Annotated in this window: 55 protein-coding genes, 1 tRNA gene and 1 pseudogene (1 of these 57 cut by a window edge); 26 read left to right on the top strand and 31 right to left on the bottom strand. The window is 70.7% G+C overall.

Translation table 11 applies throughout. The features are described 5' to 3' along the window. The 3 genes in view from ACTWPW_RS36525 to ACTWPW_RS36515 are tightly spaced (each overlapping or abutting the next) and all read left to right on the top strand, a layout consistent with a single transcriptional unit that may run on beyond the window. Positions 1-322, top strand: partial view of an MFS transporter gene (locus ACTWPW_RS36525; protein ID WP_375113339.1) — the 3' end only. 953 nt of this gene lie to the left of the window's left edge; only the last 322 of its 1,275 coding nucleotides appear in the window; its start codon lies off the left edge, out of view; it ends in the stop codon at positions 320-322. Beyond that, positions 319-1,317 (top strand): alpha/beta fold hydrolase, encoded by a 999-nt coding sequence (locus ACTWPW_RS36520; RefSeq protein ID WP_443171325.1) that lies wholly within the window; start codon positions 319-321, stop codon positions 1,315-1,317. The genes ACTWPW_RS36525 and ACTWPW_RS36520 overlap by 4 nt, the downstream gene beginning before the upstream one ends. After that, positions 1,318-2,463: an alpha/beta hydrolase family protein gene (locus ACTWPW_RS36515; RefSeq protein WP_375113337.1), complete on the top strand. Its 1,146-nt coding sequence runs from the start codon at positions 1,318-1,320 to the stop codon at positions 2,461-2,463. Here the strand turns inward: ACTWPW_RS36515 and ACTWPW_RS36510 are convergent. Then, positions 2,453-4,450 carry a glycosyltransferase family 2 protein gene (locus ACTWPW_RS36510; RefSeq protein WP_443171324.1) on the bottom strand — a complete coding sequence of 666 codons (1,998 nt, stop codon included), beginning with the start codon at positions 4,448-4,450 and terminating at the stop codon, positions 2,453-2,455. The genes ACTWPW_RS36515 and ACTWPW_RS36510 overlap by 11 nt on opposite strands. Before the next feature lie 70 nt (positions 4,451-4,520). After that, on the bottom strand, positions 4,521-5,180 hold the full coding sequence (locus tag ACTWPW_RS36505) for a lytic transglycosylase domain-containing protein (RefSeq protein ID WP_375113335.1): 660 nt from the start codon (positions 5,178-5,180) through the stop codon (positions 4,521-4,523). Between the two features lie 320 nt (positions 5,181-5,500). Between ACTWPW_RS36505 and ACTWPW_RS36500 the strand changes: the two genes are divergently transcribed. From ACTWPW_RS36500 to ACTWPW_RS36490, 3 genes are read left to right on the top strand one after another with little or no spacing between them, the layout of a single operon-like run. Further along, on the top strand, positions 5,501-6,175 hold the full coding sequence (locus ACTWPW_RS36500) for a response regulator transcription factor (RefSeq protein WP_364118986.1): 675 nt from the start codon (positions 5,501-5,503) through the stop codon (positions 6,173-6,175). After that, positions 6,172-7,584 (top strand): ATP-binding protein, encoded by a 1,413-nt coding sequence (locus ACTWPW_RS36495; RefSeq protein WP_375113334.1) that lies wholly within the window; start codon positions 6,172-6,174, stop codon positions 7,582-7,584. Before ACTWPW_RS36500 ends, ACTWPW_RS36495 begins: the two co-directional genes overlap by 4 nt. After that, positions 7,581-8,087, top strand: a complete 507-nt coding sequence (locus ACTWPW_RS36490) for a hypothetical protein (RefSeq protein ID WP_443171323.1) — start codon at positions 7,581-7,583, stop codon at positions 8,085-8,087. Before ACTWPW_RS36495 ends, ACTWPW_RS36490 begins: the two co-directional genes overlap by 4 nt. On the opposite strand, the gene ACTWPW_RS36485 is transcribed toward ACTWPW_RS36490, so the two are convergent. The 13 genes from ACTWPW_RS36485 to ACTWPW_RS36425 all read right to left on the bottom strand — a co-directional run bounded on the left by ACTWPW_RS36485 (position 8,088) and on the right by ACTWPW_RS36425 (position 20,200). Continuing rightward, complete coding sequence (locus tag ACTWPW_RS36485) at positions 8,088-9,356, bottom strand: PhoH family protein (RefSeq protein ID WP_364119084.1); 1,269 nt, start codon at positions 9,354-9,356, stop codon at positions 8,088-8,090. A gap of 260 nt (positions 9,357-9,616) precedes the next feature. Beyond that, positions 9,617-10,378: an isoprenyl transferase gene (locus ACTWPW_RS36480; protein ID WP_364118995.1), complete on the bottom strand. Its 762-nt coding sequence runs from the start codon at positions 10,376-10,378 to the stop codon at positions 9,617-9,619. Between the two features lie 55 nt (positions 10,379-10,433). Further along, positions 10,434-10,934: a hypothetical protein gene (locus ACTWPW_RS36475; RefSeq protein WP_375113332.1), complete on the bottom strand. Its 501-nt coding sequence runs from the start codon at positions 10,932-10,934 to the stop codon at positions 10,434-10,436. Positions 10,935-11,020: 86 nt separating this feature from the next. Then, entirely contained in the window at positions 11,021-11,902 is an 882-nt protein-coding gene (locus ACTWPW_RS36470; protein WP_443171322.1) for a DUF7064 domain-containing protein, read from the bottom strand. Between the two features lie 25 nt (positions 11,903-11,927). Further along, a complete protein-coding gene (locus tag ACTWPW_RS36465; protein WP_443171321.1) occupies positions 11,928-12,350 on the bottom strand; it encodes a hypothetical protein in 423 nt (140 codons plus the stop codon). Beyond that, complete coding sequence (locus ACTWPW_RS36460; protein WP_443171320.1) at positions 12,347-13,162, bottom strand: DUF692 domain-containing protein; 816 nt, start codon at positions 13,160-13,162, stop codon at positions 12,347-12,349. The genes ACTWPW_RS36465 and ACTWPW_RS36460 overlap by 4 nt, the downstream gene beginning before the upstream one ends. A 1-nt stretch (position 13,163) precedes the next feature. Further along, positions 13,164-14,063: a TIGR04222 domain-containing membrane protein gene (locus ACTWPW_RS36455; RefSeq protein ID WP_443171319.1), complete on the bottom strand. Its 900-nt coding sequence runs from the start codon at positions 14,061-14,063 to the stop codon at positions 13,164-13,166. 113 nt (positions 14,064-14,176) lie between these two features. After that, a complete protein-coding gene (locus tag ACTWPW_RS36450) occupies positions 14,177-15,178 on the bottom strand; it encodes a TIGR04222 domain-containing membrane protein (protein ID WP_443171318.1) in 1,002 nt (333 codons plus the stop codon). Between the two features lie 74 nt (positions 15,179-15,252). Continuing rightward, positions 15,253-17,046: a phosphoenolpyruvate carboxykinase (GTP) gene (locus ACTWPW_RS36445; protein WP_443171317.1), complete on the bottom strand. Its 1,794-nt coding sequence runs from the start codon at positions 17,044-17,046 to the stop codon at positions 15,253-15,255. A 249-nt stretch (positions 17,047-17,295) separates the two neighbouring features. Then, positions 17,296-17,817, bottom strand: coding sequence for a hypothetical protein (locus ACTWPW_RS36440; RefSeq protein WP_375113325.1), 522 nt, complete (start codon positions 17,815-17,817; stop codon positions 17,296-17,298). Positions 17,818-17,888: 71 nt separating this feature from the next. Continuing rightward, positions 17,889-19,049, bottom strand: a complete 1,161-nt coding sequence (locus ACTWPW_RS36435) for a C40 family peptidase (RefSeq protein WP_443171316.1) — start codon at positions 19,047-19,049, stop codon at positions 17,889-17,891. 122 nt (positions 19,050-19,171) lie between these two features. Next, the gene (greA, locus tag ACTWPW_RS36430) at positions 19,172-19,672 is read right to left on the bottom strand and encodes a transcription elongation factor GreA (protein WP_364119022.1); all 501 of its coding nucleotides are present in this window, start codon (positions 19,670-19,672) and stop codon (positions 19,172-19,174) included. 108 nt (positions 19,673-19,780) lie between these two features. Then, on the bottom strand, positions 19,781-20,200 hold the full coding sequence (locus ACTWPW_RS36425) for a DUF4307 domain-containing protein (protein ID WP_375113323.1): 420 nt from the start codon (positions 20,198-20,200) through the stop codon (positions 19,781-19,783). 133 nt (positions 20,201-20,333) lie between these two features. Here ACTWPW_RS36425 and mca point away from each other — a divergent pair, with 133 nt between their 5' ends. The 3 genes from mca to ACTWPW_RS36410 all read left to right on the top strand — a co-directional run bounded on the left by mca (position 20,334) and on the right by ACTWPW_RS36410 (position 21,774). Beyond that, positions 20,334-21,218 carry a mycothiol conjugate amidase Mca gene (gene mca, locus ACTWPW_RS36420; protein WP_364119027.1) on the top strand — a complete coding sequence of 295 codons (885 nt, stop codon included), beginning with the start codon at positions 20,334-20,336 and terminating at the stop codon, positions 21,216-21,218. A gap of 70 nt (positions 21,219-21,288) precedes the next feature. Then, on the top strand, positions 21,289-21,489 hold the full coding sequence (locus tag ACTWPW_RS36415; protein ID WP_443171315.1) for a hypothetical protein: 201 nt from the start codon (positions 21,289-21,291) through the stop codon (positions 21,487-21,489). Beyond that, the gene (locus ACTWPW_RS36410) at positions 21,490-21,774 is read left to right on the top strand and encodes a GNAT family N-acetyltransferase (RefSeq protein WP_364119033.1); all 285 of its coding nucleotides are present in this window, start codon (positions 21,490-21,492) and stop codon (positions 21,772-21,774) included. A gap of 12 nt (positions 21,775-21,786) precedes the next feature. Here the strand turns inward: ACTWPW_RS36410 and ACTWPW_RS36405 are convergent, their stop codons facing one another. Next, complete coding sequence (locus tag ACTWPW_RS36405) at positions 21,787-22,932, bottom strand: hypothetical protein (protein WP_443171330.1); 1,146 nt, start codon at positions 22,930-22,932, stop codon at positions 21,787-21,789. A 107-nt stretch (positions 22,933-23,039) separates the two neighbouring features. Between ACTWPW_RS36405 and ACTWPW_RS36400 the strand changes: the two genes are divergently transcribed. Beyond that, positions 23,040-25,034 carry a thioredoxin domain-containing protein gene (locus ACTWPW_RS36400; RefSeq protein WP_443171314.1) on the top strand — a complete coding sequence of 665 codons (1,995 nt, stop codon included), beginning with the start codon at positions 23,040-23,042 and terminating at the stop codon, positions 25,032-25,034. Between the two features lie 82 nt (positions 25,035-25,116). Here the strand turns inward: ACTWPW_RS36400 and ACTWPW_RS36395 are convergent, their stop codons facing one another. Next, positions 25,117-27,147, bottom strand: coding sequence for a transglycosylase domain-containing protein (locus ACTWPW_RS36395; protein WP_443171313.1), 2,031 nt, complete (start codon positions 27,145-27,147; stop codon positions 25,117-25,119). A gap of 215 nt (positions 27,148-27,362) precedes the next feature. Beyond that, entirely contained in the window at positions 27,363-27,842 is a 480-nt protein-coding gene (locus ACTWPW_RS36390) for an Lrp/AsnC family transcriptional regulator (protein WP_443171312.1), read from the bottom strand. Between the two features lie 103 nt (positions 27,843-27,945). Here ACTWPW_RS36390 and hppD point away from each other — a divergent pair, with 103 nt between their 5' ends. The 5 genes from hppD (at position 27,946) to ACTWPW_RS36365 (ending at position 32,277) form a co-directional block, all read left to right on the top strand. Next, the gene (hppD, locus tag ACTWPW_RS36385) at positions 27,946-29,055 is read left to right on the top strand and encodes a 4-hydroxyphenylpyruvate dioxygenase (RefSeq protein WP_443171311.1); all 1,110 of its coding nucleotides are present in this window, start codon (positions 27,946-27,948) and stop codon (positions 29,053-29,055) included. Positions 29,056-29,089: 34 nt separating this feature from the next. Beyond that, positions 29,090-29,533 carry an RDD family protein gene (locus tag ACTWPW_RS36380; protein WP_375113318.1) on the top strand — a complete coding sequence of 148 codons (444 nt, stop codon included), beginning with the start codon at positions 29,090-29,092 and terminating at the stop codon, positions 29,531-29,533. Positions 29,534-29,579: 46 nt separating this feature from the next. Beyond that, positions 29,580-30,989: a M1 family metallopeptidase gene (locus tag ACTWPW_RS36375; protein ID WP_443171310.1), complete on the top strand. Its 1,410-nt coding sequence runs from the start codon at positions 29,580-29,582 to the stop codon at positions 30,987-30,989. A 74-nt stretch (positions 30,990-31,063) separates the two neighbouring features. Continuing rightward, a complete protein-coding gene (locus tag ACTWPW_RS36370; RefSeq protein ID WP_364119047.1) occupies positions 31,064-31,609 on the top strand; it encodes an RNA polymerase sigma factor in 546 nt (181 codons plus the stop codon). 68 nt (positions 31,610-31,677) lie between these two features. After that, positions 31,678-32,277 carry a hypothetical protein gene (locus tag ACTWPW_RS36365; protein ID WP_375113316.1) on the top strand — a complete coding sequence of 200 codons (600 nt, stop codon included), beginning with the start codon at positions 31,678-31,680 and terminating at the stop codon, positions 32,275-32,277. A 91-nt stretch (positions 32,278-32,368) separates the two neighbouring features. Here ACTWPW_RS36365 and ACTWPW_RS36360 read toward each other — a convergent pair whose 3' ends face one another. Both ACTWPW_RS36360 and ACTWPW_RS36355 read right to left on the bottom strand, forming a co-directional pair. Continuing rightward, on the bottom strand, positions 32,369-33,478 hold the full coding sequence (locus ACTWPW_RS36360; RefSeq protein ID WP_443171309.1) for an ROK family protein: 1,110 nt from the start codon (positions 33,476-33,478) through the stop codon (positions 32,369-32,371). A 25-nt stretch (positions 33,479-33,503) separates the two neighbouring features. After that, positions 33,504-34,679 (bottom strand): FIST signal transduction protein, encoded by a 1,176-nt coding sequence (locus tag ACTWPW_RS36355; protein ID WP_375113506.1) that lies wholly within the window; start codon positions 34,677-34,679, stop codon positions 33,504-33,506. Between the two features lie 171 nt (positions 34,680-34,850). Here ACTWPW_RS36355 and ACTWPW_RS36350 point away from each other — a divergent pair, with 171 nt between their 5' ends. From ACTWPW_RS36350 to ACTWPW_RS36335, 4 genes are all read left to right on the top strand, one after another. Then, positions 34,851-36,242, top strand: a complete 1,392-nt coding sequence (locus ACTWPW_RS36350) for a sigma 54-interacting transcriptional regulator (protein ID WP_375113314.1) — start codon at positions 34,851-34,853, stop codon at positions 36,240-36,242. A gap of 62 nt (positions 36,243-36,304) precedes the next feature. Further along, positions 36,305-37,045, top strand: a complete 741-nt coding sequence (locus ACTWPW_RS36345) for a hypothetical protein (protein ID WP_443171308.1) — start codon at positions 36,305-36,307, stop codon at positions 37,043-37,045. A gap of 50 nt (positions 37,046-37,095) precedes the next feature. Then, positions 37,096-39,054 (top strand): vWA domain-containing protein, encoded by a 1,959-nt coding sequence (locus ACTWPW_RS36340; protein ID WP_375113505.1) that lies wholly within the window; start codon positions 37,096-37,098, stop codon positions 39,052-39,054. 75 nt (positions 39,055-39,129) lie between these two features. Further along, complete coding sequence (locus ACTWPW_RS36335; RefSeq protein WP_375113312.1) at positions 39,130-39,582, top strand: GNAT family N-acetyltransferase; 453 nt, start codon at positions 39,130-39,132, stop codon at positions 39,580-39,582. Between the two features lie 252 nt (positions 39,583-39,834). Here ACTWPW_RS36335 and ACTWPW_RS36330 read toward each other — a convergent pair whose 3' ends face one another. Continuing rightward, positions 39,835-40,257, bottom strand: a complete 423-nt coding sequence (locus ACTWPW_RS36330) for a DUF6292 family protein (protein ID WP_364119062.1) — start codon at positions 40,255-40,257, stop codon at positions 39,835-39,837. A gap of 139 nt (positions 40,258-40,396) precedes the next feature. Here ACTWPW_RS36330 and ACTWPW_RS36325 point away from each other — a divergent pair, with 139 nt between their 5' ends. After that, complete coding sequence (locus tag ACTWPW_RS36325) at positions 40,397-40,522, top strand: hypothetical protein (RefSeq protein WP_375113311.1); 126 nt, start codon at positions 40,397-40,399, stop codon at positions 40,520-40,522. 10 nt (positions 40,523-40,532) lie between these two features. Continuing rightward, entirely contained in the window at positions 40,533-40,964 is a 432-nt protein-coding gene (locus ACTWPW_RS36320; RefSeq protein WP_364119064.1) for a hypothetical protein, read from the top strand. A gap of 63 nt (positions 40,965-41,027) precedes the next feature. Here ACTWPW_RS36320 and ACTWPW_RS36315 read toward each other — a convergent pair whose 3' ends face one another. Beyond that, positions 41,028-42,167, bottom strand: a complete 1,140-nt coding sequence (locus ACTWPW_RS36315) for a cystathionine gamma-synthase (RefSeq protein WP_375113309.1) — start codon at positions 42,165-42,167, stop codon at positions 41,028-41,030. 138 nt (positions 42,168-42,305) lie between these two features. After that, on the bottom strand, positions 42,306-42,500 hold the full coding sequence (locus ACTWPW_RS36310) for a hypothetical protein (protein ID WP_364138104.1): 195 nt from the start codon (positions 42,498-42,500) through the stop codon (positions 42,306-42,308). Between the two features lie 212 nt (positions 42,501-42,712). Here ACTWPW_RS36310 and ACTWPW_RS36305 point away from each other — a divergent pair. After that, a pseudogene (locus tag ACTWPW_RS36305) lies at positions 42,713-43,714 on the top strand (sensor histidine kinase); the annotation flags it as partial. On the opposite strand, the gene ACTWPW_RS36300 reads toward ACTWPW_RS36305, so the two are convergent. Beyond that, positions 43,637-46,828: a BTAD domain-containing putative transcriptional regulator gene (locus tag ACTWPW_RS36300; RefSeq protein ID WP_443171307.1), complete on the bottom strand. Its 3,192-nt coding sequence runs from the start codon at positions 46,826-46,828 to the stop codon at positions 43,637-43,639. The pseudogene ACTWPW_RS36305 and the gene ACTWPW_RS36300 sit on opposite strands and share 78 nt — an antisense overlap. Positions 46,829-46,890: 62 nt before the next feature. On the opposite strand from ACTWPW_RS36300, the gene ACTWPW_RS36295 reads away from it, so the two are divergent. Continuing rightward, positions 46,891-47,748: an NAD(P)-dependent oxidoreductase gene (locus tag ACTWPW_RS36295; RefSeq protein ID WP_375113307.1), complete on the top strand. Its 858-nt coding sequence runs from the start codon at positions 46,891-46,893 to the stop codon at positions 47,746-47,748. On the opposite strand, the gene ACTWPW_RS36290 is transcribed toward ACTWPW_RS36295, so the two are convergent. Beyond that, positions 47,745-49,115, bottom strand: coding sequence for a cystathionine beta-synthase (locus ACTWPW_RS36290; protein WP_443171306.1), 1,371 nt, complete (start codon positions 49,113-49,115; stop codon positions 47,745-47,747). The genes ACTWPW_RS36295 and ACTWPW_RS36290 overlap by 4 nt on opposite strands. A gap of 127 nt (positions 49,116-49,242) precedes the next feature. Between ACTWPW_RS36290 and ACTWPW_RS36285 the strand changes: the two genes are divergently transcribed. The 3 genes from ACTWPW_RS36285 to ACTWPW_RS36275 all read left to right on the top strand — a co-directional run bounded on the left by ACTWPW_RS36285 (position 49,243) and on the right by ACTWPW_RS36275 (position 52,964). Further along, positions 49,243-50,226, top strand: a complete 984-nt coding sequence (locus ACTWPW_RS36285) for an SGNH/GDSL hydrolase family protein (RefSeq protein ID WP_443171305.1) — start codon at positions 49,243-49,245, stop codon at positions 50,224-50,226. A gap of 104 nt (positions 50,227-50,330) precedes the next feature. Further along, positions 50,331-51,674: a hypothetical protein gene (locus ACTWPW_RS36280; protein WP_375113305.1), complete on the top strand. Its 1,344-nt coding sequence runs from the start codon at positions 50,331-50,333 to the stop codon at positions 51,672-51,674. A 72-nt stretch (positions 51,675-51,746) separates the two neighbouring features. Further along, positions 51,747-52,964 (top strand): acetyl-CoA C-acetyltransferase, encoded by a 1,218-nt coding sequence (locus ACTWPW_RS36275; protein WP_375113304.1) that lies wholly within the window; start codon positions 51,747-51,749, stop codon positions 52,962-52,964. Between the two features lie 63 nt (positions 52,965-53,027). On the opposite strand, the gene ACTWPW_RS36270 is transcribed toward ACTWPW_RS36275, so the two are convergent. The 6 genes from ACTWPW_RS36270 to ACTWPW_RS36245 form a co-directional block, all read right to left on the bottom strand. Then, positions 53,028-53,435, bottom strand: a complete 408-nt coding sequence (locus ACTWPW_RS36270) for a PPOX class F420-dependent oxidoreductase (protein WP_375113303.1) — start codon at positions 53,433-53,435, stop codon at positions 53,028-53,030. Positions 53,436-53,490: 55 nt separating this feature from the next. After that, positions 53,491-53,724 (bottom strand): DUF4287 domain-containing protein, encoded by a 234-nt coding sequence (locus ACTWPW_RS36265; RefSeq protein ID WP_043628756.1) that lies wholly within the window; start codon positions 53,722-53,724, stop codon positions 53,491-53,493. Between the two features lie 168 nt (positions 53,725-53,892). Beyond that, positions 53,893-54,687 carry a Bax inhibitor-1/YccA family protein gene (locus ACTWPW_RS36260; protein WP_375113302.1) on the bottom strand — a complete coding sequence of 265 codons (795 nt, stop codon included), beginning with the start codon at positions 54,685-54,687 and terminating at the stop codon, positions 53,893-53,895. Between the two features lie 564 nt (positions 54,688-55,251). Then, positions 55,252-55,324 (bottom strand) — tRNA-Leu (locus ACTWPW_RS36255). Between the two features lie 49 nt (positions 55,325-55,373). Next, the gene (locus ACTWPW_RS36250) at positions 55,374-55,910 is read right to left on the bottom strand and encodes a peptide deformylase (protein WP_375113301.1); all 537 of its coding nucleotides are present in this window, start codon (positions 55,908-55,910) and stop codon (positions 55,374-55,376) included. Next, positions 55,907-56,404: glycine cleavage system protein R (locus ACTWPW_RS36245; protein WP_443171304.1), on the bottom strand; the 498-nt coding region annotated here is incomplete at its 5' end. The genes ACTWPW_RS36250 and ACTWPW_RS36245, both read right to left, overlap by 4 nt.

The raw sequence follows: 56,404 nt of genomic DNA, 5'->3' as shown, positions 1-56,404 counted from the left end.
GGGCAACTTCCTGGCGATCACCCTGGCGGTCACCGTCGGCCTGCTCTTCCACGGCATGATGTACGGCCCGCAGGCGGCCTTCTTCTCCGAGCTGTTCGGCACCAGGACGCGCTACACCGGCGTCTCCATCGGCGCGCAGCTCTCGGCGATCGTGGCCGGCGCGCTGGCCCCGATCATCGCGGTCGCCCTGCTGCAGGCCTACTCGAGCAGCGTGCCCATCTCCATCTACCTTGGCCTGGCGGCGGTGCTCACCCTGATCGCGGTCTACACCGCACGCGAGACCCAGGGCCGCGACCTGGCCGAAAGGATCCACGCGCGATGAAGGTCACCACACCCAGGCTCACCCAGCACGTCCTGACCGTCGAGGGCAGGACCACCGGCGAGCCCGTGCTGTTCGTGCACGGGAACGTCTCCTCCGGCGCCTTCTGGCGCGACAGCCTGGCGGCGCTGCCCGAGGAGTACCGCCCGCTCGCGGCGGACCTGCGCGGGTTCGGCGGGACCGACCCGGCGCCCGTGGACGCCACGAGGGGGCTGCGGGACTACTCCGACGACCTGATCGAGCTGATCGGCGAGCTGGGCCTGGACGGGGTCCACCTGGTCGGCTGGAGCATGGGCGGGGGCGTCGTCCTGCAGATCCTGCGCGACCGCCCCGCGGCCGTCAGGAGCGTCACCCTGGTCAACCCGGTCTCCCCGTACGGCTACGGGGGCACCGAGGGCGCGGACGGCCGGCTCACGCACCCGGACGGCACGGGCGCGGGAGCCGGGGCGGCCAATCCGGACTTCCTGGCCCGGCTGCAGGCGGGCGACATGTCGGATGAGTCGCCGACGTCGCCCCGCAACGTCTTCCGCTCCTCCTACGTCAAGCACCCCGTCCCCGACGAGGACTTCTACGTCGCCGCGATGCTGACCACCCGGGTCGGCGAGGCGCACTACCCCGGCGACGCCGCCTCCTCCGACGCGTGGCCGGGCGTGGCGCCGGGGAAGACCGGCGTGCTCAACGCCCTGGCGCCCACCCACTTCCGCCTGGACGACCTCCACGAGATCGACCCCAAGCCGCCGATCCTGTGGATCAGGGGCGCCGACGACGTGATCGTCTCCGACGCGTCGCTGTTCGACCTGGCCCACCTGGGCGCGCTCGGCGTCGTGCCCGGCTCCCCCGGCACCCCGGCCCAGCCCATGGTGGCGCAGACCAGGGCGGTGCTGGAGCGCTACGGCCGCTTCCAGGAGGCCGTGCTGGACGACTGCGGCCACAGCCCGCACCTGGAGCACCCCGCCGAGTTCCAGCGCCTGCTGGCCGAGCACCTGAGGAAGGCGTAGATGCTGGTCGCACTCACCCTCGTGGCGAGCTTACTGACGCCCGCCCAGCAGCTCACCGTGCCGGGCGCCGAGCGCGCCGAGATCGCCGCGCTCGACGACCTGACCACGGCGGGCACGGCGCTCACCGGGCACACCGACCCGGCCGACTGGGCCGGGCTGCACTCGGCCGCCACGGTCAACCCGACCGGCGTGCCCGGCATCCAGATCGACGGCTACTTCCCCGACACCTCCACCGGCAACGCCACGCGCGGCTGGAACCATGACTCCCAGTTCGTGATCAGGCTGCCGGAGAACTGGAACGGCGGCCTGGTCGTCAGCGGCACCCCGGGCAACAGGGAGCAGTACGCCAACGACTACACGATCTCCGACTGGGTCCTGTCCAAGGGGTACGCGTTCGCCGCCACCGACAAGGGCAACGTCGGCGTGAACTTCCACGAGGACGGCCGCTCCCCCGGCGACGCCATCGCCGAGTGGAACCACCGCGTCACCCAGCTCACCGTGGCCGCCAAGGCCGTGGTCAGGCAGCGGTACGGCCGCAAGCCCGACCGTACGTTCGCCGCCGGCATCTCCAACGGCGGCTACCTGGTCAGGTGGCAGTTGGAGAACCGGGGCTGGCTCTACGACGGCGGCGTGGACTGGGAGGGCACGCTCTGGCGGGTCAAGGGCGACAACCTGCTGAACTTCCTGCCCCCGGCCCTGAAGGCGTACCCGGACGAGGCCGGGGTGCGGGCCGCCGGGTTCGCGGCGGGCTCGGAGTTCCTGTGGCCGTTCCACCGGCAGTACTACTGGGAGCTCACCCAGCAGCTCTACCAGAAGGAGCTGGACCCGTCCTACCAGGGCGCGCCCGCCGACTACGACTACGACGAGCGCCGCCCGTACGCGGCCGTGGCCAAGATCGCGCTGACCGGGCGGATCACCAAGCCGCTGATCACCCTGCACGGCACGCTGGACACGCTGCTGCCCATCTCGCGCGACTCCGACGTCTACGCGAAGATGGTCGGCCCGCACCGGCCGTTCCGCTATCACCGCGTCGAGGGCGGCAACCACCTGGACAGCCTGGTGGACGTCCACCCCGACCGGCTCAAGCCGATGCTCCCGGCCTTCAGGAGCGCCTTCCAGGAGCTGGAGGGCTGGGTCAGTCCCTGAGGTAGCGATGCCTGCCCGCGCGCGCCCAGCGCACCATGTGCCGCGCGCCGGGCAGCCGCCTGCCGAGGCGGTACAGCACGGTCTCCCGGCCCATGGGCGAGCGGCGCTCGGGACCGACGGCGGTGGCCGGGCGCACCTCGACCCGGCCCCTGCGCATCTCCAGCGCGAACCGCAGCCCGATCTCCTCCTCCGAGGAGCGCAGCGAGGTGATCCAGTCGCCGGGGCCCAGGTGCTCGACGCCCGGCATCAGCCGCTTGACCGGCACCTTGGCCACCAGCTGGCCCGCGATCCGCCCCGGCACCCCCGCCTCGACCAGCGCGGGCGCGCACACCTCGCGGCCCCGCCGGCCGGTGCTGCGCAGCACCAGCTCCAGCGCCGGCCCGCCGCTCGGCGGCACGTACGGCACCGGCAGCACGACGTAAAGGTGCTTGTCGAGCTGCTTGACCATCACGCCCGGCGACACCAGCGCGATCGACTCGGAGAACGAGCGCGGCTCGATGGCCAGGCCCAGCTCCCCCTGATCGCTCCAGCACGGCACCACCAGCCGCATCCTGGGCCGCTGGGCCAGCACGCCCAGGCAGTTGAGCGGGCCCTCGGGGCGGCTGACCCGGCTCCTGGCCTGGTTGGCGCCGCTGTACATGCGGACGTGCACCTCCCACTGGCCCGGCCTGAGCGGCTCGCCGAGAGCGGCGCTGGTGATGTCCAGCCTGGTCTCGCCCTTGATCCGGATGCGGACGCGGCGGCGGCCGTCCTGGATGCGCTCGACGTGCTGGGTCAGCGGCAGGAAGTGGACGACGCCCGTCTCGGTGTGCCGCACGTAGAGCTCGATGCGGGCCCGCTCGACGGCGTCGGTGATGTCGGTGACGTCCGGCGACAGCTTCTTGGTGTCCAACGAGCGCGGCGGGATCCAGTGCAGGCGGTCGCCGTCCACGCGGTACCTGTCCGGTGAGCCGTCGCCGGCCCGGATCTCCGCGGTCAGCCCGAGCACCAGGACGTGGGCGTCCCAGCGCACCTCGGTGAGGTCGGCGCGCAGGCCCGCGCGCCTGACGGAGTTCGCCAGCAGCACGATCTGGTCCAGGCGGCCCATCCGTACGTACCCGGCCACCACGCGGAGCTGGACCGGCAGGTGGCGGTCGAGCCGCTCGGGGAAGCGCCGGGCCATCAGCTCCTGGACGACGCGGAAGTGCATCCCCCGGTCGACGGAGGAGTCGGCGAACTTGGCGGTCACCAGCGGGCGCAGGACGGCGTAGCGGAGCCAGTAGGCGTACATGCGGTCGCGCTGGCGGCCCTCGCCCACGTACGTGTCGATGTCGTCGAGCAGCGCGTGCAGCTCCTTGACGATCGCCCGCGGCTCCTCCTCGGCAGGCGGGCGCTCCCCGAGGTGGCAGCAGACGTGCTCGGCCAGCACCGCGACGACCTTGGCCTGCAGGTAGGCCCGCAGCACGAACGCCTGCTCGCCCATCCGGCCGCCGGGCACCGAGAAGCCCAGCTCGTGCTCCTCCAGGAAGGCCCGGCGGTAGAGCTGCTGCGGGACCAGCAGAGTGAGCAGCCGGTCGCGCAGGATGTCGGCGCGGGCCGAGCTGCGCTCGAACGCCATCATCGGCGGGCCGTAGTCGCGGATCAGCCGGCCGACCAGCACGTCCGCGTCGGTCTCCACGGCGCGCTCATGCATGTGCACGAGCGCGTCCCGCTCCAGGAGGTCGCCCGGGTCGAGGAAGTAGACGTAGTCGCCGGCGGCCGCCGCGAGCCCCACGTTGCGGCCGCGGCTCGGTGAGCCCGTGTACGGCAGGTGCAGCGCACGGACGTTCGTCCGGACCGTGGCGATGGTGTCCAGGCGCTCGGCGATCCCGTCCGTGGACCCGTCGTCCACGAAGATCACTTCGTATTCGTCCGCGGGCATCGTCTGCTCCAGCGCGGAGCGGATGCACGCGTCGGCGGTGTCACCCGGATTGTGGACATTGATGATCACACTGACCTTCACACCCATGCGGCCAGCGTGCGCCCGTATACAGGATCGGGCGTGACGGCTTGCCGATTAGAGGCGGAAAGTTGACCCGTTAATACCAACCCACGGACTGTGAGTGGCCCCAGGCACCGCAGGGGCTGCCGTAGCGGCCCTTGATGTAACCCAGCCCCCACTTGATCTGGGTGGCGGCGTTGGTCTGCCAGTCGGCGCCCGCGCTGGCCATCTTGCTGCCGGGCAGGGACTGCGGGATGCCGTACGCGCCGGAGTAGCGGTTCATGGCCCGCTCGTTCCAGCCGCTCTCCTTGTGCCAGAGCCGCTCCAGGCAGCCCCACTGGTCCGCGCCGAACCCGAACGAGGCCATCATGGCCTTGGCCGTGGCCTTGTTGCTGCCCGGCGAGGGGTCGCTGCCCGGCGGGAAGTTCTGGGCGGGGAAGCCGTCGCCGGCGGGGGCCTGCTTGGGCACGACCCAGTCGAGGCCCTTGCCCGCCGCGCCGGAGCGGCCCTTCTTGAGCTGGTCGGCCCGGTACGCCTGCTCGGCCTCGGCCTTGAGCAGGTCGTTCTCGGGATCGGGCGCGTAGAGGTCGCCGCTGGCGAGCTTGCCCAGGTCCTCCAGGGAAAAGGCGTCCTTGGGCGGCTCGTTCGCGTTCTCGACGGCTCTGTAGGCGACGAAACCGCCGCCGCCGAAGACGATCACCAGGGAGAGCACGGTGATGATGACGCGCTTGGGAGTGAAGCGCGCAGGCCGGCGCACCGAGGGGAGATCTTCCTTCGGGGGGCGCTCACTCAACTGCGGACCGGGGCTCACGATGCATGAGCTTGCCCTGTCATAGGGGGTGGTCCGCAACCGAAACGCGGGAATCCCTTGGCGTAAATTTCACCAACCACCAGGTTAGGTGGGAGTTTCCGAAATATTGTGACTTTAGTCACACCAGCAACGGCTCCCCTTCGGGCGCCCGTAACCGAAGGGAAGCCGCTTTCAGGGTTGCGTGCCTTCTTCGGGATCGGATCCGCGCCATGTCACAGTTCGGTGACACAACCCGGATATTCGGGACATGGAATAATAATGTGCGCGTGGCTGGCATCCTCCTTGTTGAAGACGACCCCTCGGTCCGTACGGCTCTCGAGCTGGCGCTGACCCGACAGGGGCATTCCGTCACGTCGTACGCGACGGGTGAGGAGGCTCTCGACCACATCAGAGCCCGCCGCCCGGAGATCGCGATCCTCGACGTCATGCTCCCGGGAATCGACGGGGTCGAGGTGTGCCGTCGCGTACGCAAGCTCGACCAGCTCCCGGTCATCCTGCTCACCGCCAGAGGCGACGACCTGGACGTCGTGGTGGGGCTGGAGGCAGGCGCCGACGACTACGTGGTCAAGCCGGTCGAGCCCCGGGTCCTGGACGCCCGCATTCGCGCCGTGCTGCGCCGGGCCGAGTCCGCCGCCTCCGACCGCATCACCTTCGGCGACCTCGTGATCGACCGGGGCGCGCTCAAGGTCACGCTGTCGGGCAAGGAGATCCACCTGACCCCGACCGAGCTGCGGCTGCTGCTGGAGCTCGTACGGCACCCCGGCCAGGTGCTCAACCGCCGCTACCTGCTGCGCGTGGTCTGGGACCACACGCACATCGCCGACTCCCGCCTGGTGGACGCCTGCGTGCAGCGCATCCGGGCCAAGATCGAGCCCAAGCCCGCCGAGCCCGTCTTCATCCACACCGTGCGCGGCTTCGGCTACCGGTTCAGCCCTCCGTGATCCCGCTTCCCACAGGGCTGCGCGCCCGCCTGGTCATCACGTTCACCCTCGTCGCCGTCGCCGCCGCGCTGGTGGTCGCCACGATCGGCTTCGAGCTGGCCAAGACCGCGCTCGTCACCAGGGCCGAGACCACCTCGCTCGACCTGGTGACCAGGGAGCTCGGCAGCGTCACGTTCCCGGTCGGCAAGCTCAGGCCCGGTGAGGCCGCGCCGACGTCGAAGGAGCTCGACCGCCTGGCCCACGCGCTCAGCGGCCCCGGCCGCAGCGTGCTGGTCGAGTACCACGGCCTGATCGCGGCTGAGGGCCCCCTGTCGATGAGCGACGTGCCCAACGAGCTGTACGGCCGGGCCAAGCAGAGCGTCGTCACCCAGCGCAAGATCATCCGCAACGAGCTGTTCCTCATCGTCGGCGCCGAGGTGTACCGCGCCAACTCGGGCGGGGCGGAGGCCACCGGGCTGCGGGCGTTCGTCTTCTTCCCCATGCAGGACGACGAGCGCCAGCTCGCCACGCTCAGGACCACGCTCACCCAGGCCGGCGTGGGCATCGTGCTGATCGCCCTGGTCGTGGCGCTGCTGTCGGCCAGGCAGGTGCTCCTGCCGGTACGCCGGCTGAGCGCCGCCGCCCAGGCGCTCGGCCAGGGCCGGCTGGACACCCGCCTGCCCGTGCACGGCCAGGACGAGCTGGCCGGGCTCACCGCCAGGTTCAACGACGCGGCCGCGGCGCTGGAGCTGAGCGTGGCCGAGCTGCGCTCGCTGGAGGCCATGTCGCGCAGGTTCGTGGCCGACGTCTCGCACGAGCTGCGCACGCCGCTGACCGCGATGACGGCCGTGGCCGACATGCTCTCCGACGAGGCCGACCACCTGCCGGACGCGCCCGCGCAGGCCGTGCGGCTGGTGCTCAGGGAGATCGACCGCCTGCGCGAGCTGGTCGAGCACCTCATCGAGATCAGCCGCTTCGACGCGGGCACCGCCACGCTCAACCTCGAACCGGTGAACGTGGCCGACGCCATCCAGGACTGCCTGGAGGTGCGCGGCTGGAGCGACGAGGTGACGGTGAAGGCGTCCCAGGGCCTGACCGCCACCCTCGACGCCAGCAGGTTCGACGTCATCGTGGCCAACCTCGTCGGCAACGCGCTCAAGCACGGCCTGCCTCCGGTGGTGGTCAGCGCCAGGGCCACCGAGAACGGCCTGGAGGTGAAGGTGCGCGACCACGGCAAAGGGATCCCGCACGAGGCGCTGGCGCACGTCTTCGACCGCTTCTTCAAGGCGGGCGCCGGCCGGGAGCGCAGCCAGGGCAGCGGCCTGGGCCTGGCCATCGCCCGCGCGAACGTCCTCCTCCACGGCGGCACGATCTCCGTACGCCCCCAGAATCCCGGAACCCTCTTCACGGTCTGGCTCCCGCACGCATGAAGACGCCCCTAAGCGCCCTCGCCATCGCCGCCCTGCTGACCCTCACGGCCTGCGGCATCTCGCCCACGGACGTGCAGGACCGGGGCAACGCGCCCACCATCAGGATCCCGCCGCCGTCCAAGACGATCTTCCTGATCAGGAACGGCGAGCTCGCCCTGGAACCGGCCGACGTCGACACCGACACCGTGGCCAGCCTGCTCGGGGCGCTCTTCGAGGCCTCCACGCAACCGCTCGGGGACCGGGACACGGCGCTGCGCGGGTTCACGTACCTGAGGATCAAGAACTCGATCAACCCGCCGCAGCGCGACGAGATCCAGCTCCCGCGCACCTCGACGCTGACCGTCTACATCAGCGGCGAGGGCACGCTGACCAAGCTCGGCAAGGCGCAGATCGTCTGCACCGCCCAGCAGGACGCGGCGTTCGAGCTGGTCAAGATCGTCCGGGAGAACGAGAACTCCCCCTCCAGGACGGAGGGGGAGTTCACCTGCGGCGAGCTGAAATGATCACATGGTGATGTCCTCGAGCATCTCCGTCACCAGTGCGGCGATCGGCGAGCGCTCCGACCTGGTCAGCGTGACGTGGGCGAACAGCGGGTGGCCCTTCAGCTTCTCCACCACCGCCACCACGCCGTCATGCCGGCCGACCCGCAGGTTGTCGCGCTGGGCCACGTCGTGGGTGAGCACCACCCGCGAGTTGGCGCCGATCCGGCTCAGCACCGTCAGCAGCACCCCGCGCTCCAGCGACTGGGCCTCGTCCACGATCACGAACGCGTCGTGGAGCGAGCGGCCCCGGATGTGCGTCAGCGGGAGCACCTCCAGCATGCCCCGGTCGAGCACCTCCTCGATCACCTCGGGAGAGGTGATCGCGCCGAGCGTGTCGTAGACCGCCTGCGCCCAGGGGCCCATCTTCTCGCCCTCGCTGCCGGGCAGGTAGCCGAGCTCCTGGCCGCCGACGGCGTAGATGGGGCGGAAGACGATCACCTTGCGGTGCTGGCGGCGCTCCAGGACCGCCTCCAGACCCGCGCAGAGCGCCAGCGCCGACTTGCCCGTGCCGGCCCGGCCACCGAGCGAGACGATGCCGACCTCCGGGTCCATCAGCAGGTCGAGCGCGATCCGCTGCTCGGCCGAGCGGCCGTGCAGGCCGAAGACCTCCCGGTCGCCGCGGACCAGGCGGACCGACTTGTCGGGCTGCACCCGGCCCAGCGCCGAGCCCTTGGCCGACAGCAGCCGGAGGCCGGTGTGCGTGGGGAGCTCTCTGGCCTCCTCCAGGTCGGCGGTGCCCTTGTCGAAGAGCGTCTCGACGTCTTCGGTGGTCACCTGGACCTCGGCCATCCCCGTCCAGCCGGACTCGTGGACCAGCTCGGCGCGGTATTCCTCGGCGGACAGCCCGATGGAGGCCGCCTTGACCCGCAGCGGCAGGTCTTTGGACACCAGCACGACGTCGCAGCCCTCGGCGGCCAGCGAGCGGGCCACGGTCAGGATGCGCGTGTCGTTGTCACCGAGGCGGAAGCCCACGGGCAGAATGGACGGATCGCTGTGGTTGAGCTCGACCCTGATCGTGCCGTCCCCGGTCGGCATCGGCTCGTCCAGTCTGCCGTACTGGACCCTTAGCTCGTCGAGGTAGCGCAGAGCCTTCCTCGCGAAGTAGCCGAGCTCCGGATGGTGCCGCTTGCCTTCCAGCTCCGTGATGACCACGATCGGAAGGACCACGTCGTGCTCGGCGAACCGGGTCATCGCGGCCGGGTCGGCCAGCAGAACCGAGGTGTCCAGCACGTACGTGCGCTTGGCCGACTGGTGAGTAGGGTTGCTCGAGGACACTGCCACACGTTCTCCCCCGGGCGCCCCTTGGTGCGGGCGCCCTGCAGACGAGGTGGGAATCGGACCGGACCCGCGTCCCCGACCGCGAGCTGCCGTCGGTGTGCCGGAATCCGGCCCCCCTCGGCAGATGTTGGTGCAAAGGCGGGACCTCTCCGAAATGTCCGACCTGTGACCGGACACTTCCAACGTTACGTCCTGGATACCCGAATGTCGGGTCAGGAACCGTAACGTCGGTTTCTCGCAGCGTAATCACGCAGCGCCCGCAGGAAGTCGACCCTGCGGAAGTCAGGCCAGTAGGCCTCGTGGAAGTAGAACTCCGAATGAGCGCTCTGCCAGAGCATGAAGCCCGACAGACGCTGCTCGCCCGAGGTCCGGATGAGGAGGTCCGGATCGGGCTGGCCGCGAGTGTAAAGATGCTCCGCGATGTGCTCCACATCGAGCACCTCGACCAGGTCCTCGATGCTCGCTCCCCTGCTCGCTTGCTCCTGGAGCAGTGAGCGCACCGCATCGGCAATCTCACGTCTTCCTCCATACCCAACTGCAACGTTCACAATCAGGCCTGGACGGTGTGATGAAGCTTCTTTTGCATTTTTTAGGACATTGGCCGTGCGATCCGGCAGCAGGTCGAGCGCGCCGACCGGGCTGATCCGCCAGCCCTCGTCCACCAGCTCCTGCGTCACGTCCTCGATGATGCGCAGCAGCGGCTCCAGCTCTTCCCTCGGCCGGTTGAGGTTGTCATTGGACAGCATCCACACCGTGACGACCTCGACGCCCGTCTCACGGCACCAGCCGAGCAGCTCGGAGATCTTGTCCGCGCCCTTGCGGTGGCCCGACGCCACGTCGCGCATGCCCATGGCGCGCGCCCAGCGGCGGTTGCCGTCGATGATGACCCCGACGTGCCGGGGAACGCTGTCCTTCGACAGCTTGGTCTCCAGCCGGTGTTCATACAGCCGGTAGACCAGATCGCGCAGGCCCACGGAGTGCCTCCCCAGCGGTGCTGTGCCTTTGGTCGGTTGACCCAACAGGCAATTATCACCGCGAATCGCCCGTGCCTGCCCCCTCCACCGGATTCCTCGCCAGATCTCTACCTTCTAGACACACTTCCGCCTCATCCACGAGCTCGCGCACGAACACCGCCAACTCCGAGGACTTCAGCACCGCCCGCATGCCCACGCCCGTGGCGCCCCACGCCTCCACGTAGGCCCGCCTGGTGAGCCGCCACTCACCCGGCCCCGGCTGCCACACGGGGATGGTCCTGAGCTGGCAGCGCAGCTCCCCGCCGCCCACCAGGCCGGCCCTCGTGCGGTAGCGGAAGGAGAACAGCTCGCTCTCCGGCTCCTCGTCGGGGAAGCGGTCGTCGGGGTCGGTCCAGTGCCTGGCCGCTCCCCCGCCCTGGCGGGCCTCGTCGACGCCGCGCGCCAGGCGGGCCAGCAGCCAGCCGCAGCGCTCCCCCACGCTGCCGTACGGCGTGCCGTCGCGATGCAGCTCAAGGGTGATCTCGTACGGCGTGCCGAGGCTGTCCGTGCACGCCACCGGCGTGACGGTCAGATATGACCCGTCAACGCAGCGCAGTCCCCCCATCCCCTCACAGTTTCCGGCCGAATGTCCCCTAAACCCGGTTATGCAGGTGACTGCCAGGCATGTTCCCGCCAGCCCGGCGGCTGGTGCCACTCCGTCCAGCCGTGGCCCCTGCGCCCGTCCTCGGTCTCGAACGCGCACATCGCCCTGGGGAACTCGGCGACCGCGCCCTCGGGAGAGGTCAGCGTCACGGGGGCGAAGGCGATCGGGCGCACCGTGGTGGTCATTCCGGGGAAGCGCAGCACGGTCGCCCTCGGCCGGTCCCCGTCGAACGAGGTGGCCGCCGAGAAGCCCGCCACGTGCTCGACCTCGCCGCCCGGGGGCGCCTGGAACGCCGGCCAGGGCAGCTCCAGGCCGAGGTTGGCCCGCATGCCGTGCAGGTAGGTGCCGTCCTCCAGGTGGGCGCTGCTCCACAACCAGGAGATGGACCACCAGTCGCGCACGCCCCAGCTGTGGTCGCGCTCGCCGTGGCCGCGGAAGGGGGTGCCGCCGATCGTGCCGGTGACCTCGCAGGGGATCTCGTAGCGGGGGGTGATCGCGTAGCCGTAGACGCCTCCCGCCGTCCGCCATTCGAGGTCGAGGGCCAGGTCCGCGGAGTCCAGGCGGACGCGTACGGTCCGGAGCGGGTTGGTCGTGCGGTGGGAGGCCGTGTAACCGGCGCCCGCCACCGTCAGGTCCGCGTCCGGCAGCGGCGCGTCGTGATCGAGGTGCGTGACGATCCCGTCCTTCGTCACGACGCAGGCCCAGTACCAGGCCCGCTTCCAGTTGGGGTAGAGGCCGAGGCGGACGTAGCCGCCCACCTCGCCGTCCTCGGAGACGAAGTCGTAGTACCAGGACTCGTTCCACAGCGGCTCGCCGCCGGGCTCGTGGTGCCGCTCGTCCTCCTGGCCCAGGGGCCACTCGCCCATGTTGACGATCCGCATGCCGCCTCCCAAGCGCTTGCTGCGATCAGCTTAAGCCAGGGAGGCGGGACCACCAGCGGCGCTTCGGGGGCGGTTCGTCGGGCATCCGGCCGCGCTCGCGCAACCAGGCGGCGAAGTCGCCGGCGTCGGTGCGGTAGTCGGGCGGCGGGGTGGCGCGGGCACGCGCGTACGCGGCGAACTCGGCCGCCAGATCGGAGCCCGCGGCGGCGGCCGCGTCCGGCCGGATCCTGGCCACGATGCCGCGGCGCTTGGCGACCAGGCCGGCCGCCTGCGCCCGCATCCGCTCCGGGTCGAACCCCTCGGGCAGCTCCGCCCCCGCGACCAGCGCCGCCACGACCCGGCCCTGCGCCTCGGCGAGCGCGGCCCGCCCCACGTCGTCCGTCGTCGGCCGAGCCTCGGGGACGCCGTCGTCCGTCGCCGGGACGGCCGCCGGGGGCTCGGGCGTCATCGCACGTCCCCGGCCAGGGCCATCGCGGCCCTGATCCTGGACAGCTCGCTCGCCAGCACGTCGTCGCTCGGATAGTCGTCGTCCCACTCCAGCAGCACGCCCGGCGGCGTGGTGCGGGCGCACAGCTCGGTGAGCAGGTCGAGGACGGCCTGCGGCGCGGATGTGGTGTGCGTGTCGTGCCAGATGCCGTGGTGCTCGTACCCGCCGGCGACGTGGACGTACGCCAGCCGCTCCAGGGGCAGCGCGTCGAGCGCGGCCACGGCCGGCAGGCCCAGGTTGACCTGGTTGGTGTAGAGGTTGGCCACGTCGATCAGCAGCCCCACGCCCGTGCGCTCCACCAGCTCGGCGAGGAACTCGGCCTCGGTCAGCTCGTCGTCCGGCCAGCCGAAGATGGCGGCGACGTTCTCCAGGGCCAGGGGGACGGGCAGCGCGTCCTGGGCGCGGCGTACGTTCTCGGTGACGACCCGCAGGGACTCGCGCGTGCGCGGCACCGGCAGCAGGTGCCCGGCCTCCAGGCCGCCGCCGCGGACGAACGCCAGGTGCTCGCTGACCAGCGGCGCGTCCAGGGCCTTGGCGCAGGCGGCCAGATGGGCGAGCCGGGCCGGGGAGGGCTGCTCGGCGCCGCCGATGCCCAGCGACACCCCGTGCGGGATCACCGGCAGGCCCCGGGCCCGCAGCACGCGTAACGACTCGGGCAGGTGAGCGGGCTTGATGTTCTCGGCGACCACTTCGAGGAAGTCGACGCCGGCCATCCGCTCGATGGTCAGGTCCAGCTCCGACCGCCAGCCGATGCCCACTCCCAGCCCGCCCATCTCAGCCTCCTCCGCCACAACCACCGCCGCCGCAACCGCTGCTGCCGCCGCAACCGGACGACCCGCTCCCGCAACCCGATGGGCCGGAGACCCCGCCGCCGCAACTGGTCGAGCCACCCGCAGCGTACGAGGCCCCGCTCCGGCGACCGCGCCGGACCTCCCGCCTGCTCAGCTCCAGCCGCAGGCCGGGGTCGCGCAACTCGCCGAGACCGTAGAGCGCGAGCGGGACGGGCCCCTCGGCGACGCCCCGGGCGTTGGCCTGCCTGGCCGCGTCGAGGGCCGCCAGGCCGGAGGCGGTCAGCGTGGCCCTCATGGAGCGCCGGTGGTGGCCGAGCACGATCTCGGCGGCCACCCCCGTGCCCGCGAAGACGAGCAGGGCGACGCCCCCGTGGAAGCCCGCGTCCAGGAGGACCCGCAGCACCTCCACCGCCGCGCCGGCGAACGCCAGCACCGACAGCGCCCACAGCCGCCGGCTCAGCCTCCTGACCTGGGCGAAGGCGCCGTCCTCCATGAGCAGCCCCTGCGCCGTGAGGTGCTGCTTGATCGCCTCCATCGCCAGGCTCCTGACGACCTCGATCCGGAGCGACATCACGGGCAGGCCCGAGCGGTCGGCCACCACGCCCAGCACGGCCTCCTCGACGGGCTCCCGCGTGACGACGCCCGTGGTGACCTGGTGCACCCGGCCGCCGCGCGACACGCGGATCGCGCCCGAGTCCGCGAGCAGCGCGATGGCGGTGTCCGCCACCCGCTGCGGGCCGCCCACCAGGTACGCCAGGTCGTAGTGGCCGAGGTCGCGAAGGCGAGTTCCCGCCGCGTCGGACCGGATGACGGCGTGCCCACGCTGGATGGCGGAGATGGTGACGGCGGCGTACGCCCCAAGGGCCACCGAAACGATGAGCATGAACAGGTCCATGTGAGGCCCCCGCTCGTCCGGCCGGGTCCACCCGGCCTGTCGGAAAGACACCTTGAGGCCAGCGTAAAGTTTCCGTCGCGCGGAGCCGAGGTTTTGCGCCTTTAGCTGCTGCTGGATCCGCAGCTCGACCCGCCGCCACAGCTGGATCCGCCCCCGGCGCTCGACCCGCCGCCACAGCTCGACGAGCCGCCGCCGAAGTCGAGGCCGCCGTAGGAGCCGGTGCCGTAGGAGTCGGTGCCGTAGGAGTCGGTGCCGTACGTGGCGCCGTCGCCGCCGCCGTGGCTGCCGCAGGAGCCCGCGCAGTCGGCCGCCGGGTCACCGACCGACAGCTCGTCGCAGAGGGCCTGGTCGCCGGCGTCCTGCAGGCCGTAGAGCGCCACGGGGATCCCGACCGCGAAGGCGAGCGAGCTCGGGTCGCGTACGCCCCTGGGATGGAACTCGCGGGCCGACGTCAGCACGGCGCGCCCCTCCCGGGTGACGACGCCGCGCAGCCGCCGCCGGTGCCTGTACAGCGCCATGAAGCCGCCGACCACGGCGGTCCCGGAGATGAGCAGGGCACCGATGAACACCGGCTCCCTCCCGGCCACCCCGAGCCCCGACAGCACGAACAGCAGCACGAGGAAGCCCACGGCCACGCCCAGCGCGATCTTGACCTGGTCCCTGCGCCGCCACGCCGTGCCGTACGCGCCCTCCGGCACGATCAGCCCCCGCCGTTCGAGCCCGGCGGCCAGCCCGGTGACCGCTGGATGCCTCTCCAGCGCCCGCCGCAGCTCGCTCGCCCGGTAGCCGCCCTGCCGGGCCGCCAGCGCGTCGAGCACGGCCTGCTCGAGCGGCTCCGGCGAGGGCCGCGCCCCGTGGACCGGGGTGACCTGCGAGCCCCGCGACACGCGAACGGCACCGGCCGTCGCGAGGACGGCCAGCGCCGTGTTGACGGCCCGCCGGGGCCCGCCGGACAGGTAGGCCAGCTCGTAGTGGGTCAACTGATGCGAGGCGCCGCTCGGCTCGGTCTCGCCGACGCGGCGGCGCTCCCGCTCGACCCGCTGCTCCGCCGAGCTGACCAGGAAGAACACGCCGATGGCGGCAAGGAGCAGGATGACGTCCACGTGCGGCCCTCCTTGGCGGTACGGCAGGCCGTCAAGTTAGACGGCTCCGGCCGTACCGCACAAGGGAGTTCCGCTCAGCCGAGCCGGTCGAGCAGGGCGTTGTACTCGTCCCACAGCTCCTTCGGCAGATGGCTGCCGAACTTGTCGAAGTGGTCGGGGATCAGCGCCGCCTCCTCGCGCCACACGTCCCGGTCGACGGTGAGCAGCGTGCGCAGGTCCTCCTCCGACAGGTCCAGGCCCTCGGTGTCGAGGTCGGCCGGCAGCAGGCCGATCGGCGTGGGCACGGCCTTGGCCTCGCCGTTGAGCCGCTCCACGATCCACTTGAGCACGCGGCTGTTCTCGCCGAAGCCCGGCCAGACGAACTTGCCGTCGGCGTTCTTGCGGAACCAGTTGACGTAGTAGATCCGGGGCAGCTCGGCACCCTCGCGGCGGCCGATCTTCAGCCAGTGGCCGAAGTAGTCGCCCATGTTGTAGCCGCAGAACGGCAGCATGGCGAAGGGGTCGTGGCGCAGCTCGCCGACCTTGCCCTCGGCGGCGGCGGTCTTCTCGGAGGCGACGTTGGCTCCGAGGAAGACGCCGTGCTCCCAGCTCAGCGACTCCGTCACCAGAGGTACGGCGGTGGCGCGGCGACCGCCGAACAAGATCGCTGAGATGGGCACGCCCTTGGGGTCCTGCCATTCGGGTGCGATGGTCGGGCACTGCTCGGCCGGGGTGGTGAAGCGGGCGTTCGGGTGGGCGGCGGGCTCGTCGCTGTCGGGCGTCCAGGAGCGGCCCTTCCAGTCGGTCAGGTGCGCCGGGGGCTTCTCCGTGAGGCCCTCCCACCACACGTCGCCGTCGTCGGTGAGCGCGACGTTGGTGAAGATGCTGTTGCCCCAGAGCGTCCTGATCGCGTTGGCGTTGGTCACCTGGCCGGTGCCGGGGGCGACGCCGAAGAAGCCGGCCTCCGGGTTGATCGCGTAGAGGCGGCCGTCCTTGCCGAAGCGCATCCAGGCGATGTCGTCGCCGATCGTCTCCACCTTCCAGCCCGGGATCGTGGGCTGGAGCATGGCGAGGTTGGTCTTGCCGCAGGCGCTCGGGAACGCGGCGGCGATGTAGCGGGTCTCCCCCGTGGGCGGCGTGAGCTTGAGGATGAGCATGTGCTCGGCCAGCCAGCCCTCGTCGCGGGCCATGACGCTGGCGATGCGCAGGGCGTAGCACTTCTTGCCGAGCAGGGCGTTGCCGCCGTAGCCGGAGCCGTAGGACCAGATCTCGCGGGTCTCGGGGAAGTGGCTGATGTACTTGGTCGAGCTGCACGGCCAGGGCATGTCCACCTGGCCCGGCTCGAGCGGCGCCCCGACGGAGTGGACGGCCCTGACGAAGTCGCCTCTCTCCTCGATCAGGCGCAGCGCCCTGTCGCCCATCCGGGTCATGACGCGCATGGAGACGGCCACGTACGCGGAGTCGGTGATCTCGACGCCCAGCTGCGAGATCTCGCCGCCCAGCGGGCCCATGCAGAACGGCACGACGTACATGGTCCGGCCGCGCATGCAGCCCTTGAACAGCCGCCCGAAGGTGCGGCGCATCTCGTCCGGGGCGATCCAGTTGTTGGTCGGCCCCGCGTCCTCCGCGCGCTCGGAGCAGATGAAGGTACGGTCCTCGACCCGCGCCACGTCGGTGGGGTCGGACTTGGCGTAGAAGCTGTTGGGCCTGGCGGCCAGGCGCGTGAGCGTGCCCTGCTCGACGAGGAGGTTGGTCAGGCGTGTCCACTCCTCCTCCGACCCGTCGCACCACTCGATGCGATCCGGCTGGGTCAGGGCTGCGATCTCGTTCACCCACGCGGCCAATTCACTATTGCTGGTGGGTGCGGTTACTTCCACGGAAACGGACACGACGGTGACTCCTCCACTCTCTCAGGGCCCAGTCATCATTAACGACGAAGCGGCCGGAAAGCCAATTGGCATAGACCTGTCGGCCAGGCCGTCGCCGCAGGCAGCGGCCCTGACGATTGGGGGAGCCTACCCATGCGGAGCGGATTTAAAAGAGGTAATTCCGAGCAGTGGTCCAGTCCAATTGCGCTGGTCTAAACCAATTTCCCGATTGGTTTAGTCCATTCGCCGGGCCGTTTCCGCTGGGAGATCTCAGGAATTGACGTCGGGCCCGGCGGAGCGAACTCGGTCGACATGCTGGAGCGCGTCGCGCAGCTCGGCGAGCCAGGTGTCGGTGTTCTTGCCGACCAGGCGCACGCACCAGGCCAGCGCGTCGCTGCGGCTCCTGGCCACGCCGGCGGCCACGAGGGTGTCGAGGACCTGGCGTTCCGCCTGGCGCAACCGGGTCATCACCGGCACGGACAGTGTGGTGAACATCACAGTCTCGCCGCCGCAGACCACGCCCCAGGACACCTTCTGCCGGAACTTGCGCTCGGCCTCCCGGGCGATCTCGATCCGCCGCTCGCGCGTCTCTTCCCTGAACCTGCGCGCCAGCCCCTCGATCAGGGCCGCCCGCTCGGCCTCGGGCGTGTCCTCGGGAGGGTCGGGCAGGGTGCCGAGCACCGCGATCTCCTCGCGGTCCCTGACGATCTCGGGCGCGCCGGTGAACCACCCCTCGGGCATCCGGCCCGTGAACCAGCCACGTACCTGTGCCGAAGCGTCATCTGTTGTCATGTAATCAAGATTACATACTTGCAGGCCATTTGCACGCGAGGGAACACGGAACTGTGCGTTAGGGAAAGGGCTCAGCGCACCTTGGCCGCGGCGATGGGGCTGACCCTGACGACTCCGGCCAGGTTACGGGTGCTGACGGGGGCGATCTTCACCACGTCGCCGGTGCGCGGGGCGTGCAACATCTTCCCGTCGCCCCAATAAATCGCCACATGCGAGATGTAATCCGGATTTGTCGGGTCGTTGCGCCAGAAGAGCAGGTCACCGGGCTGCACCTGCGCGTACGGCACCTGCGGCCCCGTCACCCACTGCTGGTGCGTCACCCGGGGCATCCGCACCCCCGCCTGCCCGTAGGCCCACTGGACCAGGCCGGAGCAATCGAACGTCTCGGGCCCCTCGGCGCCCCACACGTACGGCCGGCCGAGCTTGGAGACCGCCGCCTTCAGCGCCGCCGTGAGCTGCTCCCCCGTCATGAACGAGCCCGCCGGCCAGTTCTGCTGCGGCACGTTCTGCTGCGTCTGGGGCAGCACCGGGTTCACCAGGGCCACCTGCGTGCCCTTGGGCAGCGCGCGCAGGATGCGCTTGCGCAGTTCGTCGGAGTTGGTCTTGGGGGCGCTGACGATGAGCGCGTTGTCGTGGGGCAGGCCGAGCGTGCGGCCCACCTCTCTCGACACGACCGCGTCCACGGCGCCGAAACCGGTGGTGGCGTACGCGCCGACCCGCAGCTGCCCCGCCGGGCCCGCCGCCACCCGGCTGTGCAGCGCGAGCCCGCCGTCGTTGCCCAGCACGAACGAGACGGCCACGTCACCGGCCGCGATGTTCTGCCACAGCGCGTCCGACGAGGCGGTCACCTTGGGCGTGTAGGCGCGGAAGGTGGACGGGTTGACGGCCAGCGTCTGCACCCGCTTGCCGTCGAGCGTGATGGAGGCCGCGTCGGCGAGCTCCATCGCCCGAACCCCCCGCAGCTTGGCGACCTTCTGCAGCAGCTCGTTGGTGAAGGGCTTGCGGGTCAGCACGAACAGGTTGGGCTTGTGCAGCTTGCTCAGCGGCGCCACCGGCTGGAGCGTCCTGGCCGGCTCCTGCGGCGGCAACTGCTGCTGGGGCCGCTGATCGGCCAGGAGCGTGGGCTTCGGCGTGGCGCGCACGGCCGCGGGCTTGACGGATGTGCCCGGCTGCGTCAGCAGCAGCACGTCGGCGGTCAGCACCGCGACGAGCGCCACCACGATGAACGGCACCAGCTTGTACGTATTGCGCCGCTTACGAGTTTTAACTAAGAAACGCAGGTCTTGCCGAATTCCCGATCCATGCGAAAACGCCGCCGGGCCAACGTGGGCCCGGCGGTCATCGTCCAGGGGGGTCAGTTGCCGATGTACGGCACAGCCTCGAGGATCTCGACGGTGTTCTGCCGTCCGTTGGGCAGGGAATAGGTCGCCTTCTCCCCGATCTTCTTGCCGTTGATCGCCGACCCGAGCGGGGACCTCGGCGAGTAGACGTCGATCGGTGCTCCGCTCTCCTCACGGGAGGCGAGCAGGAAGGTGACCTCGTCGTCGTCGCCGACGAACCTGATGGTCACGGTCATGCCGGGGCCCACCACGCCCTCGGCCTTGGGGGCCTCTCCCACCTGGGCGTTGTCGAGGATCTGCCGGAGGTGGAAGATCCGGGCCTCCATCTTGCCCTGTTCGTCCTTGGCCGCGTGGTAGCCGCCGTTCTCCTTGAGGTCACCCTCTTCACGGGCGGCCTCGATCTTCTTGGCGATGTCGACGCGCCCGGGGCCAGAGAGATACTCGTACTCCGCCTTCAGGCGGTCGTACGCCTCCTGCGTCAGCCAGGTGACGTTCTCATCGCGAGAGTCGGCCACGGGTTCTCCTTGCTTGCCTAGGGGGCCCTGAGATCACTTGAGGTTGCGTACGGTTGAATTGCGAAAGGCTAACAAGTTAACCGCTCGAACGCTTCCCCAAATGTCTCACTATACGAGATTGCAGTACTGGATGTGGACGGAAGTCGCCCGACCGCTCGTGTCGAGGCTTTCCTTGAGCTGCTTACTACCCTCACCAGCCGGGATTCTTACTTCCTTGCTGCCCACTTCCGCGTGATCGACGTCCAGTGCCCTGATGCGGCAGACGGCCACCCTATCGTCCGGCTTGTACACCTCAAAGGTGATCTCCGCCTGGCTCGGGCCGTTCACCTTGAACGTCACCACCTGCGACGGCGCCTCCGAGCCGCCCGCCGTCATCGACCACATCACGTAGCCCCAGCCACCGGCGATGATGGCCACCAACACGCCGATCACCACGTGGACGACAAGCCTGCCACCTCGCTTGGGCCGGTCGGGGAAGTCGTCGGGTGTGCCGAGAACGGGTCCGTTCTCGACATCTTTGGTGACCATGGCGGAATCTCCCTGCACTCCCTCAGCGTTATCCGAGACAATTGTCGCCCGCGGGGGGTGTGCCCTCGCGACCGCCCAGCAGAAACTAACCTCTCTGGGCGACTGACCGGTCCTACTGAGGAGCATCGAGCCCGTGAGTGCACCGCTGAGGCTGATGGCCGTCCACGCCCACCCCGACGACGAGTCGAGCAAGGGCGCCGCCACGATGGCGCGTTACGTGCGAGAAGGCGTGGAAGTGCTGGTCTGTACCCTCACGGGCGGTGAGCGCGGATCTGTGCTCAACCCCAAGATGGACCGGCCCGAGATCGTGGCCAACATCGCCGAGGTGCGCCGGGCCGAGATGGCCCGGGCGCGCGAGATCCTCGGCGTAGAGCAGCGTTTCATGGGCTTCGTTGACTCCGGGCTGCCCGAGAACGAGGACGAGAAGCTGCCCGACGGCTGCTTCGCCGTGCAGACGCTGGAGGACGCCTCGGCGCCGCTGGTGGCCGCTGTACGCGAGTTCAGGCCACACGTGATCATCACCTACGACGACGACGGCGGCTACCCGCACCCCGACCACATCATGACCAACAAGGTCTCCGTCGAGGCCTTCGAGGCGGCCGGCGACCCCGACCGCTACCCCGGCACCGGCGACCCCTGGCAGCCGCTGAAGCTCTACTACCAGATGGGCTTCACCAAGGAGCGGTTCGAGGCGCTGCACGAGGCGATGACCGAGCGCGGCCTGGGCTCCCCCTACGCCGACTGGATCTCCCGCTGGGAAGACCGCCCCGCCAAGTGGCCGGTGACCACGCGGGTGCCGTGCGGCGACTACTTCCAGCTCCGCGACGACGCCCTGCTGGCGCACGCCACCCAGGTCGACCCCGACGGCTTCTGGTTCGTCTGCCCGCGCGAGCTGCAGCAGGAGATCTGGCCGACCGAGGATTACCACCTGGCCCGCTCGCTCGTGGACACCGAGCTGCCGGAGGACGACCTGTTCGCCGGCATCCACGCCGACGAGGTGGAGCCCGCCTGCCACTGACCGGGCCGCAGGTCGAAACAGGGGCCGGACCCCTGGCCGGACCATGCCCCCCTGGTGGCAGACTGGAAGCGTGACCGTTCTAGCAGCTGGTGATGTGAGCCCGGGCCTGCTCGGCTTCGTCGTCGTGGCCCTCATGGGTTTCGCCCTGTATATCCTGATCAAGTCGATGAACAAGCAGATGTCGAAGATCCAGGTGCCACACGAGAGCGAAGCCGAGGACACGGCCGGCAAGGCCGATGACAAGGCCCTCGCTGACAAGAAAGCCGATTAGATGCCGATAGAAGTGGTCGACAACTCGACGGAGAGCCGGTTCGAGATCCTCGTGGACGGCAAGGTCGCCGGGTTCGCCGACTATTTGCTGCTACCCACCAAGATCGTGTTCACGCACACCGAGGTCCTGCCGGCCTACGAGGGGCAGGGGCTGGCGGGCAAGCTGGTCGGCCACGCCCTCCAGGCGAGCGCCGACACCGGCCTGCGCGTCGTGCCGCGCTGCCCCTACGTGGCGAAATACATCGAGCGTCACCCCGAGTTCAAGGACCTGGTCGACGCCTCCTGACGGGCGGGCCGGTCATTCGGCGGCCGACCAGGCACGTTCGAGCGCCTTCGGCAGCCCCCACCAGCCCAGCGGGGTGAGCACCTCGTCACTGTCGACGATGCCGAGATGCGCCCAGAGGGTCACCACCGACGCGAAGAGTCCCTCCGTCGCGTCCAGGTCGTCGACGTCCTGGTCGTCGACGTCGATGTCCTCCGACTCGGCGATCAGCCGCGCCATCCGCTCGGGCGAGGCCAGCACCCCAGGCCCCATCCTGACCAGCGCCGCCACCCCGGCCAGCCAGTCCGCGTGCTGGATCGCGCAGAGGTTGGCCAGCGCCGTGTCCTCCTCGCTGAGCTCCCCGTCGAGGTCGGCGAACTCCTCCAGCACGTCCGCGCCCTCAGACAGGTCCGAGACGGGCCCCGCGACGCCCGCCGCCACCGTCAGCCACAGCTCCAGGTCGTCGTCGGGCAGCGGCCGGTCCTCGAACCCCGCGCAGGCCCGCAGCACGTTGGCGGGGTAGCCGGGCAGGGCCAGCAGCGCGCGCAGGCGTACCGCGGCCGCCTCCAGCTCCTCCCCGGGCAGCTCGGGCTGCTTGGGCAGGTCCGCGAGGATGCGCCGCAGCTCCGACAGCGCGAACGCCTCCTCCTCGTCCCAGGCCGCGAACAGCTCCTCGTCCTGCTCGTCGCTGACCGCGAACCCCGGCACCCGGCCGTCGGGCAGCGGCGTGCTCAGCCAGCGCTCCTGAAGCTCCTCGTACGCCCCGCGGGCCTCCTGCTCGCCCGCCGCCAGCGCGTCGGGGTCGATCTCTCCCGACTCGACCCGCTCCTCCAGGTACGCGACCAGCCGCGCGAACATCTCGGCCGCCACGGGCCCGCGCTCGTCCTCCTCCGGCCAGACGAAGTAGCTGGGCGTCATGAGGATCGGCTCGGTGCCGGTGGACTCGACCCACCGCTGCACGTCACCGACCGTGGCCACCCCCGCCTCGATCGAGCTGAGGGTCGCCTTGGCGGATTCCCAGAACGCGACGGAGAGCGGGTTGCCCGCCGCCATCATGGCCCGCCGCAGGTCGGGCAGCGCCACGAGGGCCACTCCCGACGGTACGGCGAGCAGCGCGCGGGCCACGTCCCGGCGCGTGACGGCGGTCGCCGGACGGCCGGCATGGGCGCAGACGAAGTCCATATCCACGCCCCGTAACCTACGCCGTACCGGCCGCCGGAGTCAGCCTGTGCCGACCTGCTCCCGGAACGGGAGTGCGGCGCCCTCTAGGCTGGTTGGGGGAGGTCCTGATGAACCGCTTGAAAGACGCGACAAGCCCCTACCTGCTCCAGCACGCGGACAACCCCGTGGACTGGCATCCGTGGGGTGAGGAGGCGTTCGCGGAGGCCCGCAGCCGGGACGTGCCGCTGCTCATCAGCGTGGGCTATTCGGCGTGCCACTGGTGTCACGTCATGGCGCACGAGAGCTTCGAGGACCCCGGCACCGCGCGGCTGATGAACGAGCACTTCGTCAACATCAAGGTCGACCGCGAGGAGCGGCCTGACGTGGACGCCGTCTACATGGGCGCCACGCAGGCCATGACCCGTCAGGGCGGCTGGCCGATGACCGTTTTCGCGACGCCCGACGGGCATCCCTTCTACTGCGGCACCTACTTCCCGCGCCCGCACTTCCAGCGCCTGCTCACCGAGGTGCACAACGTGTGGACGGGTGACCGGGAGTCCGTGCTGCAGCAGGGGTCGAAGGTGGTGCAGGCGCTCAACGAGAACACCACGCTGCCCAGCGGGCCGCTGCCGGGCGAGGAGACGCTGCGGCAGGCGGTGCGCAACCTGCGGGAGTCGTTCGACGCCGCCGACGGCGGGTTCGGCGGGGCGCCCAAGTTCCCGCCGTCGATGGTGCTGGAGTTCCTGCTGCGCTCCGGCGAGCGCGAGATGAGCGGCAGGACGCTGGAGGCGATGGCCCGCGGCGGGATGTACGACCAGCTCGGCGGCGGGTTCGCCCGCTACAGCGTGGACTCGGGGTGGGTCGTCCCGCACTTCGAGAAGATGCTCTACGACAACGCCCTGCTGCTGCGCGTCTACACGCACTGGTGGAAGGCGGGCGGGGGCGACCTGGCGCGGCGGGTGGCGCTGGAGACGGCGGACTGGCTGCTGCGCGAGCTGCGTACGCCCGAGGGCGGCTTCGCCTCCGCGCTCGACGCCGACAGCGAGGGCGTGGAGGGCAAGTTCTACGTCTGGACGCCCGAGGAGCTGTCCGAGGTCCTCGGCGAGGATGACGGCCGGTGGGCGGCGGAGCTGTTCGAGGTGACGGGCACCTTCGAGCACGGAACGTCCGTGCTGCAGCTCCTGCGCGACCCCGAGGACCCGGCGCGCCACGCGGACGTGCGGGCCCGGCTGCTGGCCGCCAGGGAGCGCCGGGTGCGGCCGGGGCGCGACGACAAGGTCGTGGCCTCCTGGAACGGTCTGGCTATCGCGGCCCTGGCGGAGACCGGGGTCGTCTTCGAGCGGCCCGACCTGGTGGCGGCGGCCACGGCGGCGGCGGAGCTGCTCGCCGGCACGCACATGGCGGACGGCAGGCTGCTGCGCACCTCCAGGGACGGCCGGGCGGGCACCAACGCCGGGGTGCTGGAGGACTACGCCAACCTGGCCGAGGGCCTGATCTCCCTGTACGGCGTGACCGGCGAGGCCAGGTGGCTACGGCTGGCGGGGTCGCTGCTGGACACCGTGCTCGACCGGTTCGCCGACGGGACGGGCGGCTTCTACGACACCGCCGACGACGCCGAGCGGCTCTTCCAGCGCCCGCAGGACCCCACGGACAACGCCACCCCCTCCGGCCAGTACGCGGCCGCCGGCGCGCTGCTCTCCTACGGCGCCCTGACCGGCTCCACGCGCCACCGGGAGGCCGCTCACGCCGCCCTGGGCACCGTGTCGGTGCTGGCCACCGGGCATGCCAGGTTCGCGGGGTGGGGGCTGGCCGTGGCGCGGGCGGCGCTGTCGGGGCCCGTGGAGGTGGCCGTCGTGGGCCCGGCCGACGATCCGCGCACGGCCGCGCTGCACCGGGAGGCGCTGCTCGCGGACGCGCCCGGGCTGGTCGTGGCGCTCGGCCGGGACGACGGCGGCGACCGGGGCACCGGCGATCCGCTCGTCCCGCGGGAGGCGGCCTTCCCGGCGCTGCTGGAGGGCCGCGGGCTGGTCGGCGACGCACCGGCCGCCTACGTGTGCCGGGGCTTCACCTGCCGCATGCCCGTGACGACGGTCGAGGCGCTGCGGGCCGAGCTGGCCGGCTGACCGCCCGAGGCGTCGCGGGCGAGCCGTCCGGCCGACGACCCGCGTCATTGCGGGCCGAGCCGGCCGACCGCTCGAGGAGCCGTCATCCCGTGGGCTGGCGGCTCCTGCCGCCGCCCGGGTCGCCGTCCTGCTGGACCGTCGGCTGGTCGGGCACCTGCGTGGGCGGCGGGGCGGTCTCCTCCGGCTGCTCGTCCGGTCGCTCGTTGTCGTCGGGGCCCTCCGTGACGGGCGGGTCCGTGAACGGCGGCTCGCTGAAGTCGGGCTCCGGCTGGTCCCAGTCGTCCGGGCTCTCCGGCCGCGTGTACTCGTAACCGGGCACGTCCCTGTCCTGGCCGGACTCGGAGTAGTCGGAGGACCAGCCGTACTCCGACGGCTCCGGGAACTCCTCGACCGGCTTGCCCGCCATCGCCTCGGTCATGAACGCCCGCCAGATCTGCGCGGGCAGCTGGCCGCCGAACTGCGTCCCGTAGCCGGGGATGGTGACCGTGGCGTTGTCGTCGCGGAACATGTCCACCGCCACCGCGAGCTGCGGCGTGAAGCCGTTGAACCAGACCGACTTGGAGTCGTCGGTGGTGCCCGTCTTCCCCGCCACCGGGCGGTCGTAGAGCCGGGCGGCGGTGCCGGTGCCGTATTTGACGACCTGCTGCATCGCGTACGCGGTGTCCGCGGCGGCCTGCTCGCTGACCACCTTGGTCGCGACCGGCTTGACGACCTCCTTGCGGCCCTTCGCGTCGGTCACCGACTTGACCACGTGGGCCTCCACGTGCACGCCCTTGTTGGCGAAGGTGGAGAAGCCGGAGGCGTTCTGGACGGCGCTGACCGAGGCCACGCCGAGCGGGAAGGCGGCGGCGCTCTTGTGCTGGTCGAGCTGGGCGGCCGGGATCCCGGCCGCCTCGGCGGTCTCGGCGACCTTGTCCAGGCCCACCTTCTGGCCGAGGTCCACGAAGGCGGTGTTGACGGAGTTCTGGGTGGCGCTGATCAGGTTGATCTGCCCGTACGAGCGGTCGCCGTCGTTGGGGATCGCCTGGGACGCGGAGGCCACGCGCAGCGGCGAGTTGCCGTCGACCCTGGTGGACAGCTCGAAGCCGTTGTTGAGGGCGGCGGCCAGCGTGTACGGCTTGAACGTGGACCCGGCCATCACCTTGGCCGAGAACGCGCTGTCGTAGTACTTCGACTGGGACGGCCGCCCGCCGTAGAAGGCCACGACCTCGCCCGTGGCGGGATCGACGGCCGCCAGCCCCGTGCGTACCTTCTTGGGCGTGTCGTCCGGCAGGACGTCCGCGACCGCCCGCTCGGCCGCCTGCATGAGCTTCTTGTCGAACGTCGTGACGATCTTGAGCCCGCCGCCGTTGATGTCCTCGTCGGTGTAGCCGCGCCGGTTGAGCTCGGCGGTGACCTGCTCCAGCATGTACTGGGCCTGGCCCTTGAGCTCGAACGGCTTCTTCGGCGCCTTCAGCGTGGGGAACTTCTCGGCGGCCGCCCGCTCGGCCGGCAGCGCGCCCGTCTGGCCCATGGCGTTGATCACCGACTGCCAGCGCTCCTGGGCCGCCACCAGGTCGGAGCCCTTGGGGTCGGCGAAGCGGCTCGGCTGCTGGATCACCGCCGCCAGGTAGGCCCCCTCGGCCACGGTCAGCTTCTCGACGTCCTTGCCGAAGTAGGCGCGGGCGGCCGACTGGACGCCGTTGGCGCCCCGGCCGAAGTAGATCGTGTTGAGGTACTGCTCCAGCACCCAGTCCTTCGACTTGGACTGGTCGACCTTCATCGCGATGAGGATCTCTTTGAACTTGCGGGTGACGGAACGTTCCTGGCTCAGCCCGCTGTAGTAGTTGCGGACGAGCTGCTGGGTGATCGTGGAGCCGCCCTGGAGCTGCTGCCCGGTGAGGGTGGACCACACGGCCCGCCCGGTGCCCTTGATCGAGACGCCGGCGTCCTCGTAGAACGAGCGGTTCTCGGCCGCGATGACCGCGTCGCGCACGTGCTTGGGCACCTTGGCGAGCTCGATGTTCCTGCGGTCGATCCCCTGCCGGGCGAGCACGGTCTTGCCGTCGCGGTAATAGATCACCGAGCCCTGCGCGGTGGCCTGCTTCTGGGTCGTGTCGGGAATAGGAGTCAACGCCCAAGCAATCGCGAAAAGCCCGGCTAGTACGAGGATTCCCGTGCCAATAGAAATCAGTAGAACTCGGAGAATCCGCCGCTTTCGCATCCCGTTACCACCACCACTCCGCACCCCTCGACCCCCTCGTCAAGCGTCGCCCAACCCCCGCAAGCTGGGCGGATGCCAAGGGTAAACGATCGACAATGGTGCCTCGTCCCTTAGCGATAGTACGACTAGCGCCCGCCTCGACGCGGAACATCGGCGACCAAAGGCAGCACTCGGTAGGGAACCGGGGTGTCGAGGGCGATGATCGAATTAGTCCTGAGTACGCCCTGAACATCAACGATCAAGTCGATAACCCGCTGCAAATCAGCGTTGGTCCGGGCAACCACGCGGCACAGGAGATCGCTGTCCCCGGTGATCGTGTGCACCTCCAGCACCTCGGGGATGCGGGCCAGCCGGTCGGCCACCGGGTCGTGCCCGGCCACCTGCCTGATCTCCATGCTCACGAACGCGGTGACGTCGTAGCCGAGCGCCTCCGGCGACACGTCGGGGCCGAAGCCGGTGATCACTCCCCTGTCGATGAGCCGGTCGAGCCTGGCCTGGACCGTGCCACGGGCCACGCCGAGCCGCCGCGAGCACTCCAGCACGCCCAGGCGGTGCTCGGCGGTCAGGAGGGCGATCAGCCGGGCGTCGAGATCGTCGATCGTCATGGTGTACAGATCTACCGGACGATTCGCCGGGAGACTAGGCAGATTGTGCACTCATTGAGGTAACTCTTGCGCAACTCGTCCAGATAAATCGAGAGTTGGCGGTATGAGTGATGTCTTTCCGGTCAATGGCATGCACGCCGTGGTGTTCGCCGTGGGCAACGCCAAGCAGGCTGCTCACTACTACTCGACCGCCTTCGGGATGCGGCTGGTCGCCTACCGGGGCCCGGAGAACGGCAGCCCGGACGTGGCCGCGTACGTGCTGACCTCGGGCAGCGCCACGTTCGAGTTCCGGGCCTCGATCCGCCCGGGCACGGACCTGGCGCGGCACGTGGCCGAGCACGGTGACGGGGTCGTGGACCTGGCCATCGAGGTGCCCGACGTGGAGGGGGGCTACGCCTACGCGGTCGCCCACGGGGCGAAGGGGCTGGTGGAGCCGTACACGGTGGAGGACGAGCACGGCAAGGTGGTGCTCGCGGCCATCGCCACGTACGGCGAGACCCGGCACACGCTGGTCGACAGGTCCAACTACGGCGGGCCCTACCTGCCGGGCTACGCCCCCGCCGAGCCGCTGGTGGCGCCGCCCGCGACCAAGCACGGGCGGCTGTTCCAGGCCGTCGACCACTGCGTCGGCAACGTCGAGCTCGGCAAGATGGACGAGTGGGTGGACTTCTACCGCAACGTCATGGGCTTCACGAACATGGCGGAGTTCGTCGGCGACGACATCGCCACCGAGTACTCGGCGCTGATGTCCAAGGTCGTGGCCGACGGCACGCGCAAGGTCAAGTTCCCGCTCAACGAGCCGGCCGTCAGCCGCAAGAAGTCGCAGATCGACGAGTACCTCGAGTTCTACGGCGGCCCGGGCGTGCAGCACATCGCGCTGGCCACCAACGACATCCTGACCACGGTGGACCACATGCGGGCGGCCGGGGTCCAGTTCCTGGACACGCCGGACTCGTACTATGACGACCCCGAGCTGCGCGAGCGCATCGGGCAGGTGCGCGCGCCGATCGAGGAGCTGAAGAAGCGCAAGATCCTCGTGGACCGCGACGAGGACGGCTACCTGCTGCAGATCTTCACCCAGCCGGTGCAGGACAGGCCCACGGTCTTCTTCGAGCTCATCGAGCGGCACGGCTCGCTCGGATTCGGCAAGGGCAACTTCAAGGCGCTGTTCGAGGCCATCGAGCGCGAGCAGGAACGCAGGGGCAACCTTTAGTTTGTCCCGACTTTGTGGCGGTCATCCAGAAATCATGGGATTGTCGCCGCCGGGGCTGGCGGGACGCTGGCGGCGACTGTTCGCCGGCGTCCTCGACTGGCTCATCATCAACATCGCCTCCGCCCCGTTCACCTGGACGAGCTGGGACTACGTCTGGGACGAGAGCAGGGGTGCCTGGGACCGCTATCCGGTGGAGCACACCTTCGTGGCCAGCCTCGTGGCCTTCCTGTACTTCTGGCTCCTGCACGCCTTCTGGAATGGTCAGACGCTGGGCAAGAAGTTGTTCGGCATGCGTGTCGTGCAGGAGCACGGCGGGAGGATAGGCGTGGGGCAGGCGGCGGTCCGGCAGGCCGTGGCGACCTTGCTCGAATGGCTCTGCTGCGTCGGACCCCTGCTGGATCTCGGCTGGATCCTCTTCGACCCCCGTAAACAGGCCCTGCACGACAAGGCCGCACGGACGGTCGTCGTGAACGCCTGACCCAGCGTAATATTCTGGTCACGATCTGAAGGGGGCTCGTTCGCCGATGCGTTTCGACAGACGCGGGGTGGCCATGCTCGCGACGCTCATCAGCGTGCTCGCCTGCTCTCCCGCCGACGAGCCACCGCCCACCGGGCACCACCTGCCCGCCGACCACCGCGCGGGCGCGCCCGGCATCGGCGACCCCGACTTCCCGACCGACGGCAACGGCGGCTACGACGTCTCCCACTACGACCTGGCCATCGACTACACCCCCACCACCAAGCGCCTGGAGGGCGTGACCACCATCCACGCCGGCGCCACCCAGGAGCTGACCAGCTTCAACCTCGACCTCGCCGGGCTCACCGTGCGCGAGGTCTCCGTCGACGGCTCCCCCGCCACGTTCACCCGGCAGGGCGACGAGCTGACCGTGCGGCCGCCACAGGCGATCGACGGCAACACCCCCTTCACCGTCAAGGTCACCTACTCCGGCCTGCCCAAGCCGGCCACGAACAACGCCAACCTGGGCACCTACGGCTTCATCCCGACCTCCGACGGCGCCTTCGTGGCCTCCGAGCCCAACGGCTCCAAGACCTGGTTCCCCAACAACGACCACCCCTCCGACAAGGCCACGTTCGACTTCACGATCACCGTGCCCGCCGGCGTGACCGCCCTGGCCAACGGCGAGCCGGCCGGGCAGCCCACCACCTCCGGCGGCAAGACCACCTACCGGTGGCGCGAGCGCCACCCGATGGCGACCTACCTCGCCACGGCCACGCTGGGCAAGTTCGAGCTGCGCCAGGGCAACACGGCGGCCGGCATCGCCAACCTGGCCGCCGCCGACCCCAAGTTCAAGGCCTCGCTCAACGACCTCTACACCGCCTCGGCCGAGATCACCGACTACTGGTCCACGGTCTTCGGCCCCTACCCGTTCTCCTCGACGGGCGGCGTGGTGGACGACTATTCCGCCGGCTACGCGCTGGAAAACCAGACCAAGCCCCTTTACGGCGGCTTCGACCCCGGTGAGACGATCATCGCGCACGAGCTGGCGCACCAGTGGTTCGGCAACAGCCTGACCATCCGGCGGTGGAAGGACCTCTGGCTCAACGAGGGCTTCGCCACCTACGCCGAGTGGCTGTGGTCCGAGCACAAGGGCAAGAAGACCGCGGAGTCGTTCTTCAGGGACTTCCACCAGCGCCCCGCCGACGACCCGATGTGGAAATATCCCCCGGGGCGCGCGAAGCCCGACGACCTGTTCAACCAGTCGGTCTACACGCGCGGCGGCATGACCCTGCACGCCCTGCGCAAGGCCATCGGCGACGCCACGTTCTTCACCCTGCTCAAGACGTGGGCCGCCGAGCACCGCTACGGTCACGTCACGACGGAGCAGTTCGTCGACCTCGCCGAGCGGTTGTCCGGCAAGGACCTCAACGGGCTCTTCGACGCCTGGCTCTTCCAGCCCAGACGCCCCGCCTGACCCCGCTCGGAAACGCTTTTCGTCGCTCGGTCCAAGAACAGGTGTAAGGGCGAACGACGAAGGGAGCGAGGCCAGTGCGCCTCCATGAGGACCCCGCGGCCTTTGAGGCCTTCTATCGCCGCCACGTCGATGCCGTCATGAGGTTCGTGGTGCGCCGGGTGAGCGATCCTCACCTGGCAGCGGACCTGACGGCGGACATCTTTCTGGCGGTGCTCGACTCCGCGGACACGTACGTGCCCGGACGGGGCAGCGAGATCGCGTGGCTGTACGGCGTCGCGCGCAACGTCGTGTCGGCCCAGTATCGCAAGGCGGCACGGGAGGCGCGGGCGGCCGGCCGCGTCGCCGGCCGCCGGCTGATGGACGACGACGATCTCGCCCGGATGGAGGAGCGGATCGACGCCGAGCGCCGGATGCGCAGCGCTCTGGAGGCCATGGAGGGCCTGCCGGAGGGCGAGCGCGCGGTTCTGGAACTCGTCGCGATCGACCAGCTCACCGTCACGGAGGCCGCCGCGGCCCTGGGCATCAGGCAGGTGACCGCACGGGTCAGATTGCACCGGGCCAGACGTGCCCTTGAGAGCGTCGCTTCGCCATCGGCCGTGTACCTGGAAGGACAGACATGAGCAACTTCGAAGATCGCCTTCTCAGTGCACTCAAGGATGAGATCACGACGAGGACGGCGGAGGACAGGATGACCACTGTGACACCGGTTCGGCGCTCCCGGCGGCGCCTCGTGGGGTTGTCCGCCGCGGTGGCGGGGGTCGCGGCGGCCGCCACGGCGGTGGCGGTGCTGACCGGGCTCACCGGCAGCCCGGCGTACGCGGTGACCACGGGCTCCGACGGCGGGGTCAGCGTGCGGATCCACTCGTTCAGCGACCCCGACGGGCTGGAGGCCGAGCTGGCCGACGCCGGGGTGCGGGCGGTGGTGGACTACCTGCCTGAGGGGCAGACCTGCAAGCAGCCGCGCGGGGAGCGTGGGGGCGGTCAGGGGCAGTTCGCGACGAGCATCGGCAGGGACGGCGACGGGATCGCCTTCAAGATCGAGAAGGGGCAGGTGCCGGCCGGCTCGACGCTGGTCCTGGCCGTCTCAAAGAGCAAGGAAGGAGACGACCAGCCGCCGTTCGCGACGGCGCTGGAGGTCGTCAAGGGTGCGGTCGCGCCGTGCGAGACCACCACGCTGCCGGCGCCTCCTCCCGGGTCCGGTGGCACCAACGAGCGGAAGGACGACGGGCCCGGCCTCGACTCCGGTACGGAGGAGCAGGGGCCGAGCCTGAACACACAGAACGGCTGACGCGCCGTTCCCGGGCCCGGCGGTCCCTCCCGAGCAGCGGGGGCCGCCGGGCCTGTCATATGCCCCGTCATGTGCCCCGTCATGCACCGCGTCATGTACGCGGTGCGTCGTCCCGGCAGTCGTCCCAGTAGCGGTCCCCGGCCAGGAGCAGGGCGGCGGCGCCGACCAGGCCCGCCTCCTGGCCGAGGGCGGCGGGCATGACCTTGACGCGGCGGGCGAACCCCATCCGGGCGTGCTCCCGCAGCGCCTCCTCCAGCGGGCCGAAGAGCGGCTCCCCGGCCTGGGAGAGCCCGCCGCCGACGGTGACCAGGTCCAGGTCGCACAGGTGGGTGGCGGAGGCGATCGCGACGCCCAGGGCCCGCCCGGCCCGGCGCATCGCCCGCACCGCGACCGGGTCCCCGGCCAGCGCGTCCGCCGCCAGCCCCCGCGCCGTCACCCCGCGGTCCTCCCGGTACGTCGCGTCACCCGTCACGGCACCCGTCACGGCACCCACGGCCTCATCGGCTCTCGTGGGCCCGCTCACGGTCCCAGGGCGGTGGACCGTCTCGCCGCCGCCGGGAGCATGGGGCGCGGCGGTGACTCCGCCGGGAGCATGGGTCGGGGCGGTGCCGCCGCCGGGCACCCAGCCCTGGTCAAGGGCCCAGGCGGCCAGGGCCGGGCCTCTGGCGACGGCCTCCAGGCAGCCGTGGCCGCCGCAGCCGCAGCGGGGGCCGCCCTCCGGCTCGACCACCACGTGCCCGATGTGCCCGGCGTTGCCCGTCCTGCCGTTGACCAGCCGCCCGTTCAGGATCAGCCCGCCGCCCACGCCCGTGGACACCACCATGCCGAGCATGTCGTCGCTGCCCTGCCCGGCGCCCTTCCAGTGCTCGGCCACGGCCAGGCAGATCGCGTCGTTGTGGAGGCGTACCGGTAAACCGGGGAACAGCGCCGCCAGCCGGGCGCGCAGCGGGAAGTCGCGCCAGCCCGGGATGTTCAGCGGCGAGACCTCCCCTTCCGGCCAGGTCATGGGTCCGCCGCAGCCCACCCCCACCCCCTCGGCGCCCTGCGCCAGGGGCTCGACGAGGTCGGTGAGGGTCCGCCAGAGAGTCTCGGCGTCCGCGCCCTGCGGGGTCGCGACCCGCCTGGACCGGGCCACCGTGCCGTCGCGGCCGACCAGGCCGGCGGCCATCTTGGTGCCGCCGACGTCGATCGCGAGGATCACGGGCGGCCCGCCGCACCGCACGGGGTCATGGGCCGGCGGTGGCGCTGGAGAAGACCAGGACGGAGGCCGTGAACCCGTGCACGTGGTTGTGGCCCGCGACGGGACCGACCTCGCCGGCCGCGAAGAAGCCCGCCACGCCGATGGGTCCCAGCGTGTCGCGCAGGGCGACCGGGTCGTGGTCGGCGGTGCCGAACATGGCCGAGCCCCGCCCGTTGCAGGAGAACAGCAGCGCCCCGTCCACCTTGCCCAGCTCCTCGCGGTGGGCGTCGAGCAGGTCGTACAGGTCCTCGTCGGCGGTGGCGGCGTCGCGCACCTGGAAGCGTACGGTCCTGCCGACCTCCACGATGTCGCCGATGGCCACGGCCTCGCGTTCGGGGTCGATGCCGATGACGCCGCGGATGAGGAAGTCGCCGCGTTCGTGGCGCTCGGCGTACTCGTCCATGGCCAGCCCGATCTGCAGGCCCGAGGCGACCAGCTCGCGGTCGTCCTCGTCCAGGTCGCTGACGATGTCCTCCAGCCGGGCCAGCGCCGGCTGGCCGGCCAGCTCCAGCAGCAGGTTGTCCTCCGACGCGGTGACCACCATGCTCGGGCCGATCGGGCGGCAGCCCTGGCTGACCACGGTGCTGATCTTGACCGGCCCGCTGAGCAGCACGCCGATCGCGCCCTCGGTGTAGATCTCGCCGTCGGCGAACAGCCGTACGGAGCCCCGCCCCTGCAACCCGTTCGCCAGCCCGCCGATCAGCGGCAGGTCGCCCAGCACGTCGACCGAGCGCTCGACGAAGGCGTCGGTCGGAAAGGTGTACGGATCGGCCAGCAGGATCGCCACATGGTCGTCCCCGCCCCGCTCGGGCAGCCCGACCACCACGAACCTGTCCTCGGCCGTCAGCGTCTCCAGCGCGAACGTGGTCAGCCGCGCCCCGTCCAGGGTCGCCGCCCAGGCGCTCACGGCGGGCGTCAGCTCCACTCCCTGCCCGTCGCCGATCACCCCTGTGGCGCTGCATCCGATCACGTGTGCCTCGGGCGCGAGTTTCATCGCGGCCTCACCGGCCCGCGCGACGTCCTCGGGATCGTCCCCGCAAATGAAGAAGCAGACCAAGTCGGCTTGGCCGCTGAGCCTCGACAGTGCCTGGCCGACGGCGTTCTCCGCGGCCTCCACCAGGTCGGAACCCACGGCGAGGCCGTCGGCGAAGCGGCTTGTCAACACGGCCACGGATCTCGCCTCCCTCGACATGTCCAAGTTCCCTAGGCCCGATTCTCCCCACTAAAGGGACAAGCACGCGCACGAACCGTCACGCAATAGTCAAGATCCGAAATCTCCGCCAGATGCGAAAGTCTCTGCCACATTCCTCGCGGGGGACGTAGTCTCGTTCCCGTGCATCAGCCACGTATTCTCCGCGAGTTGCGAGAGAGCGGCCACGTTCATCGCACCGTCAAAGCCGAGGTCCGGGAAAACCTGCTGGCCAGGCTGCGGTCGGGCGAGCCCCGCTTCCCAGGCATCGTCGGCTTCGACGACACCGTCCTGCCACACCTGGAGCGGGCTCTGCTCGCCGGGCACGACCTGGTCCTCCTCGGCGAGCGCGGCCAGGGCAAGACCCGGCTCATCCGCACGGTCACCGGCCTGCTCGACGAATGGACGCCGGTGGTCGAGGGCTGCGAGATCAACGACCATCCGTACGCGCCGGCGTGCACGCGCTGCCAGACCCTGGCGCGGGAGCTGGGCGACGAGCTGCCGGTGGCGTGGAAGCACCGCGACTCGCGCTACGGCGAGAAGCTGGCCACGCCCGACACCTCCGTGGGCGACCTGATCGGCGACGTCGACCCCATCAAGATCGCCGAAGGGCGCACGCTGGGCGACCCCGAGACGGTCCACTACGGCCTGGTCCCGCGCACCAACCGCGGCGTCTTCTCGGTCAACGAGCTGCCCGACCTGGCCGAGCGGATCCAGGTGTCGCTGCTCAACGTGCTGGAGGAGCGCGACATCCAGGTGCGCGGCTACAACCTGCGGCTGCCGCTCGACATCCTGCTCATCGCCAGCGCCAACCCCGAGGACTACACCAACAGGGGCCGGATCATCACGCCGCTGAAGGACCGCTTCGGCGCCGAGATCCGCACCCACTACCCGCAGACCGTCGAGGACGAGCTCACGCTCATCCGCCAGGAGTCCGTGCCGGACATCGGGGCCGACGTCCCCGAGCACCTGATCGAGGTGATCGCCCGCTTCACCCGGCTGGTCCGCGAGTCGACCGCCGTGGACGCCCGTTCCGGCGTGTCGGCGCGCTTCTCGATCGCCGCGGCCGAGACCGCCGCCGCCTCCGCCGTGCGCCGGGCGGCGATCACGGGCGAGGAGCAGGCGGTGACGCGCGTGGTGGACCTGGCCTGCGTCGTGCACAGCCTGCGGGGCAAGGTGGAGTTCGAGGTCAGCGAGGAGGGCCGGGAGACCGACATCCTCGCCCACCTGCTGCGGCGGGCGACGGCGGAGACGTTCAGGAGCCGGTTGGGCGGCATGGACCTGTCTCCGGTGACCGACAAGTTCGCCGAGGGCAACCAGGTGGAGTCCGGCGATCTGGTGCCCGCAGGGGAGCTGCTGCACCGCATCGGTCCCGTCACCGGCCTGGCCAAGGTCATGTCGCGGCTGGGCATGGGCGCGGGCGAGGAGTCGCCGGGGCACGCCGCCGCCGCTCTGGAGTTCGCGCTGGAGGGTCTTTACCTCATGCGGCGCCTGTCCAAGGAAGACCTTGACGGAGTGACCGTCTACCGGACGTGAACATGTCGGCGGTCTCCCGCGTCATAGTGAGTAGTTCATCACTCCGTCGGGGGAGACCGCCCATGCGCCCGCTAGTCTGTGCCACCGCCGCCGCCCTCGCCCTGAGCGCCTTCACCGCCCCCGCCCAGGCCGCCAGTTCCGCGTACGGGTACGCCTGGTCCGACGGCAAGGGGCACCTCCGGATCGTGCCGAAGACGGCCACCCGCCTCACCCGGCAGGGCAACGTGCTCCACCGGCTCAAGACCCTGTCCGGGGCCAAGGAGCTGCGGCTCGACTACACCGGGGCCGCGTACGCACGGGTCACGGTCGCGTGCGACCTGAAGGAGACCGAGGGCCAGGTCGCCCTGGACGCCAAGGGCCTGGGCCGCACCGCATGCGCACCCGCCCACCTGCGCGCGTCGCTGGGGCGCGGGCCCGTGCCGGTGCGCGTCGAACACCGGGGCGGCAAGGCCACCAGGGTCAACGAGATCCTGGTCGCCGACTGGCCCGGCGGGCGCTCGGCCACGGGCACGCTGAAGCGCGTCAACGACACGACCGTCGTGTTCGCGACCGGCGGAAAGAAGATCAAGCTGGGCTACTCGTACTCGACGGTCTTCTACCGCACCACCGCCCGGTGCGGCGACGGCTGGCTGACGGGCCGGCCGGTCAACGCGGACCGCAACGGTCTCGGCAAGAAGCAGTGCACGTGGACGGACCTGACGAAGGCGCTCAAGGGCACCCGGCACCCCGTCCTCGTGAAGATCGACTACACGCCGGGCGTGGACTCCCTGGACCAGGTGTGGGAGGTCTTCGGCGACGCCTGAAATTCCATGTCCACACATGAAGGCATTTCTCGGGTTAGCGTGGTTTCGTGATGGCCTTCCGCTATGGCGAATTCCACGACGGCCCCGACCCCCTGGCCCCTCCCTATGACGTACGCGCGGCGCTCGACGAGATGGGCGATGCCATCCTGTCGGGCTCGACGCCGGTCCACGCCCTGCGTGACCTGCTCAAGCGCGGCCTGCCCGGCGCGCAGGAGCGCCGCGGGCTCGACGACATGCTCAGGGAGGTGCGCAGGCGCCGCCGTGACCTGCGCGAGCGCGGGCGCCTGGACGGCACGCTGGAGCGGGCCAGGGCGTTGCTGGACAAGGCGATCGGGCAGGAGCGGGCCGAGCTGTTCCCCGACCCGTCGGACGACGCGCGGCTGCGGGAGGCCGGGCTCGACGGCCTGCCGGAGGACACCGCCAGCGCGATCCAGGAGCTGAGCACGTACGACTGGCGCTCGGCGGCGGCCCGCCAGACCTTCGAGGAGCTGCGCGACCTGCTGCGCCGGGAGGTCCTGGACAGCCAGTTCAAGGGCCTGCGCGACGCGCTCGCCAACCCCGACCCCGAGGCCCTCGAACGCGTCCGCCAGATGATGTCGGACCTGAACGACATGCTCGACAAGGACTCCCGAGGCGAGCACACCCAGGCGGACTTTGACGCCTTCATGGCGAAATATGGCGATCTGTTTCCCGAGAAGCCCCGCAACCTGGACGAGCTCGTCGACATCCTGGCCCGCCGCGCCGCCGCCACGCAGCGCATGCTCGCCTCGATGACCCCGCGCCAGCGCGAGGAGCTGTCCAACCTCATGAACCAGACGCTCGACCAGGCCGGCCTGTCCGACCAGATGCGCCGCCTGGGCGAGGCCCTCTACGCCCGCCGTCCCGACCTGGCCTGGAACGCCCCCGAACGCCTCACCGGCGAGGAGCCGCTCGGCATGGGCGACGCGGTGACGGCGCTGGAGGAGCTGGCCGACCTGACCCAGCTGGAGACCGCCCTGCGCCAGGACTACCCGGGCGCGCGGCTCGACGACATCGACGAGGCCGCCGTACGCCGTGCGCTCGGCCGCTCGGCGGTCGACGACCTGGAGGCGCTCAAGCGGATCGAGCGGGAGCTGGAGGAGCAGGGCTACCTCCTGCGCCGCCGCGGCAAGCTGGAGCTCACCCCCAAGGCCGTACGCCGCCTGGGCGAGACCGCGCTGCGCCGGGTGTTCTCCTCGCTCGACGCGGGCCGCCGCGGCGACCACGAGCAGCACGACGCGGGCTCGGCCGGCGAGCTGACGGGCTCGTCGCGGCCCTGGCGCTTCGGCGACGAGCAGCCGATCGACGTCGTGCGCACGCTGGTCAACGGCGTGCGCAGCGGCGGCGTCGCGCTCGGCGACCGGGTCGGGGTGCGGCTGTCGGTGGACGACTTCGAGGTGGCCGAGACCGAGCGGCGCAGCGCCGCGGCCGTCTGCCTCCTGGTGGACCTGTCCTACTCGATGGCCCTGCGCGGCACCTGGGCCGCCGCCAAGCAGACGGCCCTGGCCCTGCAGGCTCTGGTGGCCTCGAAGTTCCCGCAGGACGCCGTGCAGATCATCGGCTTCTCCAACTACGCCAGGGTGCTGCAGCCGGACGAGCTGGCGGGCCTCGACTGGGACATGGTCCAGGGCACCAACCTGCACCACGCCCTCCTGATCGCCGGCCGCCACCTCGACCGCCACCCCGACTTCGAGCCGGTGGTGCTGGTGGTCACGGACGGCGAGCCCACGGCGCACCTGATGCGCAACGGGCAGTCGGCGTTCGAGTGGCCGCCCTCCCACGAGACCCTGGAGCTCACGCTGGCCGAGGTGGACAAGATGACCCGCCGCCGCGCCACGATCAACATCTTCATGCTGGCGGCCGACGACCGGCTGAAGGAGTTCGTGGACGAGGTGGCCCGCAGGAACGGCGGGCGCGTCTTCTCGCCGAGCGCGGACCGGCTGGGCGAGTACGTCGTCAGCGACTTCCTCCGCCTGCGCCGCTCCCGCTGACGCCACAGACCGGGCGGCGGCGGCTGACCGCTCCCGCGCACGAATTGTCGGTGCCGCCTGCCAAACTCTCTCGGCATGAGCGATGACGTGCGGTTGCGGGATGTCGTGGAGGCCGACCTCGAGGTGTTCCTGGAGCAGGAGCACGACCCGGAGGCGGTGCGGCGGTCGAGATTCGCTCCCCGGGAGCGGGAGGCGTTCCTGCGCCACTGGAAGACCCGCGTCCTCGGCGACCCGACCGTCTTCGTGCAGGCCGTCGTGGTGGACGGCGCCCTGGCGGGCAACCTGGTGGCCTGGTGGGAGGAAGACCGGCGCTTCATCGGCTACTGGTTCGGGCGGGCGTTCTGGGGCCGGGGCGTCGGCACCCGGGCGATGGAGCTCTTCCTCGGCAAGGAGCAGACCCGGCCGCTGTACGCCGACCCCTTCCACGCGAACACCGCGTCCGTACGGCTCCTGGAGAAGCACGGGTTCGAGCGGTCGGGGACGATCAAGCACGGCGAGGACGAGCACATCCTGCTGGTGCTCCACTGACCCCGCGGTGACCGCCCAGCTTCCTGATCGCGCGTCGGTCGGGACCGGCTGATCGCTCTCCTCCGCGCCCCTCGTCGCACACGTGACGTGCGCCCTGCCGTCCCCAGCCGGGAAGGGCCCATCATGCGGCCCCCGGCCCAGGCTCGGGGTTCGGCTCCCCCGTAAGGGGAGCCCGGAGCCGGTCTCGCGCGGAGCGCGTCAGCGGCGGAGGCCCATGCGATTGGCCGGGGATTCGAGACGGTTGTCCCGGGTTCAGGCCTCTATGAGGCGGGAGTAGAAGTCGAGCGCGACGTCGAAGCCGTCACGGCAGTTGCGGTGGGAGCGGTAGCAGGGGCGCCAGGCCGAGCTCGCGCCCACGCCCGCCCTCGCGTCGCTCAGCGCCGACGGTACGCGCTCCGGCTTCGGCAGCAGGCCGTGGCCCAGGTAGCGGACGCCCGACAGCTCCGTGTGCCGGCCGCGCCCGCCCGAGACGAAGGCTCCGAGGCGCCAGCCGCTCTCCTCGTCCCACACCAGCGCGGTGCCGTCGGAGAGCTTGAGGGTGGCGTCACGGGGGTCGCACGGACCCTCCCACCAGTCCACGACCTCGGGTCCGAGCAGGTCGACGACTTGCTGCACGTAGCTGTACGGCTGCTGCAGCCACTCGTCGGTATACGGCTCGACGTGCCTGATGGCCACGGACGGCACCCCCTTGTGCCCAATCGGTAAGGAAAAAGCGACGACAAGCAACCATACCCGCGGCGAACTTATTCCGTTGCACAGCCGTCTAGTCATTACGGACGATATTTACGTCCTAGACGGGGAAGGAGGGGCACCCATGATTGCCATGGTTCTCCTCATTGTGCTGATGGTCGTCGCGGTGGCGGCCACGGAGCTGTGCATGCGCTGCTCCGCAGAGAGCAAAGAGAGTGTCGAGTCCCCCAGCGAGATCGCCGGGGACTAGTCTCTCCGGCATGTCGTCCCTGCTTCTCTGGCTGCACATCGGATTCGCGATCTTCACGATCGGCCCGGTCACCGCCGCGACGATGGCCGCGCCGCGCGTCATCCGCAACAAGAACGTGCCCGCTCTGCAGTTCATCCAGCGTACGACGAGGATCTACAGCCTCGGCAGCCTGGGTGTGTTCGTGTTCGGGCTGGTGCTCGGCGTGGCACTGGGCGGCGGGCTGCTCGGCAAGTGGTACATGACGGCGTCCATGACGCTGTTCATCGTGGCCGCCGTGCTGCTCGTCATCATCGACCGCGACCTGCGCACCGCCGTCCATGCACTCTCGAGCGAGAGCGCGGACGACGATGCGAAGGTGCAGAACGGTCGGATCGCCGCCATCAGCGGGCTGCTGTCGGTGATCTGGCTGGTGATTCTGTTCCTGATGGTGGTTCCCGAATGAGCCCATGCCTGGTCGGCTCGACCCCGGCCGACCAGGTATCGGCCGGCCAGGGACCCCCCGGGGTCAGCCGAGCGCCTGGGTGAGGTCGGTGAGCAGGTCGTCGATGGTCTCGATGCCCACCGACAGCCGCACCAGGTCGGACGGCACCTCCAGCGGCGACCCGGCCGCCGAGGCGTGCGTCATCCGGCCCGGGTGCTCGATGAGCGACTCGACGCCCCCGAGCGACTCCCCCAGCGTGAACAGCTTGGCCCGGTCGCACACCGCGACGGCCTCCGCCTCGCCCCCGGCGACGCGGAACGACACCATGCCCCCGAACCGCCGCATCTGCTTGGCCGCCACCTCGTGGCCGGGATGCTCGGCCAGCCCGGGGTAGAGCACCTCGGTCACGCGCGGGTGGGCGAGCAGCAGGTCCACGACGCGTTCGGCGTTGTCGCAGTGGCGGTCCATGCGTACGCCGAGCGTCTTGAGCCCGCGCAGCGTCAGCCACGCGTCGAACGGCCCGGCCACCGCCCCCATCGCGTTCTGGTGGTAGGCCAGCTCATCGCCCAGCCCGGCGTCGCCGGCCACCAGCGCACCGCCGACCACGTCGGAGTGCCCGCCCACGTATTTGGTGGTCGAGTGCACGACGACGTCCGCCCCCAGGCTGAGGGGCTGCTGCAGGTAGGGCGAGGCGAACGTGTTGTCCACCACCAGCAGCGACCCGTTGTCGTGGGCGAGCTGGGCCAGGGCGGCGATGTCGGCGATGCCGAGCAGCGGGTTGGTGGGCGTCTCGACCCAGACCACCTTGGTCTTCTGCGTCATCGCCGCGGCCACGGCGTCGAGGTCGTGCAGCGGCACGGGGTCGTAGTGCAGGTCCCACCGCTGGTGCACCTTGGCGAACAGCCGGTAGGTGCCGCCGTAGGCGTCGTTCGGGATGATCACGTGGTCCTGCGGCTTGCACACCGTACGCAGCAGGGTGTCCTCGGCGGCCAGCCCCGACGCGAACGCCAGCCCCCGCGCCCCGCCCTCCACGGCGGCCAGCGCGGATTCGAGCGCGGTCCTGGTGGGGTTGGCCGAGCGACTGTACTCATATCCGGACCGCAGGCCGCCCACGCCGTCCTGCTTGTACGTGGACGTGGCGTAGATCGGCGGCACGACCGCGCCGGTCAGCGGGTCGGGCTCCTGACCTGCGTGGATGGCCAGGGTCTCAAAACCGTTGCTCATACAGGCCACGTTAACGGAAGACCCGTACGAAGACGGCCCGCGATCCGGTCCCCACCGGATCGCGGGCCGCTCACGGGGGCACCGTCCCCAACGGCTCCCCGTTCGGGCTCGCGCACCATGCCCGCGCGAGCCGGGTCGTCAGGCCGCCTTGGGTTCGGGCCGGTCCTCGCCTGACCGGGGCGAGAGCCGTACGACGTCCGCCTTGATGAACCGTCCGCGACCGCCCTCCGCGCGCTCCCCGTTGATGCGGGAGAGCAGCACGGGGTCGGCGAGCGCGAGCAGCACCCCGACGACCAGTCCGACACCCAGCAGCACGAACCCGATGGCAACCATTTCCCTGTCCCCTTCCGACATATCCAGCATCGGCGAAGCCCCCCGCCCGCCGCCTCCACTGAAGGGCTGGTCTCCGGCGAGCCCCCTCGGCCGAACGGTTGATACGACTTGTCCGACTTCCGGCCTAGGCTCGGGGCGTGGGGGACTCGAAACGCGTCGTGTACTGGCTCCGCCGGCTCAGCGAGATCGCGATACTCGGCTGGCTGGGCACGATGCTGCTGGTCGACCTCGTGATCGCCTACGACGTCGGGACCTTCCAGTGGCTGGTGCCCGTCTGCGGCGCGGCCGGCATGACGGCCGTGGTGCTGCGGCGCCGGTACCGGCTGGAGGGCTTCGTCGTCATGCTGGCCCTGTCGTTGGGCACGTCGCTGGCGATCGGGGGCACCGGGCTCGACGGCGTGCCCGGCATGACGGAGACGGGCTCGCTGCTCATCCTGCTCATCGGGGTGCTGCGGCACGTCGAGCCGGTGCGCCGGGCGGCCGTGCTGGCGTGCGTGGCGCTGATCGTGCTGATGTCGGAGGCGAGCGGGCGCGACTACCAGAACGCGGGGCTGGTGTTCTCGTTCATCCTGTTCGCCGGCTGGTCGACGGCCGCCGGAGTCGGCGGCTACCTGCGCTTCCAGCAGGAGCGCCGTACGGAGGCGGTCCACTCGGTACGCCGGGCCGAACGCCTGGAGCTGGCCCGCGAGCTCCACGATCTGGTCGCCCACCACATCACGGGCATCGTGGTCCAGGCCCAGGCCGCGCGGACGGTCGCGGAGACCCGCCCGGAGGCGGTGGCGCCGGCGCTGGACGCGATCGCGACGGCGGGGTCGGAGGCGCTTACGTCCATGCGGCGCATGGTCACGGTGCTGCGCGCCGCGGACGACGCGAATCGCAAGCCGGGCGTCACGCTGGCCGACCTACGGATGCTGACCGACCGGTTCTCGTCGGACGGGCCCAGGGTGGCGTTCGAGATCGGGCCGGGGCTGGACGACCGTACGCTGCCGCCGGAGGTCATGACGACCCTGCACCGGGTGCTCCAAGAGGCCCTGACGAACGTACGCAAGCACGCCACCCGCACCGCCTGGGTGGAGGCGGACCTGCGGCGCCACGAGCGGTTCGTGGTGCTGCGCGTCCGCAACTTCGGGTCCGGCTCAGACCCGCGGGTGTCCCGCCTCGGCGGCGGGTTCGGGCTGGTCGGGATGGCCGAGCGGGTGGAGGCGCTGGGCGGCAGGCTCTACGCGGGCCCGTCCCCCGAGGGCGCCTGGGAAGTGGTCGCCGAATTCCCGCTCCCCTGAGCCGAGCTCCCGCTCGCCTGGACCGAGCTCCCGTACGACCGGGGCCCGCTCCTCTGACGCCAGGGCTCGTTCCCCTGACGCAAAAACCCGTTCCCCTGACGCCAGAGCCCTTTCCCCCGAGGCCAGCGCCCGCCCGAGTGCCTCGTCGCCGAGCGCGGCGCGCAGCCGCCCGAGGATCCGGTCCACGTCCAGCCGCTCACCCGCCGGCAGCGGCGCCCCCACCGACCGCCTGATGGCCGTCGCCGCCCCGAGCAACCCCGCCGCCTCCTCCGCGTCGGAGAGCGACAGGGCCCCGGCCAGCCCCTCCAGGGCCAGCGCGATCGCCCGCGGGTCCCCGGTGGCCCGCGCGGCCAGGTAACCCTCGCGATGCCGGTCGAGCGCCGCCTCCGCGTCGCCCCGCTGCTCGGCCGCGAACCCCAGCTCGGCCATGATGAACGCGACCCCGGGCGTCCCCCGCACCTGCCGCAGCCAGTCCAGCACGGGCAGCAGGTACGCCTCCGCCTCCGCGTACCACCCCCTCCGCCGCGCGCTCATGGCCAGCCCCAGCAGGGCGTTCTCCTCCGCCGACTTGTACGACTGCTCCACCGCCAGCACCCGGGCCCGCTCGTGGTAGTCGTCGGCCCCCGCGTAGTCCCCCGCCAGCAACGCGATCCGTCCCAGCCCGGCCAGCTTGAACGACACCTCGAACCCCAGCTCCTCCGCCAGCCGCAGCCCTTCTTCCCGCAGCCGCGCGACCCGCGGATAGTCCCCCCGGATCTCGGCCGCCCGGTCGAGCACGTCCATGGCCTCGATCTGCCCCCACGCGTCACCCAGCTCCCTGAACAGCGCCAGCCCCCGCTCCCCGTCGCGCTCCATCCCCGCCAGGTCGCCGCGCCCGACGGCGAGCTTGGCCCGCAGGCACAGGGCCGCCGCGACCCCCCACCGGTCCCCCAGCGCCTCGTACGCCGCCAGCGCCAGGTTCGCCGCCGCCTCGTGCGCCTGCCGGTCCCCGTACGCCCAGCGCACGTGGCTCAGCAGCCAGTCGGCCAGCGCCGCCCCGGCGCGGTCGAGCTCGCCCCGCCGCACGGGCGAGGCCGCCTCCCCGATCAGCAGCTCGACCCCGGCCAGCCAGACCGACGCCCGCGCGGCGACCGCCCCCGAAGGAGACCCGGCGGCCCCGCTCAACGCCGCCGACAGGGCCCGCCGTGCCTCCCGGAGCCGCCCGCGCAGAATCCAGTACCAGGCCAGCGCGTTGACCAGCCGCAACGCCTCCGCGCCGGCCAGCGCGAGACGCAGGTTGGCGCTCTCCGCGTCGAGCCGCGAGAGCCACTCCCGCTGCCCCGCCCCCCGCAGGTCCGCCCGCTCGGCCAGCGCGGTGTAGTAGCGAGCGTGGCGTTCCCGGATCAGGTCGTGCTCCCCCGCCTCCCGCAACCGCTCCACGCAGTACGCCCCAACGGACTCCAGCAGCCGGAACCGGGGTCCCGCCACGCGCACCACCAGCGACCGATCCACCAGTCTGGCCAGCGTGTCCAGCACGTCCACGCCGGGCTCGGCACAGATCTCCTCGGCGGCCTCCAGCGTGCACCCGTCGGCGGGCACGGCCAGCCGCCGCAGCACCACCCGTTCGGCGCCGGTCAGCAGCTCCCAGCTCCAGTCGATCATCGCCCGGAGCGTGCGCTGCCGGGCGGGCGCGTCCCGCATCCCGGCGTTGAGCAGCCGGAACCGGTCGTCCAGCCGGTCCGCCAGCTCCTGCACGCCGAGCGCCCGAACGCGCGTGGCGGCCAGCTCCAGGGCCAGCGGGATGCCGTCCAGCCGCCGGCAGATGGTGGCCACCGCCGGGCTCGCCCCGACGTTCGCCCGGGCCGTGAACAGCCGTACGGCCTCGGCCTCGGGCAGCGGCGGCACCACGCGTACGTGCTCGCCCGTCACCCCCAGCGGCTCCTGGCTGGTGGCCAGCACGCGCAGCCCCGGAGCGGCCCGCAGCAGGCCCGACACCAGCTCGGCCGCCGCGCCCACCAGGTGCTCGCAGTTGTCGAGCACCAGCAGCACCCGCCTGCCCGCCAGCACCCCGGCCAGCCTGGACGGCAGCGGCGCGGCGGCGTCGTCGCGCACCCCGAGCACGGCGGCCACCGCCTCGGCCGGATCGACCGCCCCGGCCAGCTCGACCAGCCAGACCCCGTCCGGCTCGGCGGCGTCGCGCGCGACGGACAGGGCGAGCCGCGTCTTGCCGACGCCGCCCGGCCCCGTCAGCGTCACCAGCCGGGACGTGGCCAGCAGCTCCTGGACCTCGGCCAGCTCCGCCGCCCGCCCGACCAGCTCGGTGAGAGGCGCGGGCAGGTTCGTGCGGGGCGGGGCCGACAGGCCCGGGTCCTGCCGCAGGATCGCCTGGTGGAGCGCCACCAGCTCGGGCGACGGGTCCACCCCCAGCTCCTCCCGCAGCCGCTCCCGCAACTCCCCGTACGCGGCCAGCGCCTCGCCCTGCCGCCCGCCCCGGTACAGCGCCCTCATGTGGGCGGCCACGAGCCGCTCGCGCAGCGGGTGCCGGGCCACCAGGGCGCCGAGCTCCACGGGGTCGCCCAGTTCCAGGCGTACCTCGGCCTGTTCCTCCAGGGCCACCAGGCGCGTCTCCTCCAGGCGGGCGGCCTCGGCTCGGACGAAGTCCGCGTCGGCGAAGTCGGCGTAGGCCGGCCCCCGCCACAGCGCGAGGGCCTCCTCCAGCTCGGCCGCCCGCGTGGCGGGGTCCTCCGAGCGCCGGTCCACGAGCGCGCGGAAGCGGTCGGCGTCGGAGGAGTGGTCCGCCAGCCGGTACCCCGCCGGGCCGAGCACGACCGAGGCCGGGTCACCGAGCGAGCGGCGGAGCTGGGAGACGCGGGCCTGGAGGGTGCCCAGCGGGTTGCGGGTGGGCCGCCCGCCCCACAGGTCGTCGATGAGCCGGTCGGCCGAGACCGGCCCGCCCCCGTGCGCGAGCAGGTCGGCCAGCAGCGCCCGCACCTTGGCCTCGGCCACGGTGAGAGGCGAGCCGTCATCCGACCGGACCTGCAACGGCCCGAGCACCCCGAAACGCACCACGTCATAGCCAACCCGTGGCGGACCCGAAGTGTTTCCGTAGCGGCCTGCCCGATGGTGGGGGCATGAGCGAAGTGACAGTTGTGGGGCTCGGCCCGATGGGGTCGAAGATGGCCGAGACGTTCCTGGCCGCGGGCCACGAGGTGGCGGTCTGGAACCGTACGGCGAGCAAGGCCGACCCGCTGGTGGCCAAGGGCGCCAGGCGGGCGGCGACGGCCGCGGACGGCGAGTTGCTGGTTCTCAGCCAGATCAGCTACCAGGCGATGTACGACAGCCTCGGCGACGCCAGGCTGGACGGGAAGGTGGTGGTCAACCTCAGCTCGGGCACCCCGAACGAGCTGCGCGAGGCGGCCCGCCGGGTGGCGGAGCGCGGGGGCACCCTGATCACGGCGGGCATCATGGTGCCGCCGCCGGGGATCGGGGAGCCGGGGGCGTACACGTTCTACAGCGGCCCGAAGGACGCACTCGACCGGCACAAGGCGACGCTGGAGGCGCTCAGCGAGGTCACCTACGTGGGGGCCGACGAGGGGCTGGCGATGCTGTACTACCAGGCACAGCTGCTGATCTTCTGGTCCAGCCTGACGAGCTACATGCACGCGATGGCGCTGCTGCGCACGGCCGGGGTGGAGCCGAAGGAGTTCCTGCCGTTCGCGCAGGAGTCGTTCATCTCGCTCGGCGGCGACGGGGCGATGGGCTTCGCCAGGCACCTGGCCGAGGAGTTCGAGGCGGGGGTCTATCCGGGCGAGCTGAACTCCCTGCACATGCAGGCCGTCGGCCTCGCCCACGCCGTGGAGGCGCTGGAGGAGGCGGGGGTGGAGACCACGGTGCCGAAGGCGCTGCAGCGGCTGTTCGAGCGCGCCGACGCCGAGGGCCGCGGCGGCGAGGGCCTCGGCACCGTGATCGAGTCGATCAGAAAGCCCTAGTGGTTGGCCAGGAAGGCGAGCAGGTCCTGCCGGGTGATCAGCCCGGAGGGCTTGCCGTCTTCCAGCACAACCGCCGCATCGGCCTTCTCCAGCGCTTCAACCGCACGCGCCACAGGTTCACCACTGCCGATCGTGGGTAGCGGCGCCGACATGTGATCGGCGATCGGGTCGTCGGAGGAGAGCCTGCCGTGGTAGAGGGCTTCGAGGAGATCGCGCTCGACGATGGAGCCGACCACCTCGGCCGCCATGACCGGCGGCTCCTCCTTCATCACCGGGAGCTGGGACACCGAGTATTCGCGCATGATCGCGATGGCCGTGCCGACCGACTCGTGGGGGTGCGCGTGCACGAACTCCGGCAGCCCCGGCCTCTTGCGCGCCAGCACGTCACCGACCAGCCCCTCGTCGGAGGAGGTGGTCAGGAACCCGTAGTCGGCCATCCAGTCGTCGTTGAAGATCTTCGACAGGTAGCCGCGGCCGCCGTCCGGCAGCAGCACGACCACCACGTCGTCGGGCGCCGCCGAGGCCGCCACCCGCAGCGCCGCGACCACGGCCATGCCGCAGGAGCCGCCGACCAGCAGCCCCTCCTCGCGGGCGAGCCGGCGGGTCATGTTGAAGGACTCCTTGTCGGACACCGCGATGATCTCGTCGCAGATCTGCGTGTCGTACGTGACCGGCCAGATGTCCTCGCCCACGCCCTCCACCAGGTAGGGGCGCCCGGACCCGCCGGAGTAGACCGAGCCCTCGGGGTCGGCCCCGATGATCTTCACTCGCCCGCCGGAGACCTCCTTCAGGTAGCGCCCGGCGCCGCTGATCGTGCCCCCGGTGCCGATGCCCGCGACGAAGTGCGTCACCCTGCCGTCGGTGTGCTCCCACACCTCGGGGCCGGTCGAGTGGTAGTGGGAGTCGGGGTTGTTGGGGTTGGAGTATTGGTCGGGCTTCCAGGCGTTGGGCACCTCGCGCGCCAGCCGGTCGGAGACCGAGTAGTAGGAGTCGGGGTGGTCGGGCGAGACGGCGGTCGGGCAGACGACCACCTCGGCGCCGTACGCCCGCAGCACCGCGATCTTGTCCTGGGCCACCTTGTCCGGCACCACGAACAGGCACCGGTATCCCTTCTGCTGGGCCACGATGGCCAGCCCCACACCGGTGTTGCCGGAGGTCGGCTCCACGATCACGCCGCCGGGGCGCAGCGCGCCCGACTTCTCGGCGGCCTCGATCATGCGGACCGCGATGCGGTCCTTGACCGAGCCTCCCGGGTTGAAGTACTCGACCTTGGCGAGCACCTGGGCGGGGACTCCCGCATTGACTTTGTGCAGCCGGACCAGCGGAGTGTTCCCCATCAGGTCGACCAGGGAATCGTAAACGCGCACCGAGGTGTTCACCTTCTTTGCCAAAGCTTGATCAGCTTGCCAATGGCCGAGATCCAGTGGGGGTGGCAGGCCCTCGGCTACTTTCAAGCAAACGCTACCGCCGAGTTCGACTAGGGAGGGCACCTACGTGGTCTGGGCAGCTGGCATGGCGCGGGCGGCACGGAAGATTGCTACGGCAGCGGCGCTCGGTGGTGGCGGGCTGACGGCCCTGGGAGCCACGGCGTACGGGCTGCTGATCGCCGAAGGGCTGCTCGCGCGCAAGGTCATCGGACGTCCGCACGGCCTGGACGGGCCGCCCTCCGACGGCGTGTACGGCGACTTCCCCGGCGAGCCGCTCAAGATGGCCATGCTCGGCGACTCCACCTCCGTCGGCCTGGGCATGACCGATCCCGCCCACACGCCCGGCGTGCTGCTCGCCAACGGCCTGGCCGCCGTCGCGGAGCGCAAGGTGCGCCTGCTGGTCGCGGGCAAGTCCGGCGCCCCCTCCGCCGACCTGGCGCAGCAGGTGGACGTGGCGCTGGCCATGGAGCCGGACCTGGCGGTCATCTTCGTCGGGGCGAACGACATCATCACCCAGACGCCGCCCGCGATCGCCGTGCGGCATCTGGCCAAGGCCGTGCGCCGGCTGCGCGACGCGGGGGTCGAGGTGGTCGTGGGCACCTGTCCCGATCTGGGCACCGTGCGGCCCATCGCGCAGCCGCTGCGCTGGGTGACGCGGCGCTGGAGCCGCCAGCTCGCCGCGGCGCAGACGGTGGCGGTGGTGGACGCGGGTGGCCGTACGGTGGCGTTCGCCGACGTCCTGGGCCCGGAGTTCGCTACAAATCCGACAGAAATGTTCGGACCGGATCGTTTCCATCCATCTGACCGAGGTTACGCGCAGGCCGCTTACGCGGTGCTACCTTCGGTGTGCGCTGCGTTGGGGCTTTGGCCCGAGCCGCGTCCCGCACGCGGCGAAGCACTGCAACCGATCTACCTCGCGGCGGCTACGGCCGCGGAGGAGTCCGGCACCGAGGTCACCGCGACCCGGGTCGACGGACGGACGACGGGCCTGCACGGGAAGTGGGCGACGTTGTTCCGCCGGAGGCTCGGCGAGCCCGTCAACGACGCCTGACGGTCATTCCGATGACCCCCGACGGCTCGGCGAGACCGCGCCCCCAGCCGGTTACCCTCCGAGTCGAAGCCGTCACTCCTCGTCCCCTTTGGAGTGAATTGCCCGTGCTCCGGCCCCTCTGGAAACCGTCCATCGCTCTCGCCGGAACCCTCGCCGCCACCGCCTGCTCCGGCAGCGACGCGGCCACCTCGAACTTCCCGACCTGGCACAACACCCAAGTCAACGCCGTCAGCCGGATGGCGGTGGCCGGCGGTGTGGTCGCCACCACCTCCTTGAGGCCCGACGGCACGCTCGAGACCGTCGCCGTCAACCTGCGCGACGGCAGGCGGCTGTGGGCCTACCCGGCCACGATGGCCGGCCGCCTGCCCGGCATGGGCGTCTCCGCACCCGCCATCGTGCAGGCGGCCGGGGGGCAGAGCGTGGTCGCCGCGCTCGACCCGGTCAGGAAGGGCTCCTGGAACGCCACCCTCGTCGTCCGCGACGCCCACTCCGGGGTGCAGAAGTGGACGAGGCCGGTGCACTCGACGTTCGGCCCGCAGCGCTGCGGCCCGTACGTGTGCCTGTCCGAGCACACCGCGCTGGCCAAGGCGCGCATGGTGGTGCTCGATCCGGCCACCGGGAAGCAGCTGTGGAAGCTGCCCGGGATCTCCGAGGTGGAGTGGGCCGACCAGAACCGGGTCCTGCTGCTCAGGCTGGCCGCCAACCCCATGGTGGAATCGTACGAGCTCAAGACCGGCAAGCTCCAGTGGCAGCAGCCGATCGAGCAGGCGCTCGGGCCGGGGATCGACATGTCGGGCGGGTGGGCGTTCGGCTCGTCGGGCGACGACCTGGTCGGCTACGTCGCCCCCTACACGAACCCGCGGACCAAGAAGGTCTCTACGTTCGGCCTGTTCTCCGTGAAGATCGCCGACGGGACGATCAACTGGATGCGGCCCTCGGTCGTACGCGTCTATCCGAGCGGCAACCCCGGCTACGCCCCGGTCGTACGCCCGGTCGACCGCCATGGCTCCTACGGCGGCTTCGCCCGGCTCGACTCGGGCACCGGGCGCGTGGTCGGCCAGATCACCGCCGCCGAGGTGCCGGGCTCCGGCTGGTGGCTGGCCTTCCCCGACCGGATGGACAAACTGGGCTTCCTCAAGCACAACGCCAAGGGCACGGCGTTCGACATCGTCTCCGGCCAGGCCGTACCGGTGGAGGAGGAGCGCGGCTGGTCCTTCTGCGTCACCGACCCGAAGCCGCTGCCGCTGCGCGGGCAGGCGCCGGGCTTCTACTCCACGGCCGCCATCTGCGAATACGACCTCGGCACCGGCAAGCGGGTCTCCCCGGCCACGGCCCCGCCGCCCTGGTTCACGGGCAGCCAGGACGGCTGGCGGCTGTGGCGGGACGAGAAGGGCGCCATCCACGCCGTGAACGACCACACGACGACGGCGCCAGGTATGTACGGATAGGGCAGGGGTCCGCGGGCCTTGCGCGAAGAACTGGAATATAGTTCTACTATTAGCGCCGACAAAGGAGGGGCCATGCCCGAGGCAGTCATCGTCGCAACCGCGCGTTCCCCGATCGGACGAGCCTTCAAGGGCTCGCTCAAGGACATCAGGCCCGACGACCTGACCGTGCAGATGATCCAGGCGGCGCTGGCCAAGGTGCCCCAGCTCGACCCGTCCTCGATCGAGGACATCATGCTCGGCTGCGGGCTTCCCGGTGGTGAGCAGGGCTTCAACATGGCCCGGGTGGTGGCGGTGATGCTGGGGCTCGACGACGTGCCGGGCACCACGGTGACCCGCTACTGCTCCTCGTCGCTGCAGACCACCAGGATGGCCTTCCACGCGATCAAGGCGGGCGAGGGCGACGTGTTCGTCTCGGCCGGCGTGGAGACCGTCTCCCGCTTCACCAAGGGCAACTCCGACTCGCTGCCCGACACCCACAACCCGATCTTCCTCGACGCGCTGGGCCGGACGAAGTCGTTCGCCGAGGGCGGGCGCGCCTGGCACGACCCGCGCCAGGACGGCGAGATCCCCGACGTCTACGTGGCCATGGGCCAGACGGCCGAGAACGTCGCCCAGATCAAGGGGGTCTCCCGCCAGGAGCAGGACGAGTTCGGCGTGCGGTCGCAGAACCTGGCCGAGAAGGCGCTGGCCGACGGGTTCTGGCAGAAGGACATCACGCCCGTGACCCTGCCGGACGGCACCGTGGTCGGCAAGGACGACGGGCCGCGGGCGGGGACGACGTACGAGAAGGTCTCCTCGCTGGCCCCCGTCTTCCGCCCCGACGGGACCGTCACGGCCGGCAACTGCTGCCCGCTGAACGACGGCGCCGCGGCGGTCGTCGTGATGAGCGACGTCAAGGCGGCCGAGCTGGGCATCACGCCGCTGGCCAGGATCGTGTCCACCGGCGTCTCCGGCCTGTCGCCGGAGATCATGGGGCTCGGGCCGGTGGAGGCGTCGAAGCAGGCGCTGTCCAGGGCCGGGATGGCGATCGACGACATCGACCTGGTGGAGATCAACGAGGCGTTCGCGGCCCAGGTGATCCCCTCCTACCGCGAGCTCGGGATCGACCTCGACCGGCTCAACGTCAACGGCGGGGCGATCGCGGTCGGGCACCCGTTCGGGATGACGGGGGCCCGGATCACCTCGACGCTGATCAACAGCCTGCAGCACCACGACAAGAACATCGGGCTGGAGACGATGTGCGTGGGCGGCGGCCAGGGCATGGCGATGGTCATCGAGCGCCTGAGCTGACCGTACGCCCTTAGCTGACCGTATGTACGGTGGTCGGGCGCCCGCGCAACCGGGCGCCCGGCCTCAGCCGTGGTGCTCCGGCCCCACCCGGGTCGGGGTGACCCGCACGATCACGCGCCGGTCGCGGACCATGGCGGCGCGGTAGTCCTCCCAGTCGGGGTGCTCGCCCGAGATGTCGCGGTAGTAGGTGACCAGGTGTTCCATGGCCTCCGGCAGGGAGACGACCTCCGCCGTGCCGTCCACCTGGATCCACTCGCCGAAGAACCGGTCGGTGAAGACGCACAGCGACACCTGCGGATCGCGGCGCAGGTTACGGACCTTGATCGCCGTTTCCCTGGTGCTGATGACCACGTGGCCGTCCTGGACTCCTACCGTGACCGGGGACATCTGCGGGCGCCCATCCGGATGCCTGGTCAGCAGGACCGCGTGGTGGTTGCTGCGGAGAAAGCCGAGTGCCGTGTCGAGATCCATCCCCCCATGATGACGCGCCCGTGCTTGGGGCACGGGCGCGGGGATGGGTTTGGGCCTAGATGAAGCCCATGCGGTTACGGCGGTGCCGCTCGTGCTCGTGGACGATGGCGGCGGCGTAGCCGTGGGTCAGCCCGTGCTCGTCGGCGAGCCAGTTGGCCCGCTCGTCACACCTCAGGAAAGCCGGGCCGTTGTCGATGGCTTGAAACCACTCTGGGAGTTCGCGTCCCGTTATCGTGGGGACTCTGGCGATCAGCTTTGTCTGCGTCTCCGGTGAGTGGTTCAAGGACATGGGCACCTCCGCGGATTAAGGTCCTTTGCTTGACACTGCAACACCCACGTGAGAATGGCAAGCCCCCAACCTGGCATCATTTTGTGACGGCGGGTAGATTTTCGGTCGCACAGCGAGAGGGCCCCGCCGGAACGGCGAGGCCCTCTCGGGTGACACGAGGCTGAACGGCTAGTCGCTACTGGTGAAATAGCTGACGAACCGGAGCACCTCGAGGTAGATCCACACCAGGCTCAGCGTCAGGCCGAACGCGCACTGCCAGGCGAACTTCTCCGGGGCGCCCTGCTTGACGCCCTGCTCGATCGAGTCGAAGTCGAGCAGCAGGAAGAAGCAGCCGAGCAGGATCATGACGACGCTGAAGATCCAGCCGATCGGGCTGTCGGTGCGCAGGCCGAGACCACCGTCATTGAACAGGCCCACGAGCATGTTGACGAGCAGCAGCCCGAGTGCCGCGATGGCGGCCGCGACGGTGAACTTCACCAGCTTGGGCGTGACGCGGACGATGCGCAGGGAGTAGACGGTCAGCACCGCGCCGAACGCGAATGCCGTGCCGAGCACCGCCTGCAGCACGATGCCGCTGACCATGCCCTCGAAGACCGAGCTGATCTTGCCGAGGAACACGCCCTCGAACACCGCGTACGCCAGGATGAGCGCCGGGTTGGTGCTCATCGTGAACGAGGCGATCAGCCCGAGGATCAGCGCGACGACGGCCGCGCCGATGGCGACCATCGGCGGGACGTTCAGGATCCAGGCCGCGGCAGCGGCCACGACGAGTGTCCCGAGGGTCAGGAACCCTCGGACCACGACGTCGTCGAGCGTCATGGTCCGGAACGCCGGCCGGGACGGTGGTGCGTACGACGGCGCGTCGTACATGTTCTGCAACTGGTCGGGGGACGGGTTGGGACCTGCCCAGCCCGTCGCGGCCTGCTGCCGCGACCTGCTGAATACGGGGTTCTTGCTCTCCATCGCTGCCTCCTGTGACGCCGAGCCTAAGGGGCGCGGCGGCACCTTGGTCAACTGTCGCTCTAGATCGATGTTCATTCGGGACGGCTCCGTTCTCAACGAACGTGCCCACCGGAGAGTTCCCCTGATCATCCGCCGCCGGAAACCCTTCCCGGAGGGGCGGCCGGCCAGGGGCGCCCGGCCCGGCGGAGGCCCGGTCGGCGACTATCCGTGTTTCCCAGAACGAAAAGGCCGGTTGTAAAGCGTAGTCGGCCATTCACGGAAAGAAACATCCGCAAAGCGCGGGAGAAAGCAGGAAACCGACGCGTTGTCAATATCGAGAGGAGCACGAAAAGTTTTCGGGCGGGCGAACACGGGCTCACATCCACACCCTGTCCACCGGAGGTTACCGGGCCACCCGCGACGCACTCCACCGGTACGGCACCGGCCCTCCACCAGCAGTGATCGGCTGGTGACAGAACAACTCCATAACAACTCGATATCGACCACGAAGGGCACGCCCGGGCCCAGTCCGACGATCGCGGTAAACCTCCAGGTCAGAGACCCAAAGACAATGAAGATGGCAAGTGCCCCCGGCGGGATTCGAACCCGCACGTCAACCCTTTTAAGGGGTTTGCCTCTGCCATTGGGCTACGGGGGCGCCGCAATCATACGAAACGGACCATGCTTCCGAGGAGCACAACTTCGCATCAGGCGTCACAACTGTGAAGTCTGCGGTGAAGTGATAGCGCTCCAGGGACTCTGTCCAAGAAGAGTAGACCGTCCAGATGGTCCAGTTGGTGCTGAATGCAGCGAGCTTCGAAGGCATCAGCTTCGATGGTGACGGTCTCGCCGGTGCCTGGCAAATGCCCATGTACGGTGATACGCGTCGCACGGCACACGTCGGCGGTGAGCCCCCTGATGGATGCGCAGCCCTCGCGCCCGTGGTCCCAGTGGGCCGCGCCCGCGAGCCGTGGATTGGCCACCACGAGCTCTCCGGCCCACGAACGGCTCCTGGGGTGGAGACCGGCGTCAAAGGCGATCAGCCGCCAGCTCAGGCCGATCTGGGGGGCGGCCAGGCCGGTCGTGGCGGGCTCGTGGCGCAGGGTGGCCAGGAGGTCGGCCGCCGCGGCCACGACTTCGGGGGCGGTCGGGTCCACCGGCTCCGCCACGGCGGACAGGATGGGGTGCGGGGCGCCGAGCAGCTTCCGCGCGGTCCCCCGGGGGGTCCCGGCCGGCCGGGTCACAACAGGTCCGGTTCGACGGGCCGGAAGGTTATGTCCGAGTCCAGGCTGGCGCCGACGGCCGCCAGCCTGCGCATGAGCGCCGCCACGTCCACCTCCTCGGGTAGCTCGACGTCGGCGATCAGCACGTACAGGCGGCCGGTGAGCCTGGTGCTCATGCCGGTGATGTTGCCGCCGTCCGCGGCGAGCACGGCGCTGATCGCGGAGATGATGCCCGGCCGGTCGGGACCGTGCACGGTCAGCACGTAACCCAGGCCGCCGCCGTCGTCGCAGAAGTGGCGGCGGGCCTCGATGGCCGAAGCGGTGATCACGAGGTCCGGCTCGCCCACGCGCTTCATCAGCTCGGCCGAGTCCAGCTCGCCGGACACGAGCAGCATCATCGCCACGTGGCCCCCGAGCAACGTCATGGTCGAGTCCTGGATGTTCGCGCCGCAGTCGGCGAGCGAACCGGTTACTGCGGCGATCACGCAAGGCCGATCGACACCAAGCACGGTAAC

The sequence above is a fragment of the Nonomuraea sp. KM90 genome, assembly GCF_052246675.1.
In the GTDB taxonomy this organism is placed as follows: Bacteria; Actinomycetota; Actinomycetes; order Streptosporangiales; family Streptosporangiaceae; genus Nonomuraea.
Note: the sequence above shows the minus strand (reverse complement) of the source record. Positions and strands in the feature narration are given on the sequence as shown.

Excerpts from the sequence above, each read along its gene's own strand:
- ACTWPW_RS36520 (WP_443171325.1), top strand. The coding sequence starts at position 319 with ATGAAGGTCACCACACCCAGGCTCACCCAGCACGTCCTGACCGTCGAG.
- ACTWPW_RS36515 (WP_375113337.1), top strand. The coding sequence starts at position 1,318 with ATGCTGGTCGCACTCACCCTCGTGGCGAGCTTACTGACGCCCGCCCAG.
- ACTWPW_RS36510 (WP_443171324.1), bottom strand. The coding sequence starts at position 4,450 with ATGGGTGTGAAGGTCAGTGTGATCATCAATGTCCACAATCCGGGTGAC.
- ACTWPW_RS36490 (WP_443171323.1), top strand. The coding sequence starts at position 7,581 with ATGAAGACGCCCCTAAGCGCCCTCGCCATCGCCGCCCTGCTGACCCTC.
- ACTWPW_RS36470 (WP_443171322.1), bottom strand. The coding sequence starts at position 11,902 with ATGCGGATCGTCAACATGGGCGAGTGGCCCCTGGGCCAGGAGGACGAG.
- ACTWPW_RS36465 (WP_443171321.1), bottom strand. The coding sequence starts at position 12,350 with ATGACGCCCGAGCCCCCGGCGGCCGTCCCGGCGACGGACGACGGCGTC.
- ACTWPW_RS36460 (WP_443171320.1), bottom strand. The coding sequence starts at position 13,162 with ATGGGCGGGCTGGGAGTGGGCATCGGCTGGCGGTCGGAGCTGGACCTG.
- ACTWPW_RS36455 (WP_443171319.1), bottom strand. The coding sequence starts at position 14,063 with ATGCTCATCGTTTCGGTGGCCCTTGGGGCGTACGCCGCCGTCACCATC.
- ACTWPW_RS36440 (WP_375113325.1), bottom strand. The coding sequence starts at position 17,817 with ATGACAACAGATGACGCTTCGGCACAGGTACGTGGCTGGTTCACGGGC.
- ACTWPW_RS36425 (WP_375113323.1), bottom strand. The coding sequence starts at position 20,200 with ATGGTCACCAAAGATGTCGAGAACGGACCCGTTCTCGGCACACCCGAC.
- ACTWPW_RS36410 (WP_364119033.1), top strand. The coding sequence starts at position 21,490 with ATGCCGATAGAAGTGGTCGACAACTCGACGGAGAGCCGGTTCGAGATC.
- ACTWPW_RS36405 (WP_443171330.1), bottom strand. The coding sequence starts at position 22,932 with ATGGACTTCGTCTGCGCCCATGCCGGCCGTCCGGCGACCGCCGTCACG.
- ACTWPW_RS36400 (WP_443171314.1), top strand. The coding sequence starts at position 23,040 with ATGAACCGCTTGAAAGACGCGACAAGCCCCTACCTGCTCCAGCACGCG.
- ACTWPW_RS36390 (WP_443171312.1), bottom strand. The coding sequence starts at position 27,842 with ATGACGATCGACGATCTCGACGCCCGGCTGATCGCCCTCCTGACCGCC.
- hppD (WP_443171311.1), top strand. The coding sequence starts at position 27,946 with ATGAGTGATGTCTTTCCGGTCAATGGCATGCACGCCGTGGTGTTCGCC.
- ACTWPW_RS36380 (WP_375113318.1), top strand. The coding sequence starts at position 29,090 with ATGGGATTGTCGCCGCCGGGGCTGGCGGGACGCTGGCGGCGACTGTTC.
- ACTWPW_RS36375 (WP_443171310.1), top strand. The coding sequence starts at position 29,580 with ATGCGTTTCGACAGACGCGGGGTGGCCATGCTCGCGACGCTCATCAGC.
- ACTWPW_RS36365 (WP_375113316.1), top strand. The coding sequence starts at position 31,678 with ATGACCACTGTGACACCGGTTCGGCGCTCCCGGCGGCGCCTCGTGGGG.
- ACTWPW_RS36345 (WP_443171308.1), top strand. The coding sequence starts at position 36,305 with ATGCGCCCGCTAGTCTGTGCCACCGCCGCCGCCCTCGCCCTGAGCGCC.
- ACTWPW_RS36340 (WP_375113505.1), top strand. The coding sequence starts at position 37,096 with ATGGCCTTCCGCTATGGCGAATTCCACGACGGCCCCGACCCCCTGGCC.
- ACTWPW_RS36335 (WP_375113312.1), top strand. The coding sequence starts at position 39,130 with ATGAGCGATGACGTGCGGTTGCGGGATGTCGTGGAGGCCGACCTCGAG.
- ACTWPW_RS36325 (WP_375113311.1), top strand. The coding sequence starts at position 40,397 with ATGATTGCCATGGTTCTCCTCATTGTGCTGATGGTCGTCGCGGTGGCG.
- ACTWPW_RS36320 (WP_364119064.1), top strand. The coding sequence starts at position 40,533 with ATGTCGTCCCTGCTTCTCTGGCTGCACATCGGATTCGCGATCTTCACG.
- ACTWPW_RS36315 (WP_375113309.1), bottom strand. The coding sequence starts at position 42,167 with ATGAGCAACGGTTTTGAGACCCTGGCCATCCACGCAGGTCAGGAGCCC.
- ACTWPW_RS36310 (WP_364138104.1), bottom strand. The coding sequence starts at position 42,500 with ATGGTTGCCATCGGGTTCGTGCTGCTGGGTGTCGGACTGGTCGTCGGG.
- ACTWPW_RS36295 (WP_375113307.1), top strand. The coding sequence starts at position 46,891 with ATGAGCGAAGTGACAGTTGTGGGGCTCGGCCCGATGGGGTCGAAGATG.
- ACTWPW_RS36275 (WP_375113304.1), top strand. The coding sequence starts at position 51,747 with ATGCCCGAGGCAGTCATCGTCGCAACCGCGCGTTCCCCGATCGGACGA.
- ACTWPW_RS36270 (WP_375113303.1), bottom strand. The coding sequence starts at position 53,435 with ATGGATCTCGACACGGCACTCGGCTTTCTCCGCAGCAACCACCACGCG.
- ACTWPW_RS36265 (WP_043628756.1), bottom strand. The coding sequence starts at position 53,724 with ATGTCCTTGAACCACTCACCGGAGACGCAGACAAAGCTGATCGCCAGA.
- ACTWPW_RS36260 (WP_375113302.1), bottom strand. The coding sequence starts at position 54,687 with ATGGAGAGCAAGAACCCCGTATTCAGCAGGTCGCGGCAGCAGGCCGCG.